41 protein-coding genes and 4 tRNA genes (2 of these 45 cut by a window edge) are annotated in these 57,671 nt (G+C 41.3%); 18 read left to right on the forward strand and 27 right to left on the reverse strand.

Annotated elements, in window-relative coordinates:
• The 3 genes from gloA to LPA49_RS10180 all read right to left on the reverse strand — a co-directional run.
• Window positions 1-322, reverse strand: the 5' portion of a protein-coding gene (gene gloA, locus LPA49_RS10170) for a lactoylglutathione lyase (RefSeq protein ID WP_036969520.1). It extends 77 nt beyond the left edge of the window; the window shows 322 of its 399 coding nt (coding positions 1-322); the start codon lies at window positions 320-322; its stop codon lies off the left edge, out of view.
• Window positions 323-362: 40 nt separating this feature from the next.
• Window positions 363-1,394, reverse strand: a complete 1,032-nt coding sequence (locus LPA49_RS10175; protein WP_036969516.1) for a serine hydrolase — start codon at window positions 1,392-1,394, stop codon at window positions 363-365.
• 117 nt (window positions 1,395-1,511) lie between these two features.
• Complete coding sequence (locus tag LPA49_RS10180) at window positions 1,512-3,419, reverse strand: aminotransferase class I/II-fold pyridoxal phosphate-dependent enzyme (RefSeq protein ID WP_065978844.1); 1,908 nt, start codon at window positions 3,417-3,419, stop codon at window positions 1,512-1,514.
• 838 nt (window positions 3,420-4,257) lie between these two features.
• Between LPA49_RS10180 and LPA49_RS10185 the strand changes: the two genes are divergently transcribed.
• Complete coding sequence (locus LPA49_RS10185; RefSeq protein WP_230236467.1) at window positions 4,258-5,793, forward strand: S10 family peptidase; 1,536 nt, start codon at window positions 4,258-4,260, stop codon at window positions 5,791-5,793.
• Window positions 5,794-5,983: 190 nt separating this feature from the next.
• Here the strand turns inward: LPA49_RS10185 and nth are convergent, their stop codons facing one another.
• The 12 genes from nth to LPA49_RS10245 form a co-directional block, all read right to left on the reverse strand.
• Window positions 5,984-6,616 carry an endonuclease III gene (nth, locus tag LPA49_RS10190; RefSeq protein ID WP_182396258.1) on the reverse strand — a complete coding sequence of 211 codons (633 nt, stop codon included), beginning with the start codon at window positions 6,614-6,616 and terminating at the stop codon, window positions 5,984-5,986.
• A 39-nt stretch (window positions 6,617-6,655) separates the two neighbouring features.
• Window positions 6,656-7,354 carry an electron transport complex subunit E gene (locus LPA49_RS10195; RefSeq protein ID WP_230236469.1) on the reverse strand — a complete coding sequence of 233 codons (699 nt, stop codon included), beginning with the start codon at window positions 7,352-7,354 and terminating at the stop codon, window positions 6,656-6,658.
• Window positions 7,354-7,989, reverse strand: coding sequence for an electron transport complex subunit RsxG (gene rsxG, locus LPA49_RS10200; protein WP_036969504.1), 636 nt, complete (start codon window positions 7,987-7,989; stop codon window positions 7,354-7,356). Before rsxG ends, LPA49_RS10195 begins: the two co-directional genes overlap by 1 nt.
• Window positions 7,989-9,044, reverse strand: coding sequence for an electron transport complex subunit RsxD (gene rsxD, locus LPA49_RS10205; RefSeq protein WP_036969501.1), 1,056 nt, complete (start codon window positions 9,042-9,044; stop codon window positions 7,989-7,991). The genes rsxG and rsxD overlap by 1 nt, the downstream gene beginning before the upstream one ends.
• Window positions 9,041-11,659 (reverse strand): electron transport complex subunit RsxC, encoded by a 2,619-nt coding sequence (gene rsxC / locus LPA49_RS10210; RefSeq protein ID WP_230236471.1) that lies wholly within the window; start codon window positions 11,657-11,659, stop codon window positions 9,041-9,043. The genes rsxD and rsxC overlap by 4 nt, the downstream gene beginning before the upstream one ends.
• Before the next feature lie 8 nt (window positions 11,660-11,667).
• Entirely contained in the window at window positions 11,668-12,222 is a 555-nt protein-coding gene (gene rsxB / locus LPA49_RS10215) for an electron transport complex subunit RsxB (RefSeq protein WP_036969496.1), read from the reverse strand.
• A 1-nt stretch (window position 12,223) separates the two neighbouring features.
• A complete protein-coding gene (gene rsxA / locus LPA49_RS10220) occupies window positions 12,224-12,805 on the reverse strand; it encodes an electron transport complex subunit RsxA (protein ID WP_036969494.1) in 582 nt (193 codons plus the stop codon).
• A gap of 169 nt (window positions 12,806-12,974) precedes the next feature.
• Window positions 12,975-14,918, reverse strand: a complete 1,944-nt coding sequence (locus tag LPA49_RS10225; protein WP_036969491.1) for an EAL domain-containing protein — start codon at window positions 14,916-14,918, stop codon at window positions 12,975-12,977.
• A gap of 184 nt (window positions 14,919-15,102) precedes the next feature.
• Window positions 15,103-15,179 (reverse strand) — tRNA-Asn (locus LPA49_RS10230).
• A gap of 26 nt (window positions 15,180-15,205) precedes the next feature.
• Window positions 15,206-15,282: transfer RNA gene (locus LPA49_RS10235), tRNA-Asn, on the reverse strand.
• Window positions 15,283-15,301: 19 nt separating this feature from the next.
• Window positions 15,302-15,378: transfer RNA gene (locus LPA49_RS10240), tRNA-Asn, on the reverse strand.
• Window positions 15,379-15,399: 21 nt separating this feature from the next.
• A tRNA-Asn gene (locus tag LPA49_RS10245) sits at window positions 15,400-15,476 on the reverse strand.
• 1,054 nt (window positions 15,477-16,530) lie between these two features.
• On the opposite strand from LPA49_RS10245, the gene LPA49_RS10250 reads away from it, so the two are divergent.
• The 4 genes from LPA49_RS10250 to LPA49_RS10265 are packed head-to-tail and all read left to right on the forward strand — an operon-like array spanning window position 16,531 to window position 21,495.
• Complete coding sequence (locus LPA49_RS10250; RefSeq protein ID WP_036969488.1) at window positions 16,531-17,910, forward strand: MATE family efflux transporter; 1,380 nt, start codon at window positions 16,531-16,533, stop codon at window positions 17,908-17,910.
• Window positions 17,907-19,901: an excinuclease ABC subunit UvrB gene (gene uvrB / locus LPA49_RS10255; RefSeq protein ID WP_036969486.1), complete on the forward strand. Its 1,995-nt coding sequence runs from the start codon at window positions 17,907-17,909 to the stop codon at window positions 19,899-19,901. The genes LPA49_RS10250 and uvrB overlap by 4 nt, the downstream gene beginning before the upstream one ends.
• 5 nt (window positions 19,902-19,906) lie before the next feature.
• Window positions 19,907-20,836 carry a class I SAM-dependent methyltransferase gene (locus LPA49_RS10260; protein WP_074989788.1) on the forward strand — a complete coding sequence of 310 codons (930 nt, stop codon included), beginning with the start codon at window positions 19,907-19,909 and terminating at the stop codon, window positions 20,834-20,836.
• The gene (locus LPA49_RS10265; protein ID WP_230236473.1) at window positions 20,836-21,495 is read left to right on the forward strand and encodes a tRNA (adenine(22)-N(1))-methyltransferase TrmK; all 660 of its coding nucleotides are present in this window, start codon (window positions 20,836-20,838) and stop codon (window positions 21,493-21,495) included. The genes LPA49_RS10260 and LPA49_RS10265 overlap by 1 nt, the downstream gene beginning before the upstream one ends.
• Window positions 21,496-21,500: 5 nt before the next feature.
• Here LPA49_RS10265 and LPA49_RS10270 read toward each other — a convergent pair whose 3' ends face one another.
• From LPA49_RS10270 to dinG, 8 genes are all read right to left on the reverse strand, one after another.
• The gene (locus tag LPA49_RS10270) at window positions 21,501-21,743 is read right to left on the reverse strand and encodes a hypothetical protein (RefSeq protein ID WP_036969480.1); all 243 of its coding nucleotides are present in this window, start codon (window positions 21,741-21,743) and stop codon (window positions 21,501-21,503) included.
• Window positions 21,744-21,816: 73 nt separating this feature from the next.
• Window positions 21,817-22,704, reverse strand: a complete 888-nt coding sequence (locus LPA49_RS10275; RefSeq protein ID WP_230236475.1) for a DMT family transporter — start codon at window positions 22,702-22,704, stop codon at window positions 21,817-21,819.
• Between the two features lie 107 nt (window positions 22,705-22,811).
• Entirely contained in the window at window positions 22,812-22,970 is a 159-nt protein-coding gene (locus LPA49_RS10280) for a YbaM family protein (RefSeq protein WP_075594137.1), read from the reverse strand.
• Window positions 22,960-23,238 (reverse strand): late competence development ComFB family protein, encoded by a 279-nt coding sequence (locus LPA49_RS10285; RefSeq protein WP_065978833.1) that lies wholly within the window; start codon window positions 23,236-23,238, stop codon window positions 22,960-22,962. The genes LPA49_RS10280 and LPA49_RS10285 overlap by 11 nt, the downstream gene beginning before the upstream one ends.
• Window positions 23,239-23,283: 45 nt before the next feature.
• The gene (locus tag LPA49_RS10290) at window positions 23,284-24,177 is read right to left on the reverse strand and encodes a histone deacetylase (protein WP_177222596.1); all 894 of its coding nucleotides are present in this window, start codon (window positions 24,175-24,177) and stop codon (window positions 23,284-23,286) included.
• On the reverse strand, window positions 24,174-24,782 hold the full coding sequence (locus LPA49_RS10295) for a primosomal replication protein (protein WP_036969469.1): 609 nt from the start codon (window positions 24,780-24,782) through the stop codon (window positions 24,174-24,176). The genes LPA49_RS10290 and LPA49_RS10295 overlap by 4 nt, the downstream gene beginning before the upstream one ends.
• Complete coding sequence (locus tag LPA49_RS10300) at window positions 24,783-25,559, reverse strand: TSUP family transporter (RefSeq protein WP_036969465.1); 777 nt, start codon at window positions 25,557-25,559, stop codon at window positions 24,783-24,785.
• On the reverse strand, window positions 25,559-27,634 hold the full coding sequence (gene dinG / locus LPA49_RS10305; RefSeq protein WP_036969462.1) for an ATP-dependent DNA helicase DinG: 2,076 nt from the start codon (window positions 27,632-27,634) through the stop codon (window positions 25,559-25,561). The genes LPA49_RS10300 and dinG overlap by 1 nt, the downstream gene beginning before the upstream one ends.
• Window positions 27,635-27,784: 150 nt before the next feature.
• Between dinG and LPA49_RS10310 the strand changes: the two genes are divergently transcribed.
• The 5 genes from LPA49_RS10310 to LPA49_RS10330 all read left to right on the forward strand — a co-directional run bounded on the left by LPA49_RS10310 (window position 27,785) and on the right by LPA49_RS10330 (window position 39,890).
• Window positions 27,785-30,133, forward strand: coding sequence for a DNA polymerase II (locus tag LPA49_RS10310; protein ID WP_230236477.1), 2,349 nt, complete (start codon window positions 27,785-27,787; stop codon window positions 30,131-30,133).
• Window positions 30,134-30,352: 219 nt separating this feature from the next.
• Complete coding sequence (locus LPA49_RS10315) at window positions 30,353-33,127, forward strand: TonB-dependent siderophore receptor (protein ID WP_230236479.1); 2,775 nt, start codon at window positions 30,353-30,355, stop codon at window positions 33,125-33,127.
• 446 nt (window positions 33,128-33,573) lie between these two features.
• Window positions 33,574-37,677 (forward strand): transporter substrate-binding domain-containing protein, encoded by a 4,104-nt coding sequence (locus LPA49_RS10320; protein ID WP_326847800.1) that lies wholly within the window; start codon window positions 33,574-33,576, stop codon window positions 37,675-37,677.
• A gap of 91 nt (window positions 37,678-37,768) precedes the next feature.
• Window positions 37,769-38,074: an H-NS family nucleoid-associated regulatory protein gene (locus tag LPA49_RS10325; RefSeq protein WP_036969446.1), complete on the forward strand. Its 306-nt coding sequence runs from the start codon at window positions 37,769-37,771 to the stop codon at window positions 38,072-38,074.
• 67 nt (window positions 38,075-38,141) lie between these two features.
• Window positions 38,142-39,890, forward strand: a complete 1,749-nt coding sequence (locus LPA49_RS10330; RefSeq protein ID WP_230236481.1) for a DEAD/DEAH box helicase — start codon at window positions 38,142-38,144, stop codon at window positions 39,888-39,890.
• A gap of 36 nt (window positions 39,891-39,926) precedes the next feature.
• On the opposite strand, the gene LPA49_RS10335 is transcribed toward LPA49_RS10330, so the two are convergent.
• Window positions 39,927-40,256: a ribonuclease E inhibitor RraB gene (locus LPA49_RS10335; RefSeq protein ID WP_036969441.1), complete on the reverse strand. Its 330-nt coding sequence runs from the start codon at window positions 40,254-40,256 to the stop codon at window positions 39,927-39,929.
• A 176-nt stretch (window positions 40,257-40,432) separates the two neighbouring features.
• On the opposite strand from LPA49_RS10335, the gene LPA49_RS10340 reads away from it, so the two are divergent.
• The 6 genes from LPA49_RS10340 (at window position 40,433) to LPA49_RS10365 (ending at window position 51,993) form a co-directional block, all read left to right on the forward strand.
• Window positions 40,433-42,154 carry an autotransporter assembly complex family protein gene (locus tag LPA49_RS10340; RefSeq protein ID WP_118844787.1) on the forward strand — a complete coding sequence of 574 codons (1,722 nt, stop codon included), beginning with the start codon at window positions 40,433-40,435 and terminating at the stop codon, window positions 42,152-42,154.
• Window positions 42,154-45,855 (forward strand): translocation/assembly module TamB domain-containing protein, encoded by a 3,702-nt coding sequence (locus LPA49_RS10345; RefSeq protein WP_230236483.1) that lies wholly within the window; start codon window positions 42,154-42,156, stop codon window positions 45,853-45,855. The genes LPA49_RS10340 and LPA49_RS10345 overlap by 1 nt, the downstream gene beginning before the upstream one ends.
• A gap of 296 nt (window positions 45,856-46,151) precedes the next feature.
• Complete coding sequence (locus LPA49_RS10350) at window positions 46,152-47,042, forward strand: peptidylprolyl isomerase (RefSeq protein ID WP_230236485.1); 891 nt, start codon at window positions 46,152-46,154, stop codon at window positions 47,040-47,042.
• A 260-nt stretch (window positions 47,043-47,302) separates the two neighbouring features.
• Window positions 47,303-51,193, forward strand: a complete 3,891-nt coding sequence (gene hrpA / locus LPA49_RS10355; RefSeq protein WP_230236487.1) for an ATP-dependent RNA helicase HrpA — start codon at window positions 47,303-47,305, stop codon at window positions 51,191-51,193.
• Window positions 51,194-51,270: 77 nt separating this feature from the next.
• Window positions 51,271-51,684 (forward strand): two-component system response regulator, encoded by a 414-nt coding sequence (locus LPA49_RS10360; protein WP_227006828.1) that lies wholly within the window; start codon window positions 51,271-51,273, stop codon window positions 51,682-51,684.
• 9 nt (window positions 51,685-51,693) lie between these two features.
• On the forward strand, window positions 51,694-51,993 hold the full coding sequence (locus tag LPA49_RS10365) for a PilZ domain-containing protein (RefSeq protein ID WP_036969429.1): 300 nt from the start codon (window positions 51,694-51,696) through the stop codon (window positions 51,991-51,993).
• Between the two features lie 12 nt (window positions 51,994-52,005).
• Here the strand turns inward: LPA49_RS10365 and LPA49_RS10370 are convergent, their stop codons facing one another.
• Window positions 52,006-53,196: a class I SAM-dependent methyltransferase gene (locus tag LPA49_RS10370; RefSeq protein ID WP_036969427.1), complete on the reverse strand. Its 1,191-nt coding sequence runs from the start codon at window positions 53,194-53,196 to the stop codon at window positions 52,006-52,008.
• A 135-nt stretch (window positions 53,197-53,331) separates the two neighbouring features.
• Here LPA49_RS10370 and LPA49_RS10375 point away from each other — a divergent pair, with 135 nt between their 5' ends.
• Window positions 53,332-53,979, forward strand: coding sequence for an HD domain-containing protein (locus tag LPA49_RS10375; protein ID WP_036969424.1), 648 nt, complete (start codon window positions 53,332-53,334; stop codon window positions 53,977-53,979).
• Window positions 53,980-53,981: 2 nt separating this feature from the next.
• A complete protein-coding gene (locus LPA49_RS10380) occupies window positions 53,982-54,374 on the forward strand; it encodes a VOC family protein (protein WP_065979366.1) in 393 nt (130 codons plus the stop codon).
• 22 nt (window positions 54,375-54,396) lie between these two features.
• On the opposite strand, the gene LPA49_RS10385 is transcribed toward LPA49_RS10380, so the two are convergent.
• Window positions 54,397-55,386 carry a two-component system response regulator gene (locus LPA49_RS10385; RefSeq protein ID WP_036969419.1) on the reverse strand — a complete coding sequence of 330 codons (990 nt, stop codon included), beginning with the start codon at window positions 55,384-55,386 and terminating at the stop codon, window positions 54,397-54,399.
• A gap of 9 nt (window positions 55,387-55,395) precedes the next feature.
• Window positions 55,396-57,671: the 3' portion of a PAS domain S-box protein gene (locus LPA49_RS10390; RefSeq protein ID WP_230236489.1), read on the reverse strand. 1,042 nt of this gene lie beyond the right edge of the window; 2,276 of the gene's 3,318 nt are visible here — the last part of the coding sequence; its start codon lies beyond the right edge, outside the window; it ends in the stop codon at window positions 55,396-55,398.

A 57,671-nucleotide genomic window follows, 5' to 3' on the forward strand; every position in this document is an offset into this window, starting at 1 on the left:
TGGTGCCGCCCTTTACTGGGCCTGGCTCACGGCTCACATTACCGCCTGCGGCTTTAATATCTTCGCAGGCTTTATAAATGTCATCAAACTCAATTGCAATGTGGCCATACGCATTGCCTAAGTCGTAGCTGTCAGTATCCCAGTTATAGGTGAGCTCGAGTACGGTAGCGTCTTTTTCTTCACCGTAACCAACAAAAGCAAGTGTGTAACGGTATTCTTCATTATCTGCACGACGCAGTTCTTTCATGCCTAATACTTGCGTGTAAAATTCGATAGATTTGTCTAAATCAGCAACGCGAAGCATTGTGTGTAATAAACGCATTTAAATCCTCTTTAAAATTCACAAATTTTTGATAACGCAGCTACTGCTGCGCTGTTAAAATATCAATAATTCGATTATAAATTATTTCTGCTAGCATCACAGTATCATCGCCATTAGTATTTATAAACTGCACAACGACTGTATCGATATCTTTATAATAACGAGCAATGCTTGAATACCCTAATACCCAACCTGTGTGTTCATACTTATAAAGTGATGCATACAAAATTTGCTCTTGTTGGTTGAAAAAAGTGCCTTTGTTTAAAGCAAGAATAAAGTCGCCTACATCTTGTGCTGTCGCCACATAGCCTTGATCGAGTGCTTTAAAATCATTCTCATAACCCACGTAATAACCACTCATCAAATCTACTAAATTGATTTCATGTACTGATGAAAACGTATGCGTTAGGCCCAATGGCGTTAAAATTTCATCTTTAATAAATTGGTTATGATCATAACCCAGCACAGTAGACATTATTTTTCGCAGTAGCAGGTAATTTGTGTTGGAATAACCATAATCTGTATCTGGATCAAAGTCAGCAGGGGTGTCTAGCACCAAAGCTAGCGGATCGGGGTAGGCGATTGACCAATCAAAGTTATTAGTATCTGTGTAATTGGGAATGCCACTTCTGTGCTGTACCATCATTCGTAAGGTGATTTTATCTGCGTTTTGAATGCGTCCAACTAACGATGGAAGATAATCAGCCAGTGTTTTATCGATATCAATCAGCCCTGCAGACACAAGCTTTGTTAAAGCTGATGCGTCATACAGCTTACGGATACTCCCAATTTTAAACAACGCAGTCGCATAAGCGGGGATTTTTTGCTCTCGATTATGCCAACCTTGTGCAAAATATTCAGGTTGGTTTCCTTGTTTATGAACATACACAATAATGCCATCAACTCCTTGTTCAATAGCCTCTTGTGTTTGTGCTTGAATGTTGGCGGGAAGTGGCTGAAAGTAATATATGGCAAACTGCCAGGGGGCAAAAATGTATATGCTAGTGAGAGTAACAATAAGAGCTGCAACGCGCATAAGTCTGAGCGCTTTTTTGTTCTTCAATTGTATCATTGCATTCTCGCTTCGTTTATTTTGTGGTGTGTGGGGCTGTTTTTAATCTACTATTGAGCAATACCGTGTGGCATTGCTGAATAGTGATAAGGTACTTGACGGTATTAATAGCCTTTTTTACTTTTTCACCTTACCTTTAAGAACATAGATCTCGCCATCAAAACTCCCTTGAATCGTCAGTCCTTGTCCTGCTAATTCTTTTAGATATTCTATATGCTCATCAGTGATATGCTGGCCTGGCACTAAAAGTGGAATACCAGGCGGGTAAGGAGTCACTAATCCGGCACAAATGCGGTTGTTACTCTTACTAATAGGCACAGACTCGCGTTCGCCGTAAAACGCATCGCTTGGAATACATGCTAAGTCTATGGCTGGTAAGTTCTCTGGTAAGCGTGTACGTCTCATCGATGTAGCCAGTTTTACTTTTCCGCTGTCTAGTTTCTTTAATGCATTGTAAAGACGAATGATCTTAGAACGCGTTCCGCCAAGTGTCAGTAAAACCAATATTGTACTGTGCGTGTATTTTTCTATTTCTAGGCCAATTTCATCCAATAGGAATTTATGAATATCCTTTAATGAATAAGGCAATTCGCTAATATCAATAAGAATTTTTAGTGGATCGTGACCCATGTTATCGCCACTAAAATGCGGGAAAATTTCCATAAAATCTTCTTTTCCAAGCACTTTTATATACTTGAGTGACGCCATCTGTTGCTTGAACTCTGCGACATGATTCAACAAGGCATTCAGTAGCTTATAGCCTTCCATCTCTAGTTGTTTTTGGCACACATCAAGCGAGGCAATAAGTTGATACTTAGGTGAAGTACTGGCGTAAATACTGTAGATCTCGCGGAAGAAATCGGCGTCGAAATCAGGATCGTTTACGTGAATATAAGACGCCTGAGAAAACGCCGACACGACTTTATGTGCAGAGTGGGTTACATAGTCAGCGCCCGCATGAATGGCAGAGTAGTAGCGTAAACTTGGGTGAAAAAGCGAGTACGCAAACCACGCTTCGTCGATAAACACTTTAATCCCATGTTGATGGGCAAACTCAACCACTTGTTTCAAGTCACTAAGAAGGCCATCGTAGGTACAACCGGTGAGAACAAGCAGTTTTGCGTCAGTATTTTGTTCAATCGCTTGCTTGATATCTGCTAATGAGGGGGGCGCGAAGATGCCATATTTAGGGTTTAAAATACTCGACAAATAAATGGGTAAACTAGCTGATTGCAAAATGCCATAATGTACTGATTTATGACAATTGCGATCGATGATCACTTTATCGCCTTTACGCAGCAACGTTTGCAAAATAATTTTATTCGAGGTGGATGAACCATTGGTGACAAAATAAGTATGCTTAACTTCAAATGTCGCAGCAGCTGACTCTTGTGAGCGGCCAATGGTATTGGTGCTGTCTGACAATGAACCAAGCGAATCAACAGAAACCGACAGGTCGCCAACAAATACATTACGGCCATAAAACTGATAAAAATCTTTGATGTAGGGAGAATTTCTAAAGCTAGAACCACCACTGTGCCCGGGTGTGTGCCATGAATCATTCGCTTCGCCGACATAACGACGGTAGGCTGTCCAAAATGGGGTTTCTGATCTGTCATCAAAGTCGTTGATCATATAACCTAAGATTGCTTCGGGGTCCGAAATTACTTCATCTTTAAAGAAGAAAGATTCAATTTCTTCTGACTCGTTAACGATCTCTAACCCTTTAGTATCGTCGCCAATAACATACACTGGCAGCTCGAGACGGATCCCTTTTAACTGCTCTATAAAGCGACTATAGGTTCGTTCGCTATTGTTCAGTACATCCCAACTGAGTACCACAGCTTGAATATCACCATCTTCTTCTACACATGTTAATGCCTGCTTGAGCTCATTACACTCAATAATATCGATATCAACATCACTCCGCTCAAAATTAGGGATTGTTCGTGCAAGGTTCGTTGACAGCTCTTGCAAAGTGGCAGGGTCTTGCTCAATTAACAAGATACGAAGTAAAGGTAACATAGCAATTCTCATAAAAATTTTCACAATACTCAACAGCATAACGAAAGGATGGTGGCTTGTGAAATTAATACTTTGATTATTGTGCTATTAGTTTCGAGTCTTTTGAGATGACAGTTTGTGCAATTTCATGTTTTTAATTCGAGTACAAGTTGGAATCACTCACAATCATTCGATATTAGTAATACCTTAGCAAGGAAAGTGTTTTATGTATTAGCAAACAGAATAGTGAGTTTGAACACATATATTTTATTTTCTGGCGAGATTGCTGTAATTATATACAACTAAACGCAGACAACTTATATCGCCGCACTTGAGTTAGGAAGGCAGAAAAATATATTTTCCTTAGAGGGGGCTTAATTATACCTAATTCGAAAATTAAGCTTATTAAGAATAGGGAGCAGAAAATGAAGTGGATGTATTATTTGATTTGTGTACTTTTCGTTGGAAATATTGCATCAAATCGTATTTGAGAAGGGGACGGGGCCAAAAGGTGTGGTTTTTCATCCTGATGATCCTACTTTGTTTTTGTTTGCTTATGAAAAAATAAGGTGCTTGTTATTGATATAATCTCTGGCAAAACGTTATTTGAACTGCCCACAGGAAATGGACCCGATGGCATAGGGTATTCACCACAGAGGCTACCCTGAGTGAGCAACACGATAATGTAACTTTTTACATCATTGCCAAGTGTAAACAGAGGGAGCTTACACGCTTCTAAGTTTGACTCGTGGGAGGATGACTGCCTAATTGAAAAATGCTCAGCGATAAAGAACGAGTGACAAAAGCACTCCCACTCGATACAGATAAAAACAAAAGTAAACAACCAAGAGAGTAAAGAATGGCGTATTTTAAAAATTTCAAAACAGTGGTCATATTTACATTAAGCGCGTTGAGTATAAACGTGGCATATGCAGAGGAAGTATCAGCTTCAAACAACAGTAAGAAACTGATACCAGAAGCCACTCAATTTGTTACACAGCACAAAGGCACCTTTAATGGCAAAAAACTGAAATACAAAGTTGTAGCCGGTGAAACCTATTTATTGAACAAAGACGAAGGACCTACCGCCTCTGTCTTTTCATTTGATTACATTGTCGCAGACGACAAAGAAAACAGGCCGGTTACATTTATATGGAATGGTGGCCCTGGTTCATCTTCTAATTGGTTACACATGGGCGCTTACGGGCCTAAACGCGTTGTTGTGCCAAGTGACGCAGCGCACCCAGGGGCTGCTCCTTATGAATTAAAAGATGCACCAGAAACGATTCTCGATGTGACTGATATGGTGTTTGTTGATCCCGTTGGCACAGGGTACTCTCGCGCATTAGGTGAAACTGAAAGCAAAACCTTTTGGGGGTTGAATGAAGACACATCCGCCATTGCTGATTTTATTGCGCAGTGGCTGACGAAAGAAAATCGCTGGAACGCGCCAATATTTTTATTAGGAGAAAGCTATGGTACGACTAGAGCGGCAGCTGTTTCTAAAGTGCTCATGGATAAACACCTTATTAATGTAAATGGCATCATTTTTGTGTCCCAAGCTTTGGATTACCAAGGCTCAAGCCCTTATGTAGACGACAATATTATATCTTACATTACTTACATACCAACATTAGCTGCGACAGCTTGGTACCATAAAAAAGTTGATACATCAGGAAGTTTTGAAGTGTTTATTGATGCGAGTCGACAATTTGCCGTTGATAAATTGCTGCCCGCATTATTTAAAGGTAATACCCTTAGCACAGCTGAAAGAGCGCGAATTGTTGAGGGATTACAACGTTATACAGGCCTTAGCAAACAATACATAGAGCGAACTGATTTGCGCATCAACGCGTTTAGATTTGCTAAAGAGTTGTTGCGTGACGAGGGCGTCGCCGTTGGGTTGCTCGATGGACGTTATAAGCTTGATGAAAGAGACGACCTATCCGCTGATCCTTCGCAAGATGCGTCGAAAGCCATAGCACCGGCCTACAAAGCAGCACTCATGAAATATATGCACACGGATTTAAACGTACAGTGGAAAAGAAAATACTTAAATCCATCTGACCCTGAATTATCTGATAATTGGCGCTGGCGTACGGCTCCTGATGGACAAAGCTGGGAGCCAAAATACGTGAATACTGCGCCAGATTTATCGTATGCCCTTCGCAGTAATCCACAGATGAAAGTTATGGTTGCCTCTGGGTATTACGATATGGTCACACCATTTTTTGATGCTGAATACACCTTAAACAGACACAGTATAAACGCTGATAAAATTGATTACTACTATTATCACGGTGGTCACATGATGTATGTTCACGAACCAGCAAGAGTGTCGCTTTTAAAAGATACGCGAGACTTTATTAAAAAACAGTTGAGCCAAAACCCTTAATAATAGGCCTAGCTAATTGTGTCAAAGCCTGTGTTTGGCACAATTAGCGAATGAACTCAGGATGGAAAATAGCAGTGGTAGTTTGCAATACTGATAGATTCTCACAAATTAGCGATTATACTGACACATTAGCGACATTATCCGCGCATTCAGCGCGACCACTTTTTAAGTTAGCAAAGCAGTCTAAACATTACTCAGTCTTATCTTTAAACTCACACAAGTCTTCGATAATACAGCTGCCGCATTTAGGTTTACGTGCAGTACACACGTAGCGCCCATGAAGTATTAACCAGTGGTGTACATCGACCTTAAATTCTTTAGGTACGACTTTCTCTAGTTTTTGCTCAACTGCAACGACGTCTTTACCCATGGCAAACTTAGTGCGGTTAGAAACACGGAAAATATGCGTGTCTACGGCAATAGTCGGCCAGCCGAAAGCGGTATTTAAAACAACGTTAGCCGTTTTTCTACCCACGCCCGGTAGGGCTTCAAGGGCTTCGCGGTTTTCTGGTACTTCAGCGTTGTGTTTATTGACCAGAATTTCACACATTTTATAGACATTATTGGCTTTAGAATTAAACAAACCAATTGTTTTTATGTAATCACGCAGGCCTTCAAGACCTAAATCAAGAATAGCTTGGGGCGTGTTTGCGACAGGAAAAAGCTTACGGGTCGCTTTATTTACACCAACATCCGTTGCTTGAGCTGATAGGGTAACCGCAACCAACAACTCGAAAGGACTTGAGTATTCAAGCTCAGTTTCTGGGTGAGGGTTTTCTGCGCGGAGGCGAGACAGGATCTCGTAGCGTTTTTCTTTATTCATGGTGAGTGTTAAGCACGCAGTGACGGTGCGTGCTCTCCTTTAAGTTAAACTCGTTACTCGGGCTCGAGGGCCTTTTTCTACTTCTGGAGTAACAACTTGCTTAGATTTTATTTGTGTATCAATCACATTCTTTGCCGCAATCAATAATCCAAGCCCTAAAAAAGCGCCAGGAGGTAAAATTGCTAATAAGAACTGATTGTCAAAGCTAAAGACTTCAATGCGCAGTGCTTCTGCCCATGGTCCAAGTAATAAGTCGGCACCATCAAACAGCGTGCCTTGGCCTATTAATTCTCGAATAGCGCCAAGCACAACAAGCACCAACATAAAGCCAAGTCCCATCATTAAGCCATCGAATGCAGAAAGAGGCACGGTATTTTTAGAGGCAAATGCCTCTGCTCGGCCAATAATTGCGCAGTTGGTTACAATCAGTGGAATAAAAATACCTAATGATTGATACAGACCAAATGTGTAGGCGTTCATAAGCAGCTGAACGATGGTAACAAACCCTGCAATGATCATCACAAAAACGGGAATGCGTATATCTTTCGGCACCCAGTTACGCACAATAGAGACAGTGATGTTTGAACCAACCAATACCAGTAAGGTTGCTAAACCAAGGCCTAACGCATTTGTAATGGTTGATGTTACGGCCAGCAGAGGACACAAGCCCAGTAATTGCACGAGGGCGGGGTTGTTTGCCCACATACCCTCTTTAAATAAGATTTTGATTTCGCTCATTACTGTGCTCCTTGGCATGAATTTGGCGCAGCAAATAGGTTATCAAACTCAGCTTTTGCGAACAGCACCGCATTTTTGACTGAGCCAACGACCGCTCGAGGGGTAATTGTTGCCCCAGTAAACTGATCAAACTGACCGCCATCTTTTTTAACGGCCCAACGTGTGTCATCGTCACCTAGCACATTTTGGCCTTTAAAGAGGGTGATCCAATCCGATTTTTTTATTTCGACTTTATCGCCGAGACCGGGCGTTTCTTCATGCTTTGTGACACGCACGCCAGCAATATCGCCATTAGCAAATACGGCTGTTAGTAAGTTGATATCGCCGCTGTAGCCACTAGGTGTGACATGGCGCATGACTAAAGCATAGGGTTCGTTATTTTTGTAAGCACGGTAAATAACCTGATCAGGACGAGGTCCTAAACGTTCATCTGTAATGATCACACAATCTTTATATAGTTGATTGTCATAGTGATGGGCATCAAGCACTTGCTGTAATTGCTCTGCAAGTTGCTTTTTTTCTTGCTCGCTTATACGCTCAGCCGTCAGGCTATGTGTCAATGCAACAGCCCCTGTGGTAAGCAGTGCAAAAACAGTAAGAATGCCACCATTTTTAGTCATTGAGGAAAGGATCATTATTTCACTCCATGGCCGTAAGTACGTGGTTGTGTATAGTAATCAATTAACGGCACAGCCATATTTAATAACAAAACACTAAATGCCACCGCGTCTGGATAACCACCAAAGGTACGAATTAAGTAAACAAGTAAACCAATTAAGGCACCGTAAATTAAGCGGCCCTTATTGGTGGTTGATGCCGAAACAGGATCAGTCGCGATAAAAAATGCGCCTAACATGGTTGCACCACTGAATAGATGAAATACCACGCCTGGCTCTGTGCCTGGCGCTGCAATATAACCAATACCACTGCACAGTATAAGAGATGCTAAAAAGCCGACAGGAATATGCCAGTTTATTATCTTTGCTTTTAATAAGTATAAACCACCTAATAAGAAACCAAAGTTTACCCAGCCCCAGCCAAGTCCAAACCAATCATTAAACAGTGGTTTGCTCATACTTTCTGACACTGTTAGGTGGTGAGCCACATCGGTTTTAACCGTATCTAAAGGGGTTGCCATTGTTGTGCCATCAATTGCAACACGCAGCTGATCAACACTAAATCCAGCAGAGGTAAAGCCGTTAAAAATAACGGATAGTTGTTGTGTAAAGCTAATTGGGTTTGCGAGCAGTTCGTTTACTGGCAGCCAGCTTGTCATTTGCACAGGAAATGACACAAGCAATAATACATATGCCGCCATTGCAGGGTTAAACAAGTTAAAACCAAGCCCGCCATAAAGTTGTTTAACAATGACAATAGCAAATAGGCAACCAATTACGATAATCCACCATGGGGCAAGAGGTGGGATACTAAGCGCCAATAGCACAGCTGTAAGCCAAGCACTACCATCACTTAATGTTGGCCATACTTTGCGTTTACGAAGTAACAGAACAGCCGCTTCACAGGCACTGACAGTCAGTAACGCGAGCACAAGCTGAATTAATACCGCAGTGCCAAAAAAGTATACTTGGGCTATTAAACCTGGAATACACGCAGCAATCACGGTGATCATTAAGCGGCTTAATGATTTGGTACTATGATTATGCGGCGAACTGGCCATGGTTAGTTTCATGACTTATCGGTTCCTTCTTGTTGTAACTTTTTAGCTTTAGCGCGAGCAATTGCACGTGCAATCGCCGCTTTCTTTTTGCCTTCGCTTGATTCAGGCGTGTTATCTATTTGCTGTGCTTCAGGTTCATCTGTACTTGAATCATCAGAGTGAGCGTCAGTACCGTGGGTGTCTGCGCTTTCGCTTTTTGCTTGTTGCTCAGCGTGCTCTTTCGCTGCTTTTTTCGCTTTTGCACGGACAACTGCCGCTGCTACGGCCGCTTTTTTATCGTCAACGGCTGCAGGCTCTGCATCGGTTGCGTTCTCAGTTTCAGCGTGCTCTTTCGCTGCTTTTTTCGCTTTTGCACGGGCAACTGCCGCTGCTACAGCCGCTTTTTTATCATCAACGGCTGCAGGCTCTGCATCGGTTGCGTTCTCAGCTTCAGTGGCTTGCGCTGCTTTTTTCGCTTTAGCACGGGCAATCGCCGCCGCTACGGCCGCTTTTTTATCGTCAACGGCTGCAGGCTCTGCATCGGTTGCGTTATCAGCTTCAGTGGCTTTCGCTGCTTTTTTCGCTTTAGCACGGGCAATCGCCGCCGCTACGGCCGCTTTTTTATCGTCAACGGCTGCAGGCTCTGCATTTGTTGCGTTATCAGCTTCTGTGGCTTGCGCTGCTTTTTTTGCTTTCGCACGGGCAATCGCCGCTGCAACAGCCGCTTTTTTATCGTCAACGGCTGCAGGCTCTGCATCGGTTGCGTTATCAGCTTCAGTGGCTTGTGCTGCTTTTTTCGCTTTAGCACGGGCAATCGCCGCTGCTACGGCCGCTTTTTTATCGTCAATGGCTTCAGGCTCTGCATCTGTTGCGTTATCAGCTTCAGTGGCTTGCGCTGCTTTTTTCGCTTTAGCACGGGCAATAGCCGCTGCAACAGCTGACTTCTTATCGTCTTTATTGACGGTTTCTTCACTTTGCTCTAGCGCTTTTTGCTCTTTGTACTTACGCGCTTGTTCTTTACGTGCAGCACGTTCTTTAGCTACTTCAGAATTATCTGGTTCCAGTTCTGCACCTTGTTTTTTCGCTTTGGCACGGGCAATAGCGGCTGCAACAGCTGATTTACTGTCTTTATCGTCAGATTTTGGTTTAACACGGGCGAGGGCATCAGCCACTTTTTGTTTTTCATCGCTCGACTTCGTCGCGGGCTTGCGTTTATGACGGTTTTGTCGCTCTTCTTGCTCGCGCTCTAAACGCTCTTTGCGTGCTTCAAAGCGCTCTCTGGCGCGCTCAGCTTTTATTTGTTCTGCTTGTTGCTCTTTGATTTCGGCTTTAGCAACTCGGTAGTATTGCACAAGTGGAATTTCACTCGGGCAGACATAGGCGCAGGCTCCACATTCGATGCAATCGAATAGGTTATGCTCATTTAACTTGTCGTATTCTTTTGACTTAGCAAACCACTGCAGCTGTTGGGGTAATAGCGAAGCAGGGCAGGCATCAGCACAGGCACTACAACGAATACAGGCTTTTTCGTCTCCTGGTTCAGCCAGCTCTTGATGATCAGGGGCTAAAATACAGTTTGTGGTTTTTACAATGCCGATTCTTACCGTTGGTAAGGTAAAGCCCATCATAGGGCCGCCCATGACAACTCGTTGTTGTGGCACCGGTGAAAAGCCTTGGCAATCTAGTAAGTGTTTTATTTCAGTGCCAAGTAACGCCCATACATTTCCTTGTTTATGGATTGTATTGCCAGTCACTGTGACCACGCGTTCAATTAATGGCTTGCCTTCATAAACCGCTTGGTTAATTGCAAACAGGGTGCCTACATTGTGCACTAACATACCAATGTCAGCAGGAATATTGCCGCTAGGTACTTCTTTGCCTGTTAGCAATTTTATCAATTGTTTTTCACCGCCAGAAGGATAAACAGTAGGGACAGTTTGAACAATGATAGACTCATTATGTTTTGCTGCTTGTTGCATTGCTGCAATAGCTTCTGGCTTATTATCTTCAATACCTATGATTGTCAGTGTTGGGTTGAGCAAGTGCTGCATTAACTCAATACCGGCGATAATTCCGTGTGCATGTTCACGCATTAACATGTCGTCTGCAGTGATGTATGGCTCACACTCAACGGCATTTACAATTAAAAATTCAATGCTTTTTCGCGTATCAGCTTTTACGTAAGTGGGAAAACCAGCTCCCCCCATCCCTGCAATACCTGATTGATGAATAATATCGACTAGCTCATCATGTGAGAGTGCTTTAGGGTCATCAACAGGGTTTAGTTCACACCATGTATCTTTGCCATCTGGTTCAATAATGACGCTGAGCTCAGGCAACGCTGATGGATGCGCAGATGGCATCGGGCAGATATCAGTGATCACACCAGAAGTAGGCGCATGTACAGGCACTGACCAGTTACCGCTAGGTTTCGTTAACGCTTGACCTTTAAGAACTGATTGGCCTTTTTCTACGATTAATTTGCCGTTGGCACCAATATGTTGTTTTAGTGACACAACTAATTTATCTGGCAGCTCTAGTCGCTCAATTGCACGTGATGTTGATTGTTGCTTTTGTCCAGGTGGATGAATCCCCCCAGCGAATGGCCAGACTTTACCTTGTTTGATTTGTTCTATTAACGTTTCCATCTGCGCTCCTAATCTACCTGAGTCACAGGGATTGCATTTAATTGCCATTTCCAAGTTTGTTTGGTTTCTTTTACAGGCAGCATATCAATACAGTCAACTGGGCAAGGTTCAACACATAAATCACAGCCAGTGCATTCGTCAATGAGTACGGTATGCATTTGACGGGTCGCACCAACAATGGCATCAACAGGGCAGGCTTGGATACATTTAGTACAGCCAATACATTCGTCTTCTCGAATGTATGCAACGGTTTTTACTGGCTCTGCTTGTTCGCCGCCAGCAAGAGGTTTTGCTTCAACCCCCATTAAATCTGCCAGTTTTTTTACCGTGGCTTCGCCGCCCGGCGGGCATTTATTTATTTCGTCACCATTCGCTATCGCCTCTGCGTATGGGCGACAGCCAGGGTAGCCACATTGTCCACATTGAGTTTGTGGCAATATGGTGTCAATTTGATCAACGATAGGGTTGCTTTCTACCCGAAAACGTACGGCAGCAAATCCTAAAATCAAACCAAATATTAGCGCTAATGAACCTAGCGCAATTAAGGCATAAAACAAGGTCATATTAAAACTTCACTAATCCTGTAAAACCCATAAAGGCCATCGACATCAGACCTGCGGTGATCATCGCAATCGATGCACCTTTAAATGGTGAAGGAACGTCTGCAACAGCTAAACGTTCACGTAATGCGGCAAAAAGAATTAACACCATTGAAAAACCAACTGCTGCGCCAAAACCATACACGGCTGATTGTAAGAATGAATGGTCTTCTTTGATATTAAGAAGGGCAACACCTAACACTGCACAGTTTGTTGTGATCAGAGGCAAGAATATACCGAGCAAACGATACAAAGTTGGACTGGTTTTTCTAACAACCATCTCAGTAAATTGCACAACGACAGCAATCACCAAAATAAAGCTCATGGTGCGTAAAAATGCGATATCGAGTGGAATCAAAATATAGTGATTCACCAGATAGCTGGTAACAGAGGCGAGTGTTAGCACAAAGGTTGTCGCTAAAGACATACCAATAGCAGTGTCGAGTTTACCTGATACACCCATAAACGGGCATAAACCTAAAAACTGAACTAAAACGAAGTTGTTGACTAGTACGGTACCAATCAGTAACAAGACATACTCTGTCATGCGTGCCTCACGAGAATAAAAACAACGTCATTATCCTTTTTTCTGGAGGCTGACACAACACATGCGAGGCGATTAGCTTAAATTAACAAAGCTGTTTGTATTTGAAGTGTTAAAGTTACGTTAAAGACCTGATAAACAGTCGGTTTATTAGGTCTTATTGGCGTAGATCTTAGATGTCTTTTGGTTTCTCTATGTAATAACCCTGCACGCCATCTAAGCAAAGGGTTTCGATAATGTGTTTCTCTTCCTGGCTCTCTACACCTTCGGCAAAAACATTAACCCCAATCCGGTGAGCAAGATCTACCATCAAGCGCATAAAATATTGATTGTTTTTATCATCTTCAAGGCCGCGGGTATAGCTTGCATCCATTTTAATAAAGTCAGGCTTCAAGTCTCTGAAGAATTTAAATGAAGTTAAGCCTACACCAAAGCGTTCAACAGTCACACGCGCACCGACACGATGAACCATATCAATAAAACGCTTACTTGCTTTTATATTTTGCTGAAGACCAAATTCGCTGACTTCAAAAATTAATTTAGTGGCAATATTGTTATCTTTTAACAAACGGCGTTCTAACCAAATAAGAAATTGATCATTATGCGCACTGGATGCTGTGACATTTATACCAAAAAACTTTTGTGAGAAGTTGCGTGTCTTCACTTTTTCAAGGGTGGTGTCGATTATTAATCGATCAATTTCCATTGCCATACCGAGTTTTTCGGCCATCGCTAAAAAAGACGCCGTAGGAAGCATTTGATTTTCGGCTGTTTTAAAGCGCACTTGAATTTCGGCATAGGCTTTGATGCTTTTACCAATTGGCATGATATTTTGCATAACTAAGTGAACACGCTTTGACTCGATCACTTCGTTTATCACTTTGCGCCAGTTTTGATTACCAAAGCCAGCACTCACATTGTTTACTAAATCTGTTTCGCGTTGAACATGCCATGCATTTGCTTGCTTAGATTGTGCCATGCTCATAGCGTTATCAACAATCGACAGTAGTTCACCTAAAGGTTTGCCTTTTTCGTACCCAACTATGCCTGTATTTGCTACCGAACTTAATTCTTGGTTCTGCTGATACTGCGTAAAACGCGATTGTAAGTTATCACCGAATCGTTCAGCTTCTTTTAGGGGAGTATTAGGTAAAATAACAGCAAAGTCTGAACTGTTTACCCGAAATACTTGGCTATTGGTGTAAGTACCACTGATATGTTTAATAATATCGGCAACACCTTTTACGTATTCATCGCCTTTTTGATAACCGCGAGTTTGGTTTATTGCTTGTAGCTCACTACAACGCACCATAGCTAAAGAGCCAAAGGTGCTTTTATCGGCATTTTCGATGTTTTTCTCGTAGTATTCGACGAACATATTACGATTACCAAGATTTGTAATGACATCTTTATACGCTTCTTGCTTAATGCTCATTGCATTGTTTTCAATATCATCATGCTTGGTTTGTAAAAAGTGCGAAAGACGATTGAAAGTAGGTATTAAATCTTTACTAAGCTTTTTCAAGCGTGTTGTGTCCATTGCTTGTTCAAGATCGCCATTAACCTGATTTTGATTGATATAGATATCGATGATATCTGCAATGGTGGTGCTCACTTTTCGGTTTAAGCGTCTAAACATGCTTTGCATATATATAATAGGCAACAAAGCAATTAAGCCTGAGACTAAAATGACAATAAACATGGACTGTTGTAGCAGGTTTGCCAGATTGTTTGCGTTGATTGTGAATTCAACTTTTATGTCAGAAGCTTGGTTAACAGCAAATTGTGGGCGAATCGAATTAAAGCTCGTATTTACAATATCTGCAAAGAGGGGCAGGGGCTGTGGCGATTCAACCATGGTAACGAGGTTACCTGCTTGATCTCGTATTATAAATTTAGAGAAAGTAGTGCCGTCGGCAAGCGCTTTTTGTATTTTTTCAGGCGCAAGCTCGTCCATCGTTAAACTATTTATGTAAGTATTCACTACGAATTGCGCTTTTTTCTGAGCATCGCTAACTGCGTTGTCAAACCCCAGTGCAATAAAATACCCACCGAGCAATGCAAATAGTAGCCAAGAAATAAGTTGAACAAATATTAGTTTTTTAAAGCCTGCCATGTTTTTTATCTTATAAAAGCCTAAAAGGAAGAATCAATTCCCTGATTGATTGCTTTAAGTACAGTGAATTCTATTTAAATAGCAAAAAAGAAATAACTCAGGATAGATTAGAATATATAAGGCAGAAAGTCTAATAGATTCGCAGAATGTAAAAGATGATAAAAGTCTAATATATTCTGGAAGTTGGCTCCCCCTCCCCGACTCGAACGGGGGACCTGCGGATTAACAGTCCGTCGCTCTAACCAACTGAGCTAAGGGGGAACAATAGAGTAGTGTGCTTTATGATTTGGCTCCCCCTCCCCGACTCGAACGGGGGACCTGCGGATTAACAGTCCGTCGCTCTAACCAACTGAGCTAAGGGGGAACAATCATAATCATAAACTTGGCTCCCCCTCCCCGACTCGAACGGGGGACCTGCGGATTAACAGTCCGTCGCTCTAACCAACTGAGCTAAGGGGGAAACGTTTATGGTCGAAAAACTTGGCTCCCCCTCCCCGACTCGAACGGGGGACCTGCGGATTAACAGTCCGTCGCTCTAACCAACTGAGCTAAGGGGGAAGCGTCATGCCTTTCAACGGGGCGAAATATTAATGACAGCATTGCAAAGTGTCAACATAAAAACTTCATAAATTCAAAAAAGAAGTGTATTCGATGTTTTTATGTTCGATCTGAACAAAATGTAGCTGAAAAACACAGATGTTTTCGCGGTTAAAGTAAAATTTCATGTTGGATCATGTGATTTTTTGCATGCTTTTTGACCACGAGCAATATTATAAATTAGTCAAAAGTATTCGTTGTATAGAATTTTGGCTTATAAGAGAGTAAATTGTCATTTATCTCAGATTTTATTCTCGCTATAAAAATTTAATCTAATCATTTTTATTTGCGCATTAAATTCTTCCATTTTAGAGGTTTCAAATCGGTCTGTCGGTTGAGAAAAAACGTTAAATACGGCATTAATTGATCCTGAATTGTGAATGCAAAGACAGATAAGAGAGTGGTTTAAGTGTTTCTTATCAGTGTGTTAGGCTGTTTTTTAGCCACTTTATTTTGAATTGTCATATTTATTTGCAGGGTGAGTGTGAACAATAATTAGGCATTCTTTAAAAGAATCTAACAAAAGGGTTAAAACAAGACACTTGCGTGATTTTCATAGGTTGCGATAAATACTGAGCTCAAAAGCCTTTATAATTGCGGCTTTCAGAGAGTTATCCACGGTTTCTGTGGATAACTCTGTTTATTAAACTTTAAGAACAGCTATGGCGCTAGAATTTTAGGGCGCTGCAGCAATTTCAAGCATTTAATCATATTTTTTTTACTTATTTAAAATCAAACAGTTAAGTTTTTTATCTGAAGCGACGCTGAATTGATAAGTAATGTTATTCGTGACGATAAAATGACACGGTTTGTTGTGTAAAAAAGCAGCGGTTACTGCCATTTTATTGTAACAATGCTATTAATGATGTTCTTATTTTGTTTTTTAACGATGTTCGTGGTTGTTTTTATGTTAAAGCCTCAAAAGTGACAGTTTTCTTTGTTTAAAATTAACCGTGGCTTGCAAGGCGAGGATGCTTTAAACTTATCAGCTCAGTAAAAGAGGCAAAGTATTCCCATGACCGTGACGTCGCAGAGCAAATCTAAACCTGATCTTTTAAACTCTCCAATCCTGCCAACGTTGAAAAAAATGACTATCCCTATGATCTTCGGGATGATCACCTTAATGATGTTTAACCTAGTTGATACTTTCTTTATTAGTCTACTTGGTACCGAACCCCTAGCAGCAGTGAGCTTTACTTTTCCTGTAACCTTTACGGTTATTAGTCTTGCCATTGGCCTCGGTATTGGCACTTCAGCGGTAATTGCGAAAGCATTAGGGAGTGACAAATTAGATGAAGCTCGGTTTGATGCCAGTATTGCTTTACTCATTTCTGTGGTTTTGGTGTTTTGCTTGTCTGTTGTTGGGTATGTATTTATTACCCCTATTTTTGAATTGTTGGGAGCTGGGCAGCAAGTACTTCCGCTAATACACGACTATATGAGTGTGTGGTTTTTAGGCAGTGTATTTTTGATTACCCCGATGGTTGGTAATTCTGTTTTGCGCGCAAGTGGCGATACAAAAACGCCGAGTTTAGTAATGGGGGGAGCGGGTCTCATTAATGCCGTGTTAGATCCGATTTTAATTTTTGGTTTGGGCCCAATACCGGCATTGGGTATTCAAGGCGCTGCCATTGCCAGTGTAATTGCATGGTCTTTCGCGGTGGTGATTATTCTTTATATACTGGCAATTAAAAATGGTTTGTTGAGCTTGTACGCTGGCCAACAAACGATTATTGGGGCAATAAGAAAAATTTTAAAAATAGGTTTACCTGCAGCAGGGGCGAACATGTTGACACCCATTGCAATGGCTGTGATGACGGCGTTAGTGGCTAAGCATGGCCCTGAAGCCGTCGCTGCATTTGGTGTGGGGAGCCGAATTGAGTCAATAGCCAGTTTAGTGGTTTTAGCATTGTCGATGACATTGCCACCGTTTGTTAGTCAAAACTTCGGAGCCGGAAAGTTAGGCCGTGTAAAAGAAGCGTATATTACTACGTTGAAGTTTGTGATGATTTGGCAATTCGGCATTTATTTACTGTTGCTTTTGACCTCTGGTTTTATTGCGCATGTCTTTGGTAAAGAGCAGGCGGTTATTGATGTCATTAAACTTTTCATTTATATCTTGCCATTAAGTTACGGTTTGCAAGGTGTGATAATTCTCTCTAACTCTTCATTTAATGCTCTACATAAGCCAATGAATGCGCTGATTTTAAGTATCATTCGTTTATTTGTCTTTTATGTGCCAATTGCTTATGTCGGGAGTGAAATTGCAGGGTTAACAGGCTTGTTTATAGGCGCAGCTGTGGGTAATTTGTTTACGGCTTTTGTGGCTTATAAGTGGTTTATAAAAGAAGTAAATGCATTAAGCACAACGGCGATGAAGGAGTGTCATTTATGAGTGATCATTTTCAACTGGTTTCAAAATTTAAACCAAGTGGTGACCAACCCACGGCCATTGCTCAATTATCTGAGGGCCTTGAAGCAGGGCTTGCTCATCAAACATTGTTAGGTGCTACAGGGACGGGTAAAACCTTTACCATGGCAAATATAATCCATGATCTAAATCGGCCAACGATTATCATGGCGCATAATAAGACGCTTGCAGCGCAGTTATATGGAGAGATGAAAGAGTTTTTCCCTCATAATGCGGTTGAATATTTCGTGTCATATTATGATTACTATCAACCTGAAGCGTATGTTGTTGCCAGTGACACATTTATAGAAAAAGATGCCTCTATTAACGAGCATATTGAGCAAATGCGCTTAAGTGCAACCAAAGCGTTACTTGAACGCCGTGACACAATTATTGTTGCATCTGTTTCGGCTATTTACGGTTTGGGCGATCCTGACTCGTACATGAAGATGATGTTGTTACTCAAAGTAGGCGAAACTGTCGACCAGCGTGATATGCTTCGTCGCTTAGCCGAGTTGCAATATACGCGCAATGACATTGAATTTAGTCGTGGTACGTACCGTGTGCGCGGCGAAGTGGTTGATATTTTTCCTGCTGAGTCAGATACATACGCGGTGCGTGTGGAAATGTTTGATGATGAAATTGAGCGTTTAAGTATCTTTGATCCATTAACAGGGGCTGTTGAAAAGCACATTGTGCGCGCGACTATTTACCCAAAAACACACTATGTGACACCCCGTGAGAAAATTCTTGATGCGATTGAAAATATTAAGGTCGAGTTAAAAGATCGCAGAGCCCAGTTGCTTAGTGCAAATAAACTCGTCGAAGAGCAACGTATTGCACAGCGAACACAATACGATATAGAAATGATGACCGAGCTTGGTTATTGCTCTGGTATTGAGAACTACAGCCGTTATTTATCGGGGCGTACTCCGGGCGATCCGCCGCCTACATTGCTTGACTATTTACCTGATGATGCCTTGATGATCATCGATGAGTCGCATGTGACCGTATCGCAAATTGGTGCAATGTACAAAGGTGACCGTAGTCGAAAAGAGAACTTAGTTGAATATGGATTTCGTCTTCCTTCTGCATTGGATAATCGGCCACTTCGATTTGAAGAGTTCGAAGCAATTGCACCGCAAACGATTTATGTATCGGCAACACCAGGCGAATTTGAGCTAACGCGCTCAGCAGGTGAAGTGGCTGAACAAGTTATTCGTCCTACAGGCTTAGTAGACCCTGAAATTGAAGTACGCCCTGTGGGTACTCAGGTTGATGACTTATTGTCTGAAATTTACAAACGAGTTGAGGTAAATGAGCGTGTCTTAGTGACGACCTTAACAAAACGTATGGCAGAAGACTTAACGGATTACTTAAATGATCATGATGTAAAAGTTCGTTATTTGCATTCTGACATCGACACTGTTGAGCGAGTTGAGATTATTCGTGATTTGCGCGCTGGTGTTTTCGATGTGTTAGTGGGTATTAACTTATTACGAGAAGGCCTTGATATGCCAGAGGTTTCACTTGTTGCGATACTCGATGCTGATAAAGAAGGCTTTTTACGTTCGACGCGTTCTTTATTACAAACAATAGGGCGTGCTGCTCGTCATTTAAATGGTAAAGCGATTCTGTACGGTGATCGTATAACGAATTCAATGCGTCAGGCTATTGATGAAACTGATCGTCGTCGTGAAAAACAGCAAGCTCATAACGCAGAACATGGAATTGTACCGCAAGCGTTAGTGAAAAGTATCACGGATATTATGGATGTTGGTGAAGAGGCTGGCCCTAAAGATAACCTTCGATTGGTCCGTAAAGAATCTAAAAAAGTGCTAAGCGCTAAAGAGATTGCCAGTCAAATTAAAGCACTGGAGACTAAAATGCACGCGTACGCAAGTGATCTGGAGTTTGAGAAAGCAGCCTCAGTGCGTGACGAAATACATGAATTACAACAACAGCTAATAAATTAAGTACTATGACAAACGATTTTTCAGCCATTTTAACTGCGTTAGCAGATGCGCCACTTTCGGCTAACGAACTTTGCCGTATTTTTCATGGCCGCGGCCACAGTGTGGCTGAATTAAGCCATATTAATGTTGATTTTTACCCTCCGGCATTATTTTTAGTGTCGTATGAGAGCATCCCTGACGATCAACTAGGTCAACTCACTGAAGTACTTTGGCAATGGGCGCAAAATAATGCCCCAGAATTAATTACTGCGTTGGTGTATCAACAGCGTAGCGGTATAAATACGATTAATAGCGTGGTACACGGCGAACTTCCTGACGAGCATGTTGTTCAAGAAAATGACATAAAATTTAGAGTCGATTTATTGAGCAGGCAAAATACCGGTATTTTTCCTGATATGCGTCGTGGCCGTGAGTTTGTGCAGGCTCATAGTCAGGGGGCTAAAGTACTGAATTTATTTTCATATACTTGTGGATTCTCCGTTGCGGCAATGCAAGGGGGGGCTGAGCAAGTCATTAATATGGATATGAATAAAGGCGTGCTCAGAACAGGTAAACAAAATCACCAACTTAATGGGTTTACACGGGGCGTTAGCTACTTGCCCCATGATATTTTAAAATCATTTGGTAAGCTTAAAAAGTCAGCACCTTATGAGTTGATTATTGTCGATCCGCCCAGTTTTCAAAAAGGCAGCTTTATTTTGACGAAAGATTATCAAAAAATATTGCGTCGTTTGCCTGAACTGCTCAACGAAAACACCCTTTTATTGCTGTGTGCCAATAGCCCTGAAATGTCTGAACAAGCATTTAAAGCACTGATTGCAGAGCACACAGAAGGTGCAATTACATTCGTTGAACGTTTAGCGCCTACCGCTGGTTTTATTGAAGTAGACAGCGATAGAAGCTTAAAAGCGCTTGTTTATAAAACCACACAGTAATGGCGTTAAGTAAGCGTTTATCAGCGATCGCGCAAATGGTCCCAAATGAGTATGATGAGATTTGGGACTGCTGCTGCGATCATGGCTTTTTAGGCATGCAGTTACTCAAAGATAATAGAGCTGATCAAATCCACTTTGTAGATATCGTGCCTGAGTTGATGCAGTCACTCCAACAGACACTGGCGCGTTTTTCAACTGAAGAACAACGCGGACATTGGCAGGTACATTGCCAAGATGTGGCCACTATTTCTTTAACACCCCAAAAACGTCATCTCGTGATTATTGCAGGAGTTGGGGGAGATTTAATATGTCAGTTTATTTCGCAGATTCAGGCTCACAATCATCTTGCTCACATCGATTTTATAGTTTGTCCTGTGCACCATAGCTATAAAGTACGCAGCCACCTACAGTCATTAGATTTTGGTTTAGTCGCCGAGCACCTTATTTCTGAAAATAGACGCTTTTATGAGTTAATGTTCGTGAGCGCATCGGCTAAAACGCCAATAACGCGAGTAGGGCAGGGGATGTGGCAATTAACGAATAAGGAGCACCAAGCTTACTTAGGGCAACTATGTGCACATTACCAACGCATGCTAAACCAAGATGCTGATTATTATCAGCAAGTGCTTGATGAGTATACTCGCTTAATGCAAACCTAATTGTTTTAAAGCTTGTTAATCTCTTGTTTTACGCTGTAACTTGAGTCTGTGACTATGGCTTCGAGGGTCTGTACGCGTTGTTTTAACTCAAGAAGCTCAGCGGTAACCGCTGCAACTTGTTCATTCGCTTCTTTATTGTCTTTTAGGGTGCGCGATTTAAATTCTAAATGTTTTTTATACATATCGAAGATAACGCCTGAACCAACCGAGATCAGTACAATTAATACCACCATCGTAGTGCCTGACATCATAATTCTCCTTTTATCAGTATCTTTATCCAATAGAGTATAGACTGGATTTTAAAAAGCAAAGGGGATTCTGTTACAAGGTATGTCGTTTAAAAAGAGATTTTATACGAATAAACCCAGTCACAAGCATGGTGCCAGCAATAACACACAGAGCGCCAAGTAACGTATTTGGCCCTATTTCTTCGTCGAGTATCAGGTTGCCCCATATAATGCCAAACAAAGGAATTAAGAAGGTAACGGTGAGCGCAGAGGTTGGACCAATCTCGTCAATTAGACGAAAAAAGAGAATATACGCCACTGCAGTACACACAATACCCAGAGCAATAACACCCGCCATTACGGTTTGACTTGGCATTTCTCTTATTGGCATCACAAAAATCAATGGTAATACGAGCATACTTGCGGCCCACATACTGCCATGCGCATTATCGAAAGCTGACAGTTTGGGGGCGTGTTTGGTGTAATGCGAGGCAATAGCATAACTAAGTGAGGCACACAGGGATGCAATAATTGCTGTTACTGTGGCGGTATTGATAGTTAGGCTGTTTTGTCCAACTAGGATAGCAACCCCAATGAGACCGACTAAGAGTCCCAGTATCATACTTTTACTCGGTGTCGATTTACTCCAAATTATGCCAACAATGGCTCCCCAAATGGGGGTTGTTGAATTTAAAATCGCTAATGTCGAGGCATTAATAGTTTGTGCGGCAAACGCAAATAATAAAAATGGAATCGCAGAATTGAGTGCACCAATAATAAAAAAGAGCTTTTTGTAGGTAAGAAAAGCAAGCTTTTTATTAAAATACACGGCAAAGACACAGAGTGTTAAGGCAGCAAACCCTACGCGTAGTTCAATTAAAACGGCAGGCCCTAAACTTGAGGCCGCCATACGCATAAACAAGAATGATGCGCCCCAAATAGCGGCAAGAAAAAATAAGCGCAGTAAGCTGTGTATTGGCATAATGATGAATCATTCAAAATAATAAAGCACGAGCATATCAGATACTGCCTGATAAACTCGCCTTATTCGGGCTTGTAAGTGTAGAGTAAGCACTGGATAGAAGGCCTCTATTCAGCAGGTTTCACACGTTTTTTTTCGTAATCTGATTTGACTATTTCTAATGCTGCGAGCACATCCTCTGCAGGGACTTCGTTTTGTTCTAAGAGCATAATAAGGTCGACAGCCACTTTAATATAATTAGGAGCGGCTTCTAATTCATTGCCCATTCTGTAATTCCTTTTTCTTTGCAACCTGGCTGATTGCAACATCGATAGCCGTTTGTACTTGTTGTTCCATTAGCATTCGCTCACTGTGCGGTAAATAGAACTCCATATCGACATCGTAGCGAATGTAACGAGCGGGAAGCTGGTTGAGTACTGTGCAGCATAAATCGGCCATCACATCGTCATTGTATACGGAATCTAACTCTCGTTGCGCTATATCTTCGACAACCAGTTTTTCATAATAGTTATGAATATCATCATGCAATTTCATACAGTTTGAATCCAAAGTGATAGTCATTTTAGTGTATACCAAGCTTTAAAATAAATCGACAGCAGCTCTAAAAAGCTGAGAATGAACATTAACTAAGCGATTTATATTTCGTTGATAGCCCCCACCCAAAGCCGAAAAAATAGGAATTTGCTGCGCTTTTGCTTGGCTTAATATGAAGTGATCACGTTGGTATACCCCATCAAGGCTAACAAAAAAATGCCCTAACTCATCGTCGCTAGCGATATCTGCGCCGGCGTTATATAAAATGATATCGGGTTGATGAAGTCGAACGGTTAGTTGGAATGCTTGTTTTACTGTTTCAAGGTAGTGTTGGTCAGTGGTGCCATGCTCAAGTGCGAAGTCGTAGTGTGAGTGTTGCTTGATGCGCGGAAAATTTTGCTCACAATGAATTGAGCAGCTAATCACTTGTTCGTGATGGCTTACAATTTCTGCGGTGCCATCTCCTTGGTGTACATCACAATCGAAAATCAGAACAGTGTCAGCCAGCCCTTCGTTTATTAAGTGGTTTGCAGCAATCGCTAAATCGTTAAAAATACAAAAACCACTTCCGTGATCACTAAAGGCGTGATGATAACCGCCGCCTAGATTAAAAGCGGCACCGTGTTGCAATGCGAATTCAGCGCCATTTATACTTGCACCGACAGAAAGTAAGGTGCGTTCAACTAACTCGTTTGACCAAGGAAAGCCCATTTTCTTAATGGCTTTTTCCTCAAGTGTCCCATTTAAAAATGCATTAATGTAAGCCGGGTCGTGACACAACGCTAATTGTGCTGTTGTGGCTTTATTAGGTGTAATAAACTTATCGTCGTTTATAAAGGTACTTAATTTTTGTTTTAGTAAGCTGTACTTCTGAATAGGGAAGCGATGCCGTGCGGGTAAATTAAGCGCAGAATAACTGGGATGATAGTAAAACATTATCTAAGCTGCTGTTTTTCGACCTGTTGAATTTTGTCTTCGGTGGCAGAAATTGCTTTACGACACCTTCCTAAGCGTGCATGCAATGCTAGTATCTCTTGATTTATTTCTGCTGCTTTTGCTGCGCTGGCTGCGTCTAGTTTGAGTTTTCTTTCTTCGATCATCAGTACTAAACGACGTTCAAACTCATGGTTCTGTTTCAGTTCGTCATACAGTTCATGCGACGATTGCATCATTTTTTGTACGGCTTGTTTGTATACCTGAGGTTTGGTTTTAGGCTTAAAACTGTATTTGTTTTCTTTTGCCCAAACAGGAGTCGACTTTATTACATTGAAGACGGCTTGTACCTGCTGAGTTATCCGCTCTAAGGCATATTGATACGCGTGGCGATGCTCTGCCGGGGGTAAACTTTTTAACTCGTCTTCAATTTCACTCACGTAGTCAGCAAGCTTCATACTTTTTGTTGTAAACACCCCTCTATCAAATAAACTTGGTTGCGCTTGCATGTAGCGGTTTTTAGCAAATAAATTGCTCTGATCAAATTGTGTGGCTTGATGTTTCAGCCGAGCAATTTGTTCACATAGTTTATCAAAAGCAGGGGAATGCATTTATAAGTAAGCCTCATAAATTAGCTTTAATGCCAAAATAATGACCACGGTATTAAAGACAGGGCGTATCATTTTACCACCAAATTTAATCGCAGAATGCGCACCTAGCCATGCGCCTAGCATTAAAAATAAGCCCATCGTGATGCCTAATAAAAAATTAACATGGCCTAATGCGACAAAGGTAATCAATGAAATAAAGTTTGAGACAAAGTTCATTGACCGAGCAAGGCCGCAGTTAAGCAATAAGCTCATTTTATATAATAGACTATTTGAAGCCGTCCAAAACGTGCCGGTACCGGGCCCTGCAAGACCATCAAAAAAGCCAAGTCCTAAACCTTGTAACCATTGTTTAATCTTTGTTTTAGTATCAAGTGTTGGTAATTCATTATGCTCTGTTGTGCTTAGGCTGCCAAATAAGCTGTAACAGGCAACCAAAATGATTACCACAGGGAGCAATTTATTTAAAAAATCGATACTTAAATAATCAACAACCAACGTACCAATTAATGCCCCTATTGCTGTTGCTATTATGGATGCAGCCCAAAAACGAGGGCTAAATAACTTCTTACGAAAGTAGGTGACACTGGCTGTTAATGAGCCAAAACTGGCTGCCAATTTATTGGTGCCAAGCGTAAGATGGGGAGGAAGTCCGGCTGTCAGTAATGCGGGGACGGTAAGCATACCTCCACCGCCAGCAATGGCATCAATAAATCCAGCGGCCAGCGCGACAGCGCAAAGTAATGCCCATGTGGTTGGTTCTAAAGCTAGTTCAAACATTAATAATCAATTTGTCTTTTAAAAGGTGGCAAGGTATCGAGCATGGCTTTGCCATATCGCTTGGTCACTAAACGGCGATCAAGAATGGTAATGCGACCTTGATCGTTTTCTTTGCGAAGCAGTCTACCACAGCTTTGAACTAATTTCTTTGCTGCATCAGGAACTGTGATTGATAAAAATGGATTGCCCCCTTTACTTTGCACAAACTCGGCCTGTGCTTCTTCTATCGGTGAAGTTGGCACCGCAAAAGGAATTTTAGTAATGACGAGGTTTTCTAGGTATTTACCCGGTAAATCGAGCCCTTCTGATAAGCTTTGTGTACCAAATAAATAACTTGCCCTCCCTAAATCGACATTAGCTTTGTGTTTTTTGAGTAAAGCCTCGCGCGACATTTCACCTTGAACTAAGACATCTATCCCTTTCGTTCTAAGTGCTTTGACCACATGGTCCATTTGCCAATATGAGGCAAAAAGCACTAAATTTGCTTTTTTATCATCAAGGTAACTTGGTAACTTTTCGGCTAAATGATCACTAAATGCTTTGTCTGTCGGTTCTATAAGTGTGTTCGGAATATGTAATGTAGCTTGTTTGGGGTAATCAAAAGGTGACGGCACTTTGATATACTTAACACCCTCTTCTTTGGCAAGGCCACACTCGTAAGCAAAGTGGTCAAATGACCCTAGTGCGGTTAAAGTTGCAGAGCAAAGTACGGCTCCCGCGCATTGATTCCAAAGTTTATCTTTTAAGTAATAACCAACTTCAATTGGGCAATCACTGAGTAAATGATCATGATGATTTTTATATTCTAAACGTTTAATCCAGCGTGCATGGGGAATACCTTCACCCTTTGTGGCATAACTAAACCATAATTTATTTAATAATTCTAAACGATTTATGTAGTGACCACTTTCCCCTAAAATAGGGTCGGCAACATAGGGTTTTATATCGCCATCACTCACATCTTGTACGAGCGTGTCATGCATTTTATTCAAGGCACGCAGAGCATCAAGCGTTGCGTCGCTAATGTCTTTTGCTTTGGCATGTAACGAGGCTGGGATTTCGCCGTGCTCAAAGCGATAGGTATCATCACTGTTGTAATTAAAGTTGGCATTGTCGAGTATGTCGCGCACCACTTTTAAGTTTTTAGCCGCATCATTAATACTGTCGCTCAGTTTAAAATTTTGCCCAATGGCCTTTTGGCCTACCAAAACGTTGGCCATTTTGCCTGCAAATTTTACCAGTTTATCAAGCCACTCTATCGTGCCTTTGATGGTCGCTGCGGCAGATGAAAAGTCGCGAGTGATATGGGCTAAGTGATGCGCCTCATCAATAACATAAATGGTGTTATCGGGTTCAGGCAGTATTTTTCCGCCGCCTAAATCAAGATCGGCAAGCAATAATGAGTGGTTGATAACAAGCACATCCATCTGCATTAACCGCTGGCGCGCCATATGAAATGGACATAATTGATGAGCACGCATTTGTCGTTGGCATGAGTGCTTATCGCAAGCAATAAGGCCCCATACTTTATCGGGAATTGTGTCGGCCCAGCTATCGCGATCGCCTTGCCATTGTTTTTTTGAATACGCATCGTACAGCTGTTTTAAACACTTTGTTTCCATATCACTTAAGGGAGAAGAAAGTGTGGGCATGAACTCCATTTGGGTTTGGCTATCGCCATTGACCGCGTTGCTGAGCTTTTGTGCGCAAATATATCGTTGTCGGCCTTTAACAAGATCAAACTTGATATCGAGGCCTGAATGCTCTTTGAAAAAAGGCAGCTCTTTATTAATTAGCTGTTCTTGCAGTGCAACGGTCGCCGTTGAAATAACCAGCTTTTTCTTTTTTGCCATAGCGAGTGGCAGCGCACCTAAACAATAAGCTAACGATTTACCCGTGCCTGTGCCGGCTTCTATAACACAGATACGTTGGCTTTTATGGTATTCACCCGCCAGTGTTTTGGCTATTTCAGCAACTAAGTAGTTTTGACTACTTCGTGGGCGGTAATCAGTGAGATTATCAGCTACATGCTTATGAATTTGCCGAATAGTTTTTTTTAATGAGTCAGAAAGCATGCCCAGATAACCTAAAGTATGTATATAATTACAGTAATTAATTTTAGAGAGTTAACTGAGTAACTACAAGCGACTTGTTAGTAAATTTGTTGATTAGCATTTGTTTTATGCATTTCGCATTTTCATATTTGGGTTTAAAGGGTCATATAGATGCAATTAACTTCTGGCTTTATTCTTTCAACACAATGCTTTGATAGTACGCATGGCGTATCCATTGTGGTGTGGATTTTGTCTGAGCAAGGACCTGTCAAGCTGATTAGCCCACCGCAAAAAGTGCTCTTTTTCATTAATGAAAAAGATGTTGCTGCGGCAACTCGAATCTTGGCACAGCACAATGTGGCATGTGAATTTAAGCCAGTGCAATTAAAAAGCTTCCAGCAGCAGGCTGTTGTGTCGTGCTATTTTTCTTCACTTAAGCATTATTACCGCGCTGCAAAACAGCTAAAAGCCCATTTCATCAAAGTTTACGAAGACGATATTAGACCGGTTGACCGGTTTTTAATGGAGCGTTTTATCAAAGGTTCGGTGTGGGCCAAAGGACGGTTAATTAAAGGTCAGCCTTACCCCGTATTAGCAGACGTTCAGTTTAAACAAAATAGCGAGTTCACACCCACTTTTACGACTGTATCGTTAGATATCGAATGTGATGGAGAAGGGGTGCTGTTTTCAGTAGGACTAGTCGGGAAGAGCATAGATGCTGTTCTTATGATCGGTAAAGCTGAGGACACCTCTGATCTTAACTTCAATGTTATATGGTGTGAGGATGAAATCGACTTATTGTATAAGCTCTGTGAGTGTGTGCAAGTCATTGACCCTGACGTTATTATTGGCTGGAACGTCATTGAGTTTGATTTTACAGTACTTCATGCTCGTTCTGAAGCATTAGGTGTAGGGCTGCCTCTGGGTCGTAACAATGAAAAAATGACCCTCAGAACTGGTAATTTTACACGTTTAACGATCCCAGGCAGGGTTGTTATTGATGGTATTGATACACTTAAAAATGCGACATATCACTACGATAGCTTTAGCCTCGCGAATGTGGCGAGTATTGAGTTAGGTGAAGAAAAACTAATTTCTTCAGATAACCGCTTAGACGAAATCGTTCGCCAATTTAATGAAGATAAGCTCGCACTTGCTTGCTACAACCGCCAAGACTGCATTTTAGTACAACGCATTTTCGAAAAGCTTAAGTTACTCGATTTTGCCGTTGTTCGAAGTCAACTAACCGGCTTAGAGCTTGAAAGAATGGGTGGATCCGTTGCGGCCTTTACTAACCTTTATCTTCCTTTATTGCATCGCAGTGGTTATGTAGCTCCAAACTCAGGCGATCATGGTCTTAGCTTTGATAGTCCAGGTGGTTATGTCATGTCCTCGGAGCCTGGTTTATATAAAAATATATTAGTACTTGATTACAAAAGCTTATATCCATCAATAATGCGCACTTTTTGTATAGATCCACTAGGTATGGTGGAGGGTCTAAAACACCCTAATCACGCAATTGAAGGCTTTAATCAAGCCCTTTTCTCAAGAACAGAGCACCACCTACCTGAGCTTATTCGTGAACTTGCCGCAACGAGGCAACTTGCTAAAGACAATGAACAGCCAATGCTTTCTCAGGCTATAAAGATCATCATGAATAGTTTATATGGCGTTTTAGGCTCGAAAGGCTGTCGGTTTTACGATCCTCGTCTTTCAAGTTCAATTACATTACGTGGTCATGAAATTATGCAAACCACTAAAAAATGGTTAGAAGAATGGGGTTACAAGGTAATTTATGGTGATACTGACTCCACGTTTGTGAAACTTGATGATGAATTAAATTCTCAGAGCTGTAACGAAATTGGTACAAAGCTGGCAAGAAATATAAACAAACGCTGGGAAAGTGTATTACAGGAAACATACAAATTAGAAAATTTCTTAGAAATTGAGTTTGAAACTCATTACAGCCCATTTTTTATGCCGACAATTAGGGGCAAAACCACCGGTTCAAAGAAACGCTATGTAGGTAGAGTAGAAAAACATGGCAAAACAGCACTTGTGTTTAAAGGAATGGAAACAGTGCGAAGTGATTGGACAGAGCTTGCTCAGAGGTTTCAGGTCGCACTCTTTGAAATTTTATTTAGCGAACAATACAACCAAGAGCTGATCAGGCAGCTATTTGATAACTATGTGGAAAAGCTTTACGCAGGCGAGTATGACTCGCTACTGGTATATCGAAAACGTCTAGGTCAACACCTAACAGACTATCAAAAAAATATCCCTCCTCATGTCAAAGCTGCGAAGCAATATTTAGCACATAACCCCAATGCTCAAATACAACGAGGTCAAGTAATTGAATACGTATATACGCTTAAAGGCGCTGAGTATTATACCGGAAATCACAAGTTCGATTATGGTGTTTATGTTAATAAACAGCTGTTGCCACTGGTTAACATGATTATTGAGGTTTCAGGGAGTAATGCAATGGGATTATATTCTAATCAAATTCAGCTTTTTTGAGCCTTAGTACCTATTTTAGCTGTTTTAGAAGTGTATTTTTGTGTGTTTTTTATTCGCCTGGTCTTTTTTTGTATCTATTTATTAAATTTTTATAAACAAACCTCTAGATATTTTGTTTAATTTGTTTATTATTTGTTGGTCGCGATGTTTATCCGATAACAAATAATAAACAAGCTTATGCAAAATATAGCCACAATATAGTGGCCCAGGGAGAATCAAATGTTAAATAATCAAGTTTCAAAAGCTGTTCGCTTAGCGATCGCTTTTGGTGCGGCATCAACGGCTGCATTTTCTGCGAGTACTATCGCAGCAGAAGACGAAAGTGCTGAAAAAGTTGAACGTATCCAAGTTACCGGTTCACGCATTAAGCGTACCGATTTAGAAAGTGCAAGCCCAGTTTTAGTGATTGGTCGTGAAGATCTTGCTGCCACTGGTGAGTTAAGCATCGGTGACATTCTTCAACAAATTCCAGCAGCGGGTGCAGCTCTAAATACTGCGTTCAATAACGGTGGTAATGGTTCAACTAACATGGACCTTCGTAACCTTGGCGCTCAGCGTTTGTTGGTGCTTGTAAACGGTAAACGCTGGGTGTCTTCACTTGGCTCGACTGTTGATTTAAACTCTATTCCTGCTGCTTCTATTGAGCGTGTGGAAGTGGTAAAAGATGGTGCGTCAGCAATCTATGGCTCTGATGCAATCGCAGGTGTTGTAAATATCATCACACGTCGTGACTTCGAAGGTGTTGAACTGTCATTGTATGGCGGTGAGAATATGAAGTACAACGACGGACGTCAATATTCAGCAGACCTAACGGTAGGTACTACTTCTGACCGTGGTGGCTTAATGATGAACTTAAGCCATGTAACGCAACAAGAAATCTGGGCTGGCGATCGTGATATTTCATCAATGGGTAACAGCTCGACAACTGAAAAAGGCCGCATTCGTTTAACTTCTAGCGCTATCAGCTCTGATTTACGCGATCAATTGCTTGCACAAGGCTACACTGAAAACAATGCAGGTAAATCTAATGCTGGTTTCGATCTAGTACCAAATGGTGCTGGTTCTTCAGTAGGTCTTGATTCATTCCGTGACCGTGATGGTGATGTATATAACTATGCACCTGAAAACTACCTAGTCACGCCTCAAGAACGTAACAGCTTCTACGTTCAAGCTTTCTATGATATCAGCGATGATGTTCGATTTGTTTCTGATTTCATGATGACAAACCGTGAATCTTCACAGTTACTTGCTGCGATGCCATTAACAATTGGTGCTTCGTTTGGTGCTGCTGCAAGTCGTGTTGATATTCATGAAAATAATATTTATAACCCTTTCGGTGAAACGTTATATGGTGATGCAGCACGCTCGGGTGTTGAAGGTTACATTCCTTTTGCCGGACAACGTCGTTTCGTAGAAGCAGGTAACCGTATCTATCGTCAAAATGATACTACATACCGTGCAATGGTAGGTCTTGAAGGTGGGATCGGTGATACTTCTTGGGTTTGGGATGCATCGTATATTTATGGTAAGAACAGCCAAGATGTATACACGACAGGTCTTCTTAACCTAACGCGTATAAATCAAGCCCTAGGTGACAATTGTAATGCATCAACGTCATGTGTACCGCTAAACTTATTTGGTGGTGCGGGCTCTATCACTCAAGATATGATTGACTTTGTAACGTTTGACAGTGTTTCACGTGAAGGTCTTGAGTTAAAAGATTATACTCTTAACTTCTCTGGTGATGCTTTTGAGTTGCCTGCAGGTGTCGTTGGCATGGCTGTTGGTTTTGAACGTCGTGAAGAAAGTGGTTATGACACACCAGATCCGTTAACTCAAAGTGGTGAAACGTCAGGTAACCAACGTGATGCAACATCGGGTGGTTTTCGCTTAGATGAAGCTTACGTAGAGCTATCAATTCCAGTAATTGAAGGTTTAACTGTTTCTCCAGCGATTCGCTTCTCAGATCACAGTGCTTATGGTAGTAACTCAACGGCTAAAGTAGGTGTTGAGTATCGTCCAATTGATGATTTATTACTACGTGGTACGTGGGCTGAAGGTTATCGTGCACCTTCTATTTCAGACTTGTACGCAGGTAACGCAGATTCTTACCCAACTTTAACGGATCCATGTAACTCTGTTGATGGTGTAGTTCCTGACCTTCCAGGTTGTGCGGGTGTACCAAATGGCTATGCACAATCAAATACTCAAATCCGAATCACGAATGTTTCATCTCCAGACTTAAAGCCTGAAGAGTCAGAATCTAAAACGTTTGGTTTTGTGTATAACCCAAGCTTTGTTGACGGTTTAGAGTTCACTGTAGATTACTACGATATTGAAGTAACTAACTCGATTGGTCGCTACGGTGCATCTCGTATTTTGAGTGAGTGTGCGACGGGTGACAATGCAGCGTCATGTGATTATATTGACCGTGATGCAAATGGTAACGTAACTGACTTACGTAACTTCTTACAAAACTCTGGTACATATAACGTTGAAGGTATCGACTTCTATACTGCATATAAGTTTGATACAGAATACGGTAGCTTCCGTACTTCACTAGATGTGTCATACGTTATGGCAAACGAGTTTGATGGTGAAGAGCAAGTAGGTGTTCAGTATGGTGATGCTGGTTATCCAGAATACAAAGGGACATTTGCATTAGATTGGGCTTTAGGTGATTTTGATGCTCATTGGCAAACTCGCTATGTAGATCGTATGCAAAACTACTATGATGTATTAGGTTACACGCCTTCTTATCCTGGTATGGCGGCTGAAATTGGATCATATACTGTACACGATGTTTCAGTTGGATACTCTTTAGATACTTATAATACTAAGTTTACGTTAGGTATTGAGAACTTATTTGCAAAAGAGCCTTCTCCTGAATACTTAAACAACGATTTAGCAATCTCTACTAACAACTTCTCTGTAACAGAGTATGACGTTAACATGGATCGCTTTGTTTATGTACGTGCTACAATTAAGTTCTAATCTGCTTAATTAACGAATTTAAAAGCCACTCAATGAGTGGCTTTTTTCGTTATTAAATTTGATGGTAGTCAAATATCCATCGTCATTTAGGTGAAGTATTTTTGCTGTTTACAGCTTGCTTATGCCTGGCATAAACCATGATTTTTTATCACCTTATAAACTGTATTTGAACTAAGGTGAATTAGAGTGGTGTTGTTCACACGTTAAAACGAGTTAGCTTAAGTGATACACGTAAAGTTGTTGTTAGGGTTTTTAAATAGCCTTTGCCGTAAAGAAATCTAAGCAGTGGGGATTTCTGAATTGTTGTATTTAATTTACACTGCTAAAATGTAACAAATTTTAACCTTCTTATTGGCATCATTCTGAATAAGCTATTCTTATTTTTCATTGCGTTAACATTTGCTTTCCTTTCAAGTTGTGCATATGCAAAGCAGCTCAAAGCAGGTATCGTTAATTATAACTTCTTTCCTTATCATACACGTGATGAAAATGGCCGGTTTTCGGGGGTCATCGTTGGTTACAGTAATGAGATTGCGCGATTAGCAGATGCTGAATTAGAATATCATGTATACGACAGTCTCGATTTACTGTTAGATGCGCTTCAGGCGGGCGAAATTAATTTTACTGTGGGTCTTAATAAAACCCAGCAACGTAAAAAGCATTTTTTATTCTCTTCCGCATTTATGGAAGCCCCACGGGGCATTGTTGCAAACCAGTCTATTGCTAATGATGCATTAAAGAATTTAGCGAGTCTGCGTTGGGTATGTATAACGGGGAGCTCACACTGTGAGTATTTAGCCGAAAATGGTGCTTTATTCATAAACCGATTTATTCAACCTGAAGATGCGATAGACAAGGTTGCTGATGGTACGTTTGACGCGTTTATGGGGGACTATTCAGTGTTGTCTCACCAATTAAAAAATCACTCTAAAAATAACTTAAAGGTTGTTAGTCCTATTTGGCTCGAGAGTGAAACCCTTCACGTCATGTTTAATAAAGAGGAAACCGCATTACGAAATCAAGTTAACTCGGTACTCGCCTCTATTTCACCTGCAACTAAACAGCTGTGGGAAAGTTCTGCCAGTGAAGAATACATCGCTGCAAAGGCATACAGTAAATTCAAGCGTGATTTTAACCGTATTGATGCACAGCAGAGTACTAACTATTTACTCACATTCTCGTTTATTGATGGTTTATACCCCGTTAATTCAACCAGTAAAACAGGCGAAGCTACTGGGTATTTAAATGATACTCTTGCATTGCTCTCACAGAGAAGTGGCATACAGTTTAAATATATACCCGCTGCAAATAGTAAAGAGTTAGAAAAGCTATTTCTTGCAAATAAAATCGATATCATTCCATCGATGACACCTGACAAAATAGATGAAGGAATATTAATTGCGTTACCCTCACATTATAGCTTCGAAATGGTATTGGTTTCTAAGCGTGCGAGTAAAATTCGCCGTATTGGTTATATTGAGGCGTTTGCAGATCCTAAAGAAAAATTAGTTGGTAGCGAGCCTATCGAAACCGTGTCATTTGACTCAATTCAAACGCTTTTCTATGCACTACGAAATGATGCTGTTGATGCGGCTATGCTACCGCAGAGCATTGCAGCGTATCAGCTAAACCAGTTTTATATTGGTGAGTTTTATATCAACCCTAAATATCGATATACACAGCCAATTTATTTTTTAATTAATAGGCACTTTTCTGAATTAACAACGTTGCTAGACAGTTTATTTAAAACCTTAACCAGTAATGATTTTAGCCATGTAGTAAACCGTCATGGTATTTTTAATATAGAGCGTGGTTATGATAAAAAAACGGTCAATATCACTGCAATTTTGGTGTTGATTTTAGTTGTTTTATCACTGACTTACTTTATCAATCGGCGTCTCAATATAAATAGGGAAATAGCGAGTCGTAAGCAATCAGAACAGGCTGCACTGAGTAAGCTTAATTTTACGCAAAAGTTAATTGATGATTTACCCACGATGGTTGTTATTCAGGATCAAGACCAAAAACGCATCATGTGGAATAAAGCGTATAAAGATAATTTCGCGCATCTTTGGGATGACGAGCAGCAATTTTTGCGCAGTGATCTTGCAGTCGTTAAAGAATTATTAGATCAAAATAAGCAAAGCCTTACTTCGGGTAAAATAATTAATCAACATATCCGCTTCACCAATCGTCTGGGTAAACCACTCGAGTTGCTTTATACAAAGAAGCCTTTTTTGGGGATTGACGGCCATATCGCAGGGATCATGACTGTGATAACTGATGTCACAGAGCATAATAATCTGCAGCGAGAAAATGAATCTGTTCAAAAATTATTAAAGACGATCACGGATACGATACCCGGCGGGGTATTTCAATATGAATACTATGACAATGGTGAGGGGTTTTATACTTACATAAGTAAAGGAGCGCAAAGCCTTTTAGGGATTACATCTCGAACCATTAACCAACGCGGTATGACAGGGTGTATTTCACCGCTTATTGTTGATGAAGACAGAGTAAAAATTGCGAAGAGTTTTAAGCGAGCGGCAAAGCGTAACTCAATGATTGATATTGAGTTTAGGGTTAATAACTTAGGGCAGAAAATTTGGTGTCGTTACATTGCGACAGGCGAAAAAAATTCTGATGATCAACTTCAAGGCGTTCGCTGGAATGGTATATTGCTTGATATTAGTTTACTCAAGCGCCAGCAAGCAGATTTAAGTAAAGCAAATCAACTGGCTCATCAGGCCGATTTAGCTAAAAGCCGATTCATCGCGACCATGAGTCACGAGTTAAGAACCCCCATATCTGGCATTAATGGTTTTATTGAATTACTGCGGGCTTCTTATTTAGATGAAGAGCAGTTCTACCTCGTAGAACATATTGACAGTGCGATTTCGAAATTACGTAACTTGGTTGATGACATTTTATATTTTGCAAATACAAGCTCAGGTAAAATTGAAATCGATTGCCAAGATGTAGATCTCGAGTCCCACCTGTGCCGTGTTTTAAGGGCGCATGAATATTTAGCAAAACAAAAAGGTCTCGAATTCCGTTTAACGTGGCGAACAGCTGCTTTTACTCAAGCGCGTATAGATGTAAGTCATTTACTGCAAGTTTTGTCTAATATTTTAAATAATGCCGTTAAGTTTACTGAGAAAGGCGCGATTAGTTGCGACGTTTTATTTGAAAAACAGACCTTGAAGATTGAGATATCCGACACCGGCGCAGGAATGACTGCCCAGCAACTTGCGCATACTTTTACACCCTTTGAGCAAGCTGATAACTCGACAGAGCGACGTTATGGCGGCACAGGGCTTGGTTTAACACTTGCTAAGCAATTAATAGAAGCGATGAAAGGTGAAATTAATATTTCCAGTACATTTGGAAAAGGTACGAATGTATTTATTTCGGTTCCTTTGACTAAAGTCGCTAAACCTGATTTAGCAGCGAGTTCTGTTTATTGGTCTGTGTGTACTCAGAATCATTTATTACTGAATAATTTAGCAAGCATGGGAGTTAAACATAATCAGCTCAGTCATCCTTTAGATGCTAACGTATTTCAGCAAGTTGATAATATGATTATTGATGAAAAGTATGCCATTGAGCGATGGGGTAAAAATTGGCAAAAGAATATTTGTAATATTGAAAATAAATACATCATCGTGGCCAGCACTAATGATACTCAAACTCCCGCAAAATGTAGTTGCCATATTTTACTTGTTGATCCTCTTTATCCCGATTTACTCAGAGAGCTGGTTAACAATGTTCATTGTGGTGTTGACGTATTACCACACAGCCTCACAACTGCGTTGCATGGGCAGATTCTAATTGCAGAAGATAATAAAACTAATCAGCTTCTTTTAGAAAAACAGTGTCAAAAATTAGGCATAAAAGCCGTGATGGTTGAAGACGGTTTAGCCGCATTAAAAGCCCTAGAAAATGATAATTTTGATGTATTACTAACTGACTGTCATATGCCTCATTTAGATGGCTTTAAATTAGCTAAACAGTTACGTAATAAAGAAAAGTTTAAGTATTTACCGATCATTGGTTTTACTGCTGACGATTCACAAGAGTGCCTAAATAAAGCGTTAGATGCAGGCATGAACAGTGTGTTATTTAAGCCATATAAACTTAACGAGTTATATAATCGTTTAGCCGAGTTTATTGAGGTAAATAAAGATGAAATACAGGTACAAGATGAGGCGCCAGTATCAAACCTGCAAGGTATAAAAGATAAACAACATTGGTTAAATGTTTTTGGTAATGAAAATGATGCTAAAACACTAGCAGAGGTGTTTATTACGAGCTTGAAACAAGATCTAAACACGCTAACTGCACATGTGGATAACCAAGATATAGAAAAAATTCCCCCTGCTATTCATAAACTTAAGGGGGCTATTGTGATGTTGCAATACCCGCCATTATCAAAACTTATAGTGAGTACTGAAAATCGCTTTAATCAAGAAAAAGAGACATTAATAGTCAGGGAATTAATTGTAGAGTTAAGCGACGTGATCGAAAAAATAAAGTTATGGTTATAATAAACTTAAATTAGATTATTTTATTTTTTCACCATATACTAAGCTGTGTATTGATATGTATCTTTAACTTTTATAATTAAGAGAGCTTTAAATGAAAGAAATCCGATCTTTTGTCAAATCTGCGTCTTTAACTGAACTTGAAAAAGCAAAACAGTTAATTGATTCAGCTATCGAGAAATATACTCAACAGCAAGAAGCTAAAAAAGAAGTACTCGATCTGCTAAAAGAAAAAGGACTTACATTAGAAGATTTACAAGATGTAGTAGGCACAGATAAGCGTACGAAAGTAAAACCTAAATACCGCATCGAATACAATGGTGAAATTATTGAGTGGACAGGCCGTGGTAAACGCCCTAAAGCATTCCAAGGTGTTGACTTAACTAAGCACCTCGCTTAATTTCACCCATATGAACTTTTAGGGAAGCACATGCTTCCCTTTTTTGTCTTTATTACTGCACAAAATAATGAAATACGTACTTAGACCTTATCAGCAAGAGGCCGTACAGCGAACGGTTAGCCACTTTAAGCAATCGGACGAGGCGGCACTGATTGTATTACCAACAGGCGCGGGCAAAAGTTTAGTGATTGCTGAATTAGCACGTATTGCTAAACAGAAAATTTTAGTCTTAGCGCATGTTAAAGAGCTCGTAGAGCAAAACGCGCAAAAGTACATCAGCTTTGGTTTTGAAGCGAGTATCTTCTCTGCAGGGCTTAAACAAAAATCGCTTAAAGAACAGGTTACGTTTGCAAGTGTGCAGTCACTAGCGCGCAATACGGCGCAACTTAGTGATACGTATTCATTACTCATTATTGATGAGTGTCATCGCGTCAGTGGGGATGATCAAAGTCAGTATGGTCAAGTGATATCCAGCCTTAAGAAACAGAACCCCCGGCTAAAAGTATTGGGGTTAACCGCGACTCCTTTTCGTATGGGAATGGGGTGGGTTTATCATCATCATTATCATGGCTTTGTAAGGGGAGATAAAGACGCACCCTTTAAAAAGTGTATTTTTGAGTTACCGCTTCGTTACATGATTAAACATGGCTATTTAACGCCGCCTCATGAAGTAGACGCAGCCATAAGCCATTATGATTTTTCATCTTTACCCAGCGATTCATTTGGACGCTATAGTGCTGAAAATATGAATGCGCTCCTCAAAGATAATACCCGCGCAACGAAGGCGATTATTGAGCAGGTTATTGACTACAGTGAGCATCGGCACGGCGTCATGATTTTTGCGGCAACAGTCATGCATGCCAAAGAAATCGTCGGCTACTTGCCAACTGACAATACCGCATTAATTACTGGTGATACAGATAACAACGAGCGCGACACTATCATCAATCAATTTAAAGCGAAAAAGTTGAAATTTTTGGTCAATGTGTCTGTACTCACCACCGGATTTGATGCGCCGCATGTCGATTTTATTGCCATTTTGCGTCCAACCGAGTCAGTCAGTTTATATCAGCAAATTGTTGGCAGGGGGCTTAGATTAAGTGAGGGGAAAAAAGAGTGCTTAGTGATTGATTACGCAGGCAATGGCTTTGACTTATTTTACCCAGAGGTGGGCAGTAAAAAAGCCCAAAGTGACAACGAACCTGTGCAAGTACTGTGTCCTGGTTGTGGCTTTGCGAATATTTTTTGGGGAAAAACAGATGCCGCAGGCAATGTCATTGAGCACTTTGGGCGTCGCTGCCAAGGTCTTCTAGACGATGATGATGGCACGCAAATACAGTGCGACTACCGTTTTAGGTTTAAAGAATGTGAGCAGTGCGGTGAGCAAAATGATATAGCAGCGAGGCAATGCCAAGCTTGCTCAGCCATGATGACAGACCCCGATGATAAGTTGCGTGAAGCCCTTAATTTAAAAGATGCGTTGGTGCTTCGCTGTAGTGGTTTATCGGCACAACTTATCGCAAATGGGCTGTTGAAAATTAGCTATTTTGATGAGGATGGTGCCAGTTGCGACGAAGTTTTTAATCTTAGCAACGACACAGGCCGTTTTATCTTTAACAAGCAATTTGGTCGGCGAGCTCAAGGGAATAGTGCCCCGATTACCTGGGAAACAGCAGAACAGGTTATTGAACAACAACATGTATTGGTCGCGCCAGATTTTGTTATTGCCCGAAAGAACAAAAAGTATGGTTGGAAAGTTGCCCAGAAACTATTTGATTATCAGGGTAATTATAGAAAAGCCAATCAATTAAAGTAATCAACGCCTGCCATATGCAGGCGTTATGTCGCGTGTTTATTCGTCAGCCATTAAACCCCAACCATCACCATAGCCGTTGTGGCTATTTGCGATGCTCTCGAGGTATTGTTCAGTTTGGCTTAATAGCGTGTGGTCAGGGACCATTTCAACACGTGTAACGACTTCCCACACCCCGGTGTCGGGACACTTTACTAACTCTGTTGCAGGCGCTAGTTCATCACTTGCAATTGCCGTTGCGAACTTTTCTGCTTCAGGTTTTTGTTCAAAAAGAATATAGAAATCTATTACTTGCATGCTGGTTAAATCAACACCAGCCGCTGCAATTTCTGCTAATAATTGACCATTTTCGTCGTCAGGGAAATGCATTTAATCGCTCATTCATTATAAATCTAGGAATTGTTAGCTATTGTAGCGAAAATAATTGGTTAACGCGCACTAATTTTAACACTTCAATTATGTCAGTGGCTATTTCACTGTGCTAGTATCATTTTGTATTTATCTGATTTATGACACTTTCAAAAAAGTAAGGATATTTTTTGTACATTCGGCATTTCTTTTTTGTCTTTTTAATTTTATTTTTTTCACTGAGTAATAATGCATTTAGTGCTGAAACGATCATCAAAGATTATAAAATTCAAGGGGTCAATGGCGACCTTGAAAAAAACGTCGCGCTTTACATTAAACCGTTAATAGATGAAAAAACGTCTAAAGCCTTGCAGCGTCATGCTAAAAGCCAAGTAAAGGCGAGCTTAAAAGCACTGGGGTATTATAAGCCTGTCGTTAAAATAAAATTTGATAACGCCGAGCAGTTGATCATCGTTGATATAGAGCGTGGGCCAGTGACACGTATATCCGACGTCGATATTACCATTAGCGGGGCCGGTAAAGCGGATCCTGAGTTTATGGTTGCTGTAGATAGTATTAGTTTAAAACCGGGTGATTTTTTAAATCACGCTAAATATGAAGCGGCAAGGAAGCGTATTGAAAGTCAACTTTTAGAGCTGGGGTATTTTGATGCTAAATGGCATGCACATACCTTGGCTGTATCTCTTAAGAAAAACAGTGCGAAAATTACCTTCAATGTTGATACCGGTCCTCGTTATCAATTTGGTGAAATAACGATAGGTAATCAAACGCCAGCTGAAAAATACATTCGATCTTTAGCTGAATTTAAGGCAGGTCAACCTTACAAATCAACAGAAGTATCCGACTACAATCTAGCGCTCTCGAGTACCCCTTATTTTACGAGTGTACGAGTCTATGCCGACATAGCAAATCGAAAAGATGGCAAGGTGCCAGTGAATGTTGATGTTTTGCACAAGCCTGCAAATAGTTACGAAGTGGGGGGAGGATTTAGTACCGACCTAGGCCCAAAAGTGCGTTTTAAATGGTCTAAACCGTGGATTACACAAGACGGACACTATCTCGAAAGCAACCTGAATGTCTCTGAAAAGCAACAAGACATATCGTTAGGTTATACTGTGCCGGTAAATGATCCAAATGATGATTTATGGCGTTTTTCAGTTGGTTATAAGCTCGAAGATAAGCTGACGAATGATGTATACAGTAAAATTTTAACAGCCCAACTGCAGCGCCAGTGGTTAACTGATGATGAGTGGGTGCGTACTGCCTTTTTAAGACGCGATAGAGAAACCTACCAAATTGGCGATGAAGAGCAAAGCTCTAAAATGCTGATGCCAGGCATTAGTTACGCGAAAAAAGACACCGAAGGTGGCACAACACCTTACGAGGGTTATCAATGGCTTATATCTGCTGAATTTGGTTTAAAAGACATGTTTTCAACGACAAATATTTTGCGACTTCAATTGCAGAACGCTTGGCTTACAACCGTTGCTGATCGTCACATGATATTTTTACGTGCCAATTTGGGGGCCATGTTAGTGGATGATATTGACAATGTGCCTTTTTCACTGCGTTTCTATGCGGGGGGGGACCAAAGTGTCCGTGGTTTTGCATATCAATCAATTTCTCCTGAAGATGAAAAAGGTCGCCTTATTGGGGGGAAATACCTAGCCACTGGAACTGTTGAGTATAACTATCAATTTGCAGAACATTGGCGAGCTGCCGTCTTTGTAGACAGTGGTACAGCGACTAATGATTTTACTGATCGTGTTGAAGTAGGTGCTGGTTTTGGTTTTCGTTACTTAACGCCCGTTGGCCCCGTTCGCATTGATCATGCATGGGGGCTGACAAAAGAGAGTAAAAGTACCCGTTTAAGTATTACCATAGGGCCTGAAATTTAATGAACAAGTTTAAAAAAACGACGACGATTTTATCAGCCATATTAGTCAGCGTAGGCGTCATACTTTTTTGTTTATTATTCACCGCGCCAGGAAATCACTTTATTGCATATTCAGCTAATAAATTAGTAGATGGCTTGAAGATAAATTTACCGAGCGGGCGTTTTTTGTACAATGATGCATTCGATATCTCGTACGATAAACAAGGACTCAAGTTTTCAGCAAAACAACTAAAAATTGATTTGTACTGGTGGGGGTGTGATGGTGTTTGTGTAGACAACTTAAGTGCGCAAACAATAGATTTAAAACTTGATACACCCCCCTCTTTGGCAGAAAACCCACAACCAACCGATACAGAAATGACTGACGGTGAGCCCACCACGGCTGAGCAAATAACGTTGCCGATAAATGTCACGGTTAAACGCATTGCTGTTAATCGTTTTACCTTGGAGCATGCAAGTGCTGATGTGACGGTGAGCAAATTAAACCTGACAGCCTATGCATCACAATCTGATATCAACGTACACGCATTTACTATCGCCGATATTGCAGTTGCATTGCATGAAGTAAAAGAAGCCCCAAAAAGTGCGCCGCTGAATGAGCTGCCAGCTCTACCATCACTTGATTTTACCTTACCAATTAATGTGCAATTGCACGCATTTAAGGTCGATAAAGTTGCAATTACTCCTTTTGCAGCTGAAAGTGCGCACGTTATTAACAACATTGAACTTGAAGCGATAGCGAAAGAGAGTGAAATCAGTGTCGAGAAATTGACTGCACGTTACATTGACTGGCAGTTGAATACCCAGTTTCATGCGCTTTTAAGGGGTGATAATAAAGTTGATGCCTCGTTGTCTGTGGTTAATTCTCAGCACCAAGCAACACTTGGCTTAAATGGGCGTTTAGGGGATTTAAACTTAAACCTCACTACGCAGGGTCAATACCCAGCTACACTGAGTGGTCAAGTCAATCTACAACAAACGAATTACCCGTTTAGCCTAAAAGGTGGCATTGATACGTGGCTGTTAGACACAGAAGCTGCGCAATTACGTTTATCTGACCTTGCTATCAGTATGCAAGGCGATGCGGATGATTACGCCATTAATGTGAATTTAACAAGTCGGCTAGGTGCATACCCTGCGATGTTAACTGAAATGCAGGCAAATGGAGGCCTTACACGAGTCAAAATTGATCAACTAAAGCTCAGTGCTAACGACAGCCAAGCTACGGTTAACGCATCAGCAGATTGGTCTGAGGGCGTGACAAGTCAGTTTTCAGGCACGTTAAGCGATTTAAAAGCTCAGTACTTAACGGATGCCGTAAGCAGTAATTTATCTGGCAAGTTTAATGGCTCCTTCACTCTAAAAGACGAGGATTGGCAGCTAATCTTAGCAAACACAGTGATTGATGGCACAGTAAATGATATCCCTGTGAACGTCGCCTCTGACTTTAAACTCGACAGCAGCCTTCACGCGAGTTTTGATAAGCTTGAGCTTAAAAGTGGAAATAACGAAATTACACTATCGGGTCAAGTCGATGATACATGGCTTGTTGACGGTAAAATCCGCCTTGATGCAAGTGAACAAAGTGTGCTTCCTTTGCAGGGGAAAGGAAGTGCAGACCTTAAATTGCGCGGAGCACGCCTTGAACCGACAGCCAATGTGAACTTGCTCCTCAATACTTTAAGTTATCAGGATATCCAAGTTGAGGGTTTAGCGTTAAACGGGCAGTTTGATTATGCTGCGGACTGGCAAACAGAGATATCGCTTATTTTGGATTCAGCTAGTTTTGCTGAGCACAAAATTAATCAGATTGAACTTAATGCCTCAGGTGACAAAACGGATCACCATGTCGTATTTTTACTGGATGCTGATCAAGGTAAAGTGTCGTTTGATTTAGATGGAAAGTTCACAAAGAACACGTGGCAAGGGGCGTTAAGTCAAATACTTGTTACCGATAATAAAGTTCGTTTTGGAACAGATAAAGCCATTAATGTCAGTGTAAATACGCAGACGCAAGACTTTAATGTCTCGGCACACTGTTGGCAAAGTGAAAAGTCTCAGTTGTGTGTAAACACCTTGCAGCAAACAAAGCAATTGGGTCAACTTAATGCGCAACTTGGGGCGTTATCGATACCAGAGTTTAAACATTTCTTACCTGATAATCTCGATTTAACCGGCTTAGCGCAAGGTGAGTTTGTTGCCAACTGGCATAACGCAGAGCTAAAAACCCTGCGAGCTAACATTAATACGCAAGAACTAGCTGCATCACTAATCGATGGTGCGACAGTTTATAAGCTACCGATTGAGGTCTTCAGTCTGTCTGCGATAAGTGATGCAGAAACGGCGAAGCTTGAAGCGACACTCGACTCATCAGTACTTGGAAAAGTAACCTCACAAATTAATGTAGAGGATATTCAAAATCAGCAATTGCTCTCGGGTGATCTGGTTATTGAAAAAATTCTACTCACGAATATACAGCCTTTTATTGGCACGTTAGAGCAGCTAAATGGTGATATTAAGGGTCAGCTTGCCTTGGCAGGTTCATTAAAAGAGCCACTCATTAATGGTGAGCTTAATGTTGACAGCATTAACTTAGAAGGAGCAACGCTTCCTGTTTCATTGCAAAACTCACAGGTGAATATCGCTTTTAATAATCAAAGTGCGACAGTGACTGGTGAGCTAAAAGACCGTGAAGGGGGAGCGCTAAAGTTATCTGGGGGTGTTGATTGGCATGCAGATTTACCCGATGTAAATTTACAATTGCAAGGCAATGAGTTCTTTGTACGTGCGCAACAAGATGTCACCTTTAAAGTGTCGCCTGAGCTCACTATGTCATTAAAAAATAATGCCTTTAACCTTGAAGGGCAGGTTGTTGTTCCGTGGGGGCGGATTGCCATTGAGGAGCTACCCGAGGGGGCTGTGCAAGTCAGTGATGACGAAGTCATTGTGGATATTGAACAACAACAAGCTGAAAAAGTTCCTTTCGATTACGCTATCAACTTAAAGGTACTGGTTGAAAGAGACGTGCGTATTGATTCATTTGGATTACAGTCAAAAGTCGAAGGGGATATTAATATCAACATGGACCAAACGACACCGATGATTGCCACCGGAGAATTAAACCTTGTTGAAGGAACCTACCGCGCTTTTGGCCAAGATTTACAAATACGGACAGGTCAAGTCGGCTTTAGTGGCTCTATAGATAAACCGTATTTAAATATTAAAGCTATTCGCAACCCTGATAACACCGCAAATGGTGTGGTTGCGGGTATTACTTTAACCGGGAATGTGGAACAGCCATCGTTAAAAGTGTTCTCAGAGCCGGCAATGGATCAAGCACAAGCATTGGCTTACTTATTGAATGGTCAGCCACTTGACGAAGGGGACAGCTCAACCGATGCAATGTTGACGCAACTATTATTAGCGCAAGGTGTTAACCGCAGTGAAGGTGTGGTATCTAAAATTGGCGAAAGCTTTGGTTTATCGGATGTTAGCTTGAGTTCTACAGGCAGTGGCGATGATACTAAAGTTGAAATATCAGGCTATGTTACGCCCGGTATTCAAGTGAAATACAGCGTGGGGATTTTTGATTCATTGAGTGAGGTGGCAGTGCGCTATCAACTCTTGTCACAACTGTATATTGAAGTAACCAGCGGTCTTTATCAAAATGTTGATATTCTGTATAAGTTTGATTGGGATTAATAACCATACCAATCCGCAATAAGACTTAATCATGTTGAGGGACTAAACCTGTCGCTGCCTGTGTTAAAAATGTCTGATTTACGACTGCATGGATGCAGGGGGGAGAGCAATGCAGTAGCAATTGCAGTGAACACCTCAATAACGACATTTTTGTATTGTTATCAACGAGGTTATATTGCCTCAACATAGAGCACTTAATTAAGCGAATCGTATCACAGTGCGTTGGGGTATTTTTACTTGCTTAATTGTTAAGAAGTTAATAGGCTGAATTGTCAATTACTTAAAAGATAATAATAATGAAATTTAGTCTATTAACGGTATGCGTTGCTGCACTTTTAACAGGGCCTATTCACGCTGCTGATAACGTTGAAAAACGCTCAGCAGCTGAAATTATTGAAACCGCAGATGAGTCTCAATGGCGCATTGTGCAACCAAACAACGTTCTTAAACTTACTCTCCCGACGGGTGCCGCGTATATTGAGCTCAATGATGGCTTGGCGCCTTTGCACGCCAAAAATATGCGACTACTCGCCCAAGAAGGTTTTTATCAAGGGCTGAGTGTTTATCGCTTTGTTGAAGGTTTTGTCGCGCAAGGTGGTGACGCGAATGAAACAAAGTCGGTTAAAAAGGCGAAAAAAGCGCTGCCTGCTGAATTTTACTTCAAAACGGATACACCACTGGCGATCACTGAATTAAAAGGCCCAGATGGTTACGCAGTAAAAACGGGCTTTCTAAATGGGTTTGCGGTTGCGCAAAATGAAAGTCAAACACAAACATGGCAAGTGCATTGCCCCGGCATCTTTGCAATGGCTCGTGATAACGACATTAACAGTGGTGGCACAGAATTTTATATCACGATAGGTAATGCACAGCGCTACCTAGACCGAAATATTACAGTGTTTGGGCGTGTATTAGAGGGGATGGAGCACTTTAACCAATTAATGCGAAAGCCCATTGAAGGTGCGGTATTTAATCCTATTACAGATATGCAAGTTCTGGCTGATATTACAGACACTGATACAAGCCAGTTTAAAGTAATGAAAACAGATTCAACAGCTTTTAAACAGTTAATCGATGCGCGCAAAAATCGAGTAGAAGATTGGTTCGTTGAAAGCCCACATTACATCGACGTATGTGCCATGCCTATTCCAACCGAGCGAATAATGCCAAGTCGCAGTAATACTTAATCATTTTGAGGGATTAAACCTGTCGCTACCTGTGTTAAAAGTGTCGGATTTACGACTGCCTGGATGCAGGAGGTAGAGCAATGTAGGAGCAAATGCCGAGAACATCCCAATAACGACATTTTTGCCTTGTTATCAACTCGGTTTGATTGCCTCAAAACGGTTCATTTAATTGAGCGAATTGGCATAAATAAGCCATGACCACCCAATAGATTATTTGATACAATGGTTGCCCTATTGGCAAATAACTATAAGGGTATCGGGTGGTTAACCTAGGTCCGCTGTTCGGCGAATTAAAAACATGCTTACGCAAAGATCAATTCATCCTCAAAAAACGCCTGCATGGCATCAAAAAAATAAACGATGAAACAAAGCAAGCGAACATAGCGCAAAAAATCGCGGATGATATTGCTCGCTCACAGCAATTGCGTGTTCAACGTATAGCGGCATTACCAACAGTAACCTATCCAGAGCAACTTCCTGTTAGCCAAAAGAAAGAGGATATTAAGCAGGCGATTGCCAACAACCAAGTGGTGATCATTGCAGGTGAAACTGGCTCGGGTAAAACAACACAAATTCCAAAAATGTGCTTAGAGCTTGGCCGTGGGGTAGAGGGCTACATAGGGCATACTCAACCAAGGCGTTTGGCAGCTCGCAGCGTTGCTAACCGTATTGCTGAAGAGATGCAATGTGAGCTTGGTCAGCAAGTCGGTTTTAAAATTCGTTTTAGTGATCAGGTCTCAGATAACAGTTATATAAAATTGATGACCGATGGTATTTTGCTGGCTGAAATTCAGCAAGACCGCTTTTTAAATCAATATGATACGATTATTATCGATGAAGCCCATGAGCGTAGCCTAAATATCGATTTTATTTTGGGCTATTTAAAGAACTTATTGCCAAAACGCCCCGATCTAAAAGTCATTATTACCTCAGCAACCATCGATCCAGAGCGATTTTCTCAGCATTTTGATGACGCCCCGATTATTGAAGTGTCAGGACGCACTTTCCCTGTAGAAGTACGTTATCGCCCAACTACAGAGATTAATAAAGAAGAGATGGAAGCCGATGGTGACCAACTGCAAGGTATTTTTGATGCCGTTGACGAGCTGTGTGACGAAGGACCTGGCGACATTCTTATCTTTATGAATGGTGAGCGTGAAATACGCGACACTGCCGATGCGCTTTCTAAACGCAACTTAAAAGGCGCAGATATCCTGCCACTCTATTCGCGTTTATCGAATGCAGAACAAAATCGTATTTTTGCACCGCATTCACGTCGCCACATCATTTTAGCCACAAATGTGGCAGAAACCTCGTTAACCGTGCCCGGCATTCGGTATGTTATTGACCCAGGCACCGCGCGAATTAGCCGTTACAGCTACCGTACTAAAGTACAACGCTTACCAATAGAGCCAATTTCACAAGCCAGTGCCAATCAGCGTAAAGGCCGTTGTGGTCGTATCGAAGCGGGTATTTGTATTCGTTTATACAGCGAAGATGATTTTAATTCGCGTCCAGAATTTACTGACCCTGAAATTCTACGTACTAACTTAGCGTCGGTTATTTTGCAAATGCTAGGCCTTGGGCTGGGCGATATGCAACAATTTCCGTTTGTACAAGCGCCAGACAGTCGTAACATCAATGATGGTTTAACGTTACTCGAAGAGCTTGAGGCGGTTAAACCTGCTAAGCGCCATAAGCAAACTGAGCTGACTAAATCAGGACGTAGTTTAAGTCGTTTACCTGTCGACCCGCGTTTAGCCAAAATGGTGCTAACTGCAGATAGCCTTGGGGCATTGCGTGAAGTCATTATTATTGTTGCTGCGCTTTCGATTCAAGACCCCCGTGAGCGACCCCAAGAAAAGCGGGGGGCAGCTGATGAAAAACATGGCCGATTTGATGATCCAGATTCAGACTTTATCGCATTTTTAAATCTGTGGAATTATCTTGAAGAGCAACAAAGTGAGTTAAGCAATAGTCAGTTTAGAAAGCTGTGTCAAAAAGACTTTTTAGCTTATATGCGTATTCGAGAATGGCAAGATATCGTTTATCAACTGTCGACTGTGTGTAATGAAATGGGCATGAAAGCAACAACTAACGTAGCCGACAGCGACCGAATTCATCAGTCACTCTTAAGCGGTATGTTGAGCCACATTGGTTTTAAAGACGAAAAACAAATTTACAAAGGCGCACGTAATAGTCAGTTCCATATTTTTCCGGGCTCAGGATTATTTAAAAAGAGCCCTAAGTGGATTATGGCTGCGGAGCTGGTGGAGACAAGTAAACTCTACGCTCGTATAAATGCCCGTATCGACCTTAAATGGGTTGAAGGTTTTGCTCAACATTTAGTGAAGCGCAGCTACAGCGAGCCTCATTGGGAGAAAAAACCGGGTGCTGTTATCGCCTTCGAGCAGCAAACTTTATACGGCCTGCTTATTGTTAATAAGCGTCGTTGTGTATACAGCAAAATTGATCCTAAAGTGAGCCGAGAGTTGTTTATTCGTGGCGCTTTGGTAGAACAAGAGCTTGGTCAGAATGAAGGCTTTTTACAGTATAACCAAGAGCTTATTGATGATATTCAAGTGCTTGAGAATAAGTCTCGTCGTCGCGATATCTTAGTGGATGAGCAAACACTGTATGAGTTTTACGACAAAAAAATTCCTGCTGATATCAACAATCGTGCGGCATTTAACGCCTGGTGGAAGCAACAAAAACAAAAAGATAAACGCTTTTTGCACATGTCACGTGAAGCGTTAATGCAGCATGGTGCTGATCATGTCACCGAATTTGATTACCCAGATACATGGCAACAAGAAAACTTACTCTTGCCGCTGACGTACCATTTTGATCCAGGGCAAGCTGTTGATGGTGTTGCGGTTCAAATTCCGGTTGCATTACTTAATCAAGTACAAGAAACCGGCTTTGATTGGCATATTCCTGCGTTTAGGCATGAGTTGATTTGCGCATTAATTAAGTCATTACCAAAAACACTACGCCGTAATTTTGTTCCAGCTCCGAACTACGCCGATGCTGTATTAGCGGCAATTGAGCCTATGCAAGGCAATTTAATTGACGCCATAAGCACTCGTTTGCTGCGTATGACAGGGGTACGTGTTGAGCCAGACGCTTGGGATTACTCAACGTTGGCCCCTCATTTGCGTTTGCAGTTTGAAGTTCGCGATGAGCACGATAAGTTACTTGCTCGAGGTCTAAATTTGGCTAAGCTGAAAGCTCAGCTTCAGGGCAAAGTCACCGATACCTTATCAAAAGTGGCTGATAAAGGCATAGAAAAAGCCGACTTAACACAGTGGAGCTTTGGTGAGTTACCAGCTTCCTATGTTAAAAAGCAAGGTCAGTATGAAATAAAAGCGTTTCCAGCTTTAGTCGATAAAAAAGACTCCGCTGCGGTTGAGTTATTTGATAACGAACAAAAAGCACAGCAGGCGCACCAACAGGGCTTACGTCGTTTAGTGCTTTTAAATGTACCGTCACCGATTAAGTATTTGCAGCAAAATTTACCTAATAAATCTAAGCTTGGGTTGTATTTTAACCCCTTTGGTAAAGTGAATGATTTGATTGATGATTGTATTGCTGCAGGTGTTGATAGTTTATTGATAAAGTACGGCAACATTCGTACTCAGCAAGCATTTGAGCAGGCTAAAGAGCAAATTCGTGGTGAGTTGGGCGATACGGTGGTCGACATAGCAACGCAAGTTGAGCAAGTGCTTAGCATTGCTCACAGTCTTAATAAGCGTATGAAAGGGCGCGTAGATTTAACCATGATCACTTCTCATGGTGATATTAAATCACAATTACAAAGCCTCGTTTTTAAAGGGTTTGTAAGTCAGCACGGCGCGGCAAAAATGGCGGATTTAATTCGTTATTTAAAAGCGATTGAACGTCGTCTAGAAAAACTCCCTGTTGATCCTAATCGAGATCGTTTATGTGTACTTGAACTAGAAAAAGTGGCTGAACAGTATCAAAAACTGGCGAATAAAATCCCCAAAGGAATGCCCGTACCTGATGAAATCAGGTCTATTTTTTGGATGCAGCAGGAATTACGTGTTTCTTTATTTGCACAAACACTAGGGACACCTTATCCTGTATCTGCAAAGCGTGTTTTAAACGCAATCAAAGAATGTGAGTTATAATTCAGTAAAGGTATGCGCAATGAAACAGTGAATTCATTGCGCTTGAATTAGTAACACAAATGCTAAAAGGAGATTATGTGGGCATAGAAAAGGATAAACCGATTGCAGTTCCAGCAGACACTTCACGTCGAGTACGACCAGAAATTTTGGTTGTTGACGATGAATATTTTAACTTCGAAATGCTCAAAGCAACCTTAAGCAATGAGTTTTCGTTAAGCTATGCAGATTCAGGAACATCGTGTTTGGCATCGGCTATTGCAAACCCTCCCAATGCCATTTTATTAGATGTGTGTATGCCTGGTCTTGATGGTTATGACACGTGTCGGTTATTAAAAAACACCCCGGAAACAGAAAATATCCCCGTTGTTATGGTATCTGGCTTAGAATCTGAACTTGAGCAAAAAGCAGGATTTGATGCTGGATGTGACGCCTATGTAGTGAAACCATTTTCTGTAAAAACACTCATAGAAAAAATAAAAGCACTTGTGTAAGGAGGCGTCATGTTTCATGAGGAAAAGCGCGATTTTCGCCGCATGCAAATTCATACCCCCGCAAAGTTAATACCTTTAGAGGGCGAAAATAGTCACACCGAAATAGTCGTTACATGCACTGATTTAAGTGCAACAGGCTTAGCAATATGTTGTGATGAAGTATTAGAAATTGGCAGTGTTTACCGAGTGGTGATTGCCTCTACGAGCACAGCAATCACCTCGTTTGATGCAACAGTTAAAGTTATTAGAGCAACCAAGGAGCAAGATGGCTCCTTGAGTGCAGGACTTGAAATTGTTCACTTTAACTAGGTTTTAGCTGTTTTAGTATACTTTACAGATAAGGCCTTTTAGGTAAAAACCTTCGGGGTAGCTGCCAGCAATAGGGTGGTCGGCAGCTTGGTTTAATCGTTCCATAATCAGTAAATCTTTACCTGCATCTAGCGCTGCATCGGCAACCACTTTTTGAAATAAGTTTTGTTCCATTAAGCCAGAGCACGAGAACGTTAATAAGGTGCCACCGGGCTTTAGTATTTGCATCGCAATCATATTAATATCTTTATAGCCGCGACATGCGCCGGTCAGCTGTGCTTTATTGTCTGCAAATTTAGGCGGGTCCATCACGATGGTATCAAACAGCTTGCCTTCATCACGGTATTGACGCAGTAACTTAAAGACGTCTTGCTTAACAAAGTCGACTTTATTCAAATCTAGGTTGTTGTGCTCCACATTGCGTCTGGCGGTATCGAGCGCAGGTTGTGATACATCCACATTGGTTACATGCTGACAGCCGCCACGTAATGCGTACAGCGAAAATGTGCCAGTATAACTGAAGCAGTTAAGCACTGTTTTATCTTTAGAGAAGCGTTCTAGAGCCGCACGACTATCACGTTGGTCTAAATAAAAGCCTGTTTTATGACCTTCTATAATATCGACTTCTAGCTTTAGGCCGTTTTCTTCAATTAATACGGGCTCTGTCGGTGCATTACCCCACAGAACACCTTTGATTGGATCTAACCCTTCTTTTGTTCGCACGTCGACATCAGAGCGCTCGTAGATATCGCAGCCAGGAAAAATAGCCATTAGTGCCGCGACTATTTCGCCCTTATGGCGCTCTGCACCTGCACTGAGTAACTGACATACTAATACGTTATCAAACTTGTCGATTGTGATACCCGGTAAGTAATCAGACTCCGCAGCACTTAAACGAAAGCCTGTTAAGCCTCCCTCGCTGATCACTTGCTGGCGTGCATCGTACGCACGGCGAAGACGCTTTTCGAAGAATGCTTGATCAATCACTTCGTTTTGGTCAAAGCTCCATACACGTGCGCGTATTTGTGACTCTGGGCTGTAAGCTGCAATGGCGAGAAACTTACCGTCATTATCATAAATAGTAACCGTATCACCTAGTCCTGGTTTACCTTTTACTTTTTTAATGGCTTTAGAGAACACCCAAGGGTGTTTTCTTTTTAATGATTTTTCTCGTCCAGCTTGTAGGTAAATAGCAGATGACATAGGGATTCTCGCGTCAAACAAAAGGGGGCATAGTTTAATGAAGCACTGGCAAACATACAATGAATGTTTTGAACAAATCCAGTAAGCACGTTAAAGTAAGCATAATTTCAATCAGTTAATGGTAACAGCCGCTTTATGCAGTCAAAAATAGACTTTGCAGAACTTGAAACCCAGTGTCGAGATTTTATTTTATCTTTACTTCATGCCGATGTGGCACACGACATTAGCCACATTGAGCGAGTGGTGAGGGTTGCAAAACAGCTGTGCACTGCAGAAGAGGCTAATATGGCAGTCGTGTTACCCGCAGCCTGGTTACATGATTGCGTTGCGGTTGCTAAAAACCACCCTGATAGAGCGAAAGCGTCAACAATGGCTGCAGACAAAGCGTTGAGTTTTTTATCATCCATTAATTACCCTGAGCAATACTTTGCCGCAATTCATCACGCCATTGTTGCACATAGTTTTAGCGCTAACATCGCAGTACAAAGTGTTGAAGCACAAATAGTCCAAGACGCTGATCGAATGGATGCATTAGGGGCTATTGGGGTAAGTCGCTGCATGAAAGTGGGTGGCTCGATAGGGCGTTATCTTTACCATAAAGACGATCCATTCTGTTTACATCGTGAGCCTGATGACACTAAATACACGCTTGATCACTTTTTTATTAAACTATTACATATCGCCCAAAGTATGAATACACCTTCGGCGAAAGATGAAGCAAAAAGACGAACAGAGTATATGTTGGCCTTTCTAGAGCAACTTAAATCTGAGATTGGTGAGTAACCATGGGTGTACCTTTATTAAACGGGGTTGATCACTGCCATTTAAATGTTGATGATTTGGCGCGGGCAGTGACATGGTACCGTGATGTGTTAGGTTTTTCTGTGGTTCCTGAGCTTGCTTTTTGGGATGAAGGTAAAGGTCCATTAACCCTTGAAGATCAGGCAAAAACAATCCGTCTCGCATTATTTGAAGCGCCCGGTAATAGTAAAGGGATCGCTTTTAGTGTAAACGCAGCGCAATTTTTAGCGTGGCTTGAGCATTTAGCTCAATTTAATATAAAAACGGTGATTGCCGACCATGGCGTGACTTATTCTATGTATTTTAAAGACTGTGCTGGCAACAGTCATGAAATTACCTCTCATGATTATGAGCAAATTAAAAAGGGCCTTGAGTAAGGCCCCTTTTAATGGGTATAAACTAGCGAGAGTAAGTGTTTTTAATCTCGATAATTGCGTCGATTTGGCCAATGAATAAATCGACGAGTTGGGGATCAAAGTGTTTGCCTGATTCGGCTTGTAGCAGCTCTACTGCTTTTTCAACTGGCCACGCATCTTTGTATGGGCGCACAGAGGTGAGTGCATCAAATACATCAGCAATACTGACGATACGACCTTCAATGCTGATCTCTTCTCCTTTTAAACCAAGAGGGTAACCCGTACCATCCCACTTTTCATGATGCTCCAGTGCAAGCTTATGAGCGAGCTGTAATAGGGGAGAGCTTGAATTTTCGAGTATTTTTGCACCAATGACAGCATGTTGCTTCATATGCTCAAACTCGTTGGCATCTAAACGGCCGGGTTTTAAAAGTACCGAATCTGGTATGCCTATTTTGCCAACATCATGCATAGGGGCGGCTTGTTTCAACTGTTCAGCTTGGTATTCAGTCATACCATAAGCTAACGCGAGTACTTTGCTGTAGCGACTCATACGGGCGATATGCTCACCTGTATCTGTGTCTTTATATTCTGCCGCTCGGCCTAAGCGATTAATTAAATCGATATGGGCTAATTGTAATTGCTCGGCCTGCACTAGCGATAAATGTGTTTTCACTCGGGCTCGCACAATAGCAGGGCTGATGGGTTTGGTTATATAATCAACAGCACCAAGTGAAAAGCCTTCGGACTCATCTTGTTCATGGGACAGTGCCGTGACAAATATCACGGGAATATGAGCTGTTTCAGGGTTCGCTTTTAAAATTTTACATACTTCGAAGCCATTCATATCTGGCATCATGACATCCAGTAAAATTAGTTTTGGAGGTTCATTTTCAATGAGCTGCAGAGCTAAATCACCCGATTTAGCAAATGATAATCGATAGTCATTTGCAAGAACTTCACGCATGACCTTAAGATTTGCGGGCTCATCATCAACGACAAGAATTCTTGCTCGATCAGTAATTTGACTCATGACTGCTCCTTAATCAGCTGCAATGCGGTGCTTTAAATTGGCTAATGCAGTACTTGCTGCATCAAAGTCAAAGTTATCAAAATGTCCAACTATCTCTGCGACTGTGTCTTTATACTCGACAGGGGCATTGTTTTGAACATCACTCAGTAGTTCATCATCTATTTCAGCATGCTCGGCTTGATTTTGTAGTGCCTCGATGTGATTTAAAAATACGCTTATCGATACCGCTTGCGAAGGTGTTTTATCAGTATTAACCTGCTCTTGCTCATCGAGTAAAGTAGCCAGTGCTTGCCATTCTTTATAGCACGCAGTTATTAATTTAGAAAAGTCTTCTTTACCCTGTTCTTTTTCGGCCTGCGACAATAAATACAGTAATTTCGTTAGTGTCAAATTGCCCGCCACACCTTTTAGCGTGTGTAACAGTGTCGTTTGTTCAGATGCATTAAGTGTTGACTCTTTTAAACGTAGAATACTCTGCTGATGATTAGCAAGAAATAAGCGTATTTCAGTATTAAGCTTTTCTTTGCTACCCCACATTTGGATACCTTTAACATAATTGATATGTTGCTTTGCTTTGTTATCAGGCTTAGCTGTGATGTGCTTAATTTCTAAACCGAGCACTTTCGCTATCTCATGATTAACTTGTTGTATATCGACGGGTTTGTTTGCAAAGCCATTCATACCTGCTTGCTTAGCTGTGAGCTTATCTTGTTGAAGCACGCTGGCGGTCAACGCGATGATAGGTGTTTTCTTTAATTGTTGTTGCTGCTCTAATTCACGAATTTTTTTACAAGCAGTTATACCATCGCATTCAGGCATGTGGATATCCATTAAAATGATATCAAAGCTGTGTTGTTTAAATTCAGCAATAGCCTCTAGCCCATTTTTTGCTTTATACACTGTGTGGCCAGCTTGTGAGAGTAATATGTTTAATAGCTCGACATTTTGTTCAATATCATCAACCACTAAGACACGAAGAGGTGGTAATGTAAGTAGGTTATTACTGAGTTTATCTACTTTATTAATGTCGCCTTCTTGCAAAGGAAGAGAAAAGAAAAAACAACTGCCTTCGCCTTCATTACTCACGGCACTTATTGTGCCTCCCATAAGCTCGACTAATTGCTTGCTTATGGTGGTGCCTAAGCCTGTGCCGCCAAAGCGACGCGTCATCGTTCCATCGGCTTGTTCAAAAGGTTGGAAAATTGCTTTCAAGCGGTGTTTTGCAATGCCAATCCCAGTGTCTTGCACCTCAAAAAAGAGCTGATTGTTTTGTGTCTTACTTACACTAATCGTGACAGAACCTGATTCTGTAAACTTAACCGCATTACCAATTAAGTTATTGAGTACTTGACGAATACGCGCGTCATCACCGATATAAATTGGTGCGACATCATCAGCAATTTTTAAATCTAATAACAGGTTTTTGCGCTTTGCTTCAAGCCAAAAGGTAGAAACGATGTTATCGAGAAGGGCTTGTAAGTTAAAGTGCTCGTGATGAATATCGAGTTTGCCTTTTTCTAATTTTGCCGAGTCTAAAACATCGTTAAGAAGATGCAATAATGAGCGTGCTGCATTATTTACGGTAACGATGTGCTTTTGTTGTTCTTTATTAAGTGGGCTGTCCATTAAAATATCGCTGAACCCGATAATTGCATTCATGGGCGTGCGAATTTCATGGCTCATATTTGCCATAAATGCCTGTTTAGCTTGTGCAGCGGCTTCAGCTTCTTGTTTTGCGTGTTTTAATGATTCTTCATAGATATGGCGTGCGGTAATATCAACTAATACACCATCAATCCACTGAACTTCAGAATCATCCGTTTTGTTAATAGAACCTTGATCTAATACCCAAACGACCTTACCGCTGCGATGGCGTACGCGATACTCAAGTGCATATTGATTTTTTTCAGAGATTGCTTTTGTCATGATCTCATTAATATGCGCTTCGTCTTCTTTATTTATAATGTCAGCAAAACTGATGGCTTTTGACGTAAATTCTTCGGCAGTATAGCCCGTTAGATCAAATACATTGGGACTAATGAACAGCATGCTCCAATGGTCATCGAGCAAACAACGAAATACAGCGCCAGGCGTGTTATTCATTAACGTGCGATATTGCTGTTCTTTTTCTTCTAGGCTGCGTTGTAATGCGCGTTGTTCGGTTAAATCGGTTATGAAGCCCACAAACAACGTTTCTGCATCGGGTTGTTTCACTTCACCAAGACCTAAGCGAATAGGGAATAAATGACCTTCCTTGTGTTTTGCACACACGTCGCGGTTAACGC

It is taken from the genome of Pseudoalteromonas sp. MB41 (assembly GCF_020966275.1).
Taxonomy (GTDB): Bacteria; Pseudomonadota; Gammaproteobacteria; order Enterobacterales; family Alteromonadaceae; genus Pseudoalteromonas; species Pseudoalteromonas lipolytica.

What these genes read in the sequence shown, in the direction of transcription:
- LPA49_RS10175 (WP_036969516.1), bottom strand. Translation starts at nt 1,394, where the DNA reads ATGATACAATTGAAGAACAAAAAAGCGCTCAGACTTATGCGCGTTGCA.
- LPA49_RS10180 (WP_065978844.1), bottom strand. Translation starts at nt 3,419, where the DNA reads ATGTTACCTTTACTTCGTATCTTGTTAATTGAGCAAGACCCTGCCACT.
- LPA49_RS10185 (WP_230236467.1), top strand. Translation starts at nt 4,258, where the DNA reads ATGGCGTATTTTAAAAATTTCAAAACAGTGGTCATATTTACATTAAGC.
- nth (WP_182396258.1), bottom strand. Translation starts at nt 6,616, where the DNA reads ATGAATAAAGAAAAACGCTACGAGATCCTGTCTCGCCTCCGCGCAGAA.
- LPA49_RS10195 (WP_230236469.1), bottom strand. Translation starts at nt 7,354, where the DNA reads ATGAGCGAAATCAAAATCTTATTTAAAGAGGGTATGTGGGCAAACAAC.
- rsxG (WP_036969504.1), bottom strand. Translation starts at nt 7,989, where the DNA reads ATGATCCTTTCCTCAATGACTAAAAATGGTGGCATTCTTACTGTTTTT.
- rsxD (WP_036969501.1), bottom strand. Translation starts at nt 9,044, where the DNA reads ATGAAACTAACCATGGCCAGTTCGCCGCATAATCATAGTACCAAATCA.
- rsxC (WP_230236471.1), bottom strand. Translation starts at nt 11,659, where the DNA reads ATGGAAACGTTAATAGAACAAATCAAACAAGGTAAAGTCTGGCCATTC.
- rsxB (WP_036969496.1), bottom strand. Translation starts at nt 12,222, where the DNA reads ATGACCTTGTTTTATGCCTTAATTGCGCTAGGTTCATTAGCGCTAATA.
- rsxA (WP_036969494.1), bottom strand. Translation starts at nt 12,805, where the DNA reads ATGACAGAGTATGTCTTGTTACTGATTGGTACCGTACTAGTCAACAAC.
- LPA49_RS10225 (WP_036969491.1), bottom strand. Translation starts at nt 14,918, where the DNA reads ATGGCAGGCTTTAAAAAACTAATATTTGTTCAACTTATTTCTTGGCTA.
- LPA49_RS10250 (WP_036969488.1), top strand. Translation starts at nt 16,531, where the DNA reads ATGACCGTGACGTCGCAGAGCAAATCTAAACCTGATCTTTTAAACTCT.
- uvrB (WP_036969486.1), top strand. Translation starts at nt 17,907, where the DNA reads ATGAGTGATCATTTTCAACTGGTTTCAAAATTTAAACCAAGTGGTGAC.
- LPA49_RS10260 (WP_074989788.1), top strand. Translation starts at nt 19,907, where the DNA reads ATGACAAACGATTTTTCAGCCATTTTAACTGCGTTAGCAGATGCGCCA.
- LPA49_RS10265 (WP_230236473.1), top strand. Translation starts at nt 20,836, where the DNA reads ATGGCGTTAAGTAAGCGTTTATCAGCGATCGCGCAAATGGTCCCAAAT.
- LPA49_RS10270 (WP_036969480.1), bottom strand. Translation starts at nt 21,743, where the DNA reads ATGTCAGGCACTACGATGGTGGTATTAATTGTACTGATCTCGGTTGGT.
- LPA49_RS10275 (WP_230236475.1), bottom strand. Translation starts at nt 22,704, where the DNA reads ATGCCAATACACAGCTTACTGCGCTTATTTTTTCTTGCCGCTATTTGG.
- LPA49_RS10280 (WP_075594137.1), bottom strand. Translation starts at nt 22,970, where the DNA reads ATGGGCAATGAATTAGAAGCCGCTCCTAATTATATTAAAGTGGCTGTC.
- LPA49_RS10285 (WP_065978833.1), bottom strand. Translation starts at nt 23,238, where the DNA reads ATGAAATTGCATGATGATATTCATAACTATTATGAAAAACTGGTTGTC.
- LPA49_RS10295 (WP_036969469.1), bottom strand. Translation starts at nt 24,782, where the DNA reads ATGCATTCCCCTGCTTTTGATAAACTATGTGAACAAATTGCTCGGCTG.
- LPA49_RS10300 (WP_036969465.1), bottom strand. Translation starts at nt 25,559, where the DNA reads ATGTTTGAACTAGCTTTAGAACCAACCACATGGGCATTACTTTGCGCT.
- dinG (WP_036969462.1), bottom strand. Translation starts at nt 27,634, where the DNA reads ATGCTTTCTGACTCATTAAAAAAAACTATTCGGCAAATTCATAAGCAT.
- LPA49_RS10310 (WP_230236477.1), top strand. Translation starts at nt 27,785, where the DNA reads ATGCAATTAACTTCTGGCTTTATTCTTTCAACACAATGCTTTGATAGT.
- LPA49_RS10315 (WP_230236479.1), top strand. Translation starts at nt 30,353, where the DNA reads ATGTTAAATAATCAAGTTTCAAAAGCTGTTCGCTTAGCGATCGCTTTT.
- LPA49_RS10325 (WP_036969446.1), top strand. Translation starts at nt 37,769, where the DNA reads ATGAAAGAAATCCGATCTTTTGTCAAATCTGCGTCTTTAACTGAACTT.
- LPA49_RS10330 (WP_230236481.1), top strand. Translation starts at nt 38,142, where the DNA reads ATGAAATACGTACTTAGACCTTATCAGCAAGAGGCCGTACAGCGAACG.
- LPA49_RS10335 (WP_036969441.1), bottom strand. Translation starts at nt 40,256, where the DNA reads ATGCATTTCCCTGACGACGAAAATGGTCAATTATTAGCAGAAATTGCA.
- LPA49_RS10345 (WP_230236483.1), top strand. Translation starts at nt 42,154, where the DNA reads ATGAACAAGTTTAAAAAAACGACGACGATTTTATCAGCCATATTAGTC.
- LPA49_RS10350 (WP_230236485.1), top strand. Translation starts at nt 46,152, where the DNA reads ATGAAATTTAGTCTATTAACGGTATGCGTTGCTGCACTTTTAACAGGG.
- LPA49_RS10365 (WP_036969429.1), top strand. Translation starts at nt 51,694, where the DNA reads ATGTTTCATGAGGAAAAGCGCGATTTTCGCCGCATGCAAATTCATACC.
- LPA49_RS10370 (WP_036969427.1), bottom strand. Translation starts at nt 53,196, where the DNA reads ATGTCATCTGCTATTTACCTACAAGCTGGACGAGAAAAATCATTAAAA.
- LPA49_RS10375 (WP_036969424.1), top strand. Translation starts at nt 53,332, where the DNA reads ATGCAGTCAAAAATAGACTTTGCAGAACTTGAAACCCAGTGTCGAGAT.
- LPA49_RS10380 (WP_065979366.1), top strand. Translation starts at nt 53,982, where the DNA reads ATGGGTGTACCTTTATTAAACGGGGTTGATCACTGCCATTTAAATGTT.
- LPA49_RS10385 (WP_036969419.1), bottom strand. Translation starts at nt 55,386, where the DNA reads ATGAGTCAAATTACTGATCGAGCAAGAATTCTTGTCGTTGATGATGAG.